This is a genomic window from Mesorhizobium mediterraneum (genome assembly GCF_002284565.1).
Taxonomy (GTDB): domain Bacteria; phylum Pseudomonadota; class Alphaproteobacteria; order Rhizobiales; family Rhizobiaceae; genus Mesorhizobium; species Mesorhizobium mediterraneum.
Genome location: NZ_NPKI01000011.1, coordinates 112,069 through 169,739 on the forward strand (window position 1 = coordinate 112,069; position 57,671 = coordinate 169,739).

Below are 57,671 nucleotides of genomic sequence, written 5' to 3' on the forward strand. Positions count from 1 at the left end.
TCGAACGCCGCAAAGACGAGGCCGGCGACAATGCCCGCAACGGCCCCCTGCTGGAGTCCCCATCGGATGTCGCGCGGCGTCACTGGTGTGTGGATGTAATCACGGTAAGCCATGATACTGCTCCCTTCTGGAACGCAGACTCCTCCGGAAAACCAATGCGGGATGCGCGTCGGCGGTTCCGGCCGTTCGGCGCAATTCACGGGGATTTGATTGAAGTTGGGGTTTTCTCAGGCCGAACGGGTGCAGCGATGGGCCAGCAGACTTTCCGCCAGATAATACAGTGCGTCTCGCCTCAGGCCGCCAGCACCGCCGCATCCAGCCCGCGAACAATCTTCGCCAGCTCCACACACTCGTCGTGGCGTACCTTGTTGCGCCGCCAGGCGAGGCAGATCGTGCGCTGCGGCATTGGCTCCTGGAAAGGCACGATCTTCAAATCGGGGATAGTGCTGGCCGGTCCTGCCGCCATTTCCGGGATGAGCGTGACGCCGAGCCCGTGCGCCACCATCTGCAGCAATGTCGTCAGGCTGGTCGCGCCATAGCTTGCCATTGCCACCGGCCGCACGCTGCCGCAGACGGCAAGCGCCTGTTCGCGCAGGCAATGGCCTTCCTCCAGCAGCATCAGCCTTTCCAGCGCCGGGCTTTCCGGCGGAACCGGCGGCGAGGCGAAGGCGGGATCGCCGGCCGGCACGGCAAGGAAGAACCGGTCGGAGAAAAGCGCCTCGGTGATCAGCCCGGGCTGATCGAGGGGAAGGGCCGCGATGAAGGCGTCGAGCTTTCCCAAAGCGGTGTCCTCGACCAGCGATGCGGTCACCGCTTCGCGCAATTCGAGCTGCAAGGCCGGAAAATGCCGTCTCAGCTCCGGCAGCACATGCGGCAGGAGATAGGGCGCCACCGTCGGGATTATGCCGAGCCGGAAGCGTCCTTCCATGGCGGGACGCCCGCGCCGGGCCGTGGTCTCGATCTCGCGGATATCGGCAAGAATACGCTCGATGCGCGGCAGCATGGCCTGCGCCTCGTCGGTCATCCGAACCGATTTGCCGCCGCGCTCGAACAGCCGGCAGTTGAGCCGCAGCTCCATCTCGGCGATCTGCGAAGACAGCGCCGGCTGGCTGACGCCGGCGAGCTTCGCGGCGCGGCCGAAATGCAGCGTCTGCGCCAGCGCCTCGAAATATTGCATCTGCCGGACAGTGAGACCAATCATAAGGAAAACCTATCGCGACAAACAGGAAAGGCAATTTGTTTTTATCGGCAATGCGGCCTAGTCTGGAACCATTCCAGAATGGCGTGGCTCAAGGCCCGTCCGGAAAATCAACAAATCCCGGAAATCAACAAATCGGAGAGAACGATGGACGCAAAGACCGATGACAAGAGCGCGGGAAAATGCCCGGTCGCGCATGGATCGGCCGGCAGGACCAACCGTGACTGGTGGCCAAACCAGCTTGACCTTGCCGTTCTCCACCAGCAGTCGAGCCTCTCGGATCCGATGGGCGAGAACTTCGACTACGCCGAGGAATTCAAGAGCCTCGATCTCGATGCGGTGATCAAGGACCTGCACCAGGTGATGACCGATTCGCAAGATTGGTGGCCGGCCGATTTCGGCCATTACGGCCCGCTCTTCATCCGCATGGCCTGGCACAGCGCCGGCACCTATCGCATAGGCGATGGCCGTGGCGGCGCCGGCGCCGGCCAGCAGCGTTTCGCGCCGCTCAACAGCTGGCCGGACAACGCCAATCTCGACAAGGCACGCCGGCTGCTGTGGCCGATCAAGCAGAAATACGGCAGGAAGATCTCCTGGGCCGATCTGTTGATCCTCACCGGCAACGTCGCGCTGGAATCGATGGGCTTCAAGACGTTCGGCTTCGCCGGCGGGCGCGCCGATGTCTGGGAGCCCGAGCAGGACGTGGACTGGGGGTCGGAAACCAAGTGGCTCGGCGACGAGCGTTATTCCGGCGACCGCGAACTTCGGGGCCATCTCGGCGCCGTGCAGATGGGGCTGATCTACGTCAACCCGGAAGGGCCGAATGGCACGCCCGATCCGTTGGCCTCGGCACGCGACATCCGTGAAACCTTCGCACGCATGGCTATGAACGACGAGGAAACCGTGGCGCTCATCGCCGGCGGTCACACCTTCGGCAAGACCCACGGCGCCGGCGATGCATCGCTGGTGGGGCCGGAGCCGGAAGGCGCCGGCATCGAGGCGCAGGGCCTCGGCTGGTCGAGCAAGCACGCCACCGGCATTGCCGGCGACGCCATCACCTCGGGCCTCGAAGTGACCTGGACCACGACGCCGACCAAATGGAGCAACAACTTCTTCGATAATCTGTTCAACTACGAATGGGAACTGACCAAGAGCCCGGCTGGCGCCCATCAATGGACGCCGAAGGGCGGCGCCGGTACAGGCTCGGTGCCGGACGCGCACGATCCGTCGAAGCGCCGCGCGCCGGCGATGCTGACCACCGACCTCGCGCTGCGGGTCGACCCGGCCTATGAGAAGATCTCGCGGCGTTTCCACGAGAATCCGGATCAGTTCGCCGATGCCTTCGCCCGCGCCTGGTTCAAGCTGACCCATCGCGACATGGGGCCGGTTGTCCGCTATCTCGGCCCGCTCGTGCCGAAGGAAGAGCTGATCTGGCAGGACCCTATCCCGGCCGTCGATCACGAACTGATCAGCGAGCAGGACATCGCCTCGCTGAAGGCGAAGATACTGACCTCTGGCCTGTCCGTTTCCGAACTGGTCTCGACCGCCTGGGCCTCGGCCTCGACGTTCCGCGGTTCCGACAAGCGCGGCGGCGCCAACGGCGCACGCATCCGTCTGGCGCCGCAGAAGGACTGGGAAGTCAATCAGCCGACCGAACTGTCGAAGGTGCTTGCGCAGCTCCAAGGCGTCCAGAGCGAGTTCAACGCCGGGCAGACGGGCGACAAGAAGGTCTCGCTTGCCGACATGATCGTTCTCGGCGGCGTCGCCGCGATCGAGAAGGCCGCCAAGGACGGTGGCCATGACGTGGAGGTGCCTTTCACGCCAGGCCGCATGGACGCCTCGCAAGAGCTGACGGACGTCCAGTCCTTTGCCGCGATCGAGCCAAAAGTCGATGGCTTCCGCAATTATGTCAGGGGCAAGCAGCCGATGTCGGTCGAAGCGATGCTGGTCGATCGGGCGCAGCTGCTGACCTTGACGGCGCCCGAGATGACGGTGCTCGTCGGCGGGTTGCGGGTGCTCGGCGCCAACACCGGCAAGTCGAAGCACGGGGTGTTCACCGACAGGCCGGGCACGTTGACCAACGATTTCTTCGTCAACCTGCTCAGCATGAACACGGTCTGGGATCCGGCCGCCGGCTCCGATGAAGTCTACGAAGCGCGCGACCGCAAGACCAAGGCGGTCAAGTGGACCGGCACCCGCGCAGATCTGATCTTCGGCTCGCACGCGCAGTTGCGTGCGCTTGCCGAGGTCTACGGGTCGGCGGACGCCGGGCAGAAGTTCGTTAGGGATTTCGTCGCGGCCTGGACCAAGGTGATGAACGCCGACCGCTTCGATCTTGCCCGGGGCTGAGGCGGCAAGTGATTCTCTAATTTAACAAAAAGGCGCGGGCCTTGACCCGCGCCTTTTTGTATTGAAGCCTTCGAAAATCAGTCTTTCTCGAAGATGCGGGTCTTGGCGACCACGCCGGCGATGGCGCCGCCGATCAGCGGTGCGACAATGAACAGCCAGAGCTGGCCAATCGCGACACTTCCTGAAAACAGCGCCGGGCCGATCGAGCGGGCCGGATTGAGCGACGTGCCGGTCACCGGGATGATGGCGAAGTGCAGCCCCGCCAGCGTCAGGCCGATGACAAGGCCGGCAAAGGCTGTCGTGTGGCTGCCGCTGGTGACGCCGAGGATCACCGTCACGAAGGTGAAGGTTCCGATCAGCTCCCACAGGAACGCCGAGCTGACGCCCCATTTCGTCGCATCCCAGCCATTGGCGCCGAAGCCGCCGGTGTGTCCGCCGACCTGTCCGGAGACGATGATCCACAGCGCCAGCGACGCGATGATGGCGCCGATGATCTGCGCAATCCAATAGGGGATGACGTCCTTGGCCTGCATTCGGCCGGCAAGGAACACGCCGAGCGTCACCGCCGGGTTGAGATGCGCGCCCGAGATCGGGCCGATCGCATAGGCAGCCGCAATCAAGCCGATGCCGAATGCAAGACCGATGCCTTCCTGGCCGAGCGGCAGCGCGCCGCCGAAGCCGCCCGTCACCACCGAAGCCGTGCCGATGAACACCAGTAGAAATGTTCCTAGAACTTCCGCCAGATAAGTCTTCATTGCCCTCTCCTCGTAATTTTCCCGCCGATCCGCTTGCAGTTCTTGGCGAATCACGCAGCGAAAGAGTATCGCAACTTCAAAAGTTTGGAAGCACAAGCATTGCGCCGACTACAGCGCCGCGCGTCCATTGGGACGCGCAAAGGACGCTGTAGCACTTTGATTTTGCGCATGATCCCTTACCGAAAAATCGATTCCGATTTTCGGGGTCGTGCGCTAGAGCTGTGGGTGCCGACATATCTGCGCTCGATCTGGTGTCCGAGGCTCTCCCCGCTTGTGTGCGCCAGTCGCGCGCTTTAGAGCAGGGCGGAAGTAATTTGCTGAATAACGGAATAAGAAGATGCGACTGGGCGGACGGCTGGCGGCGGCCATCGAAGTGCTGGAGGATATCGGCCGGCGGCACCGACCGGTCGCCGATGCGCTGAAGGACTGGGGCCTGTCGCATCGCTTCGCCGGCGGCGGCGATCGCGCTGCGATCGGCAACATCGTCTATGACGCGCTGCGCCGGAAGCGCTCGGCCGGCTTTTTGCTGGGCGAGGACACGCCGCGCGCCATCGGCTTCGGCGCGCTGCTGCTCGAATGGAACCAGACCGCGCAGTCGCTGAACGAAGCGCTCGACGGCGACAAATTCGCGCCGCCGCTGCTCAGCGCCGACGAGCTGAAGGCGGTCGCCGATAGTAGGCTTGCCGATGCGCCGCCCGCGGTGCGCGCCGACATTCCGGACTGGTGCGAACCGCTTTTCGAACGGGCCTTCGGCGCCAGCTGGGTCGATGAAGGCGCTGCACTTGCGACGCGTCCGCCGCTCGACCTCAGGGTCAACACACTGCGGGCCGATCGCAGCAAGGTGCTCGCCGAACTGACCGGGACCGATGCCAAGCCTGCACGGATCGCGCCGCACGGCATCCGCATCCCGCCGATTGCGGGCGACGGCAGGCATCCGAACGTGCAGGCGGAACCGGCCTTCCAGAAAGGCTGGTTCGAGGTTCAGGACGAAGGCTCGCAGATCGCCGCCACGCTGGCTGGCGCGGAGGCTGGGATGCAGGTCCTCGACTTTTGCGCCGGCGCCGGCGGCAAGACGCTGGCACTGTCGGCGGCGATGGACAATCGTGGCCAGGTGTTTGCCCATGATGCCGAAAAGGCGCGGCTGGCGCCGATCTTCGACCGCATCCGCCGCTCGGAAAACCGCAACGTGCAAATCGTCACCAAGCCGACGGAGCTCAGCACCCTCTCGGGCCACATGGATATCGTCCTGGTCGACGCACCGTGCACCGGCAGCGGCACCTGGCGGCGCCGGCCCGATGCCAAATGGCGGCTGACGCAGAGACAGCTCGATGCACGCAAAGGCGAGCAATCGGCGATCCTCGACGCGGCCAACGCCTTCGTCAAACCGGGCGGGCTGCTGGTCTATATCACCTGCTCGGTGTTCGACGAGGAGAATGGAGAACAGGTCGTAGCCTTCCAGGATCGCAACAGCGACTTTATTCCAGTCGATCACCGCCAGCTCTGGGACAGCCGCTTTCCGGGCCACGAGGCGGCCGCGCGTATCGGGGCCGCAGGCGGCATTTCGCTGTCGCCGGCGCTGAGCGGTACCGATGGGTTTTATTTCTGCGCGCTGCGCAAGGGCGGCTGAACCTTGCCAGCGGACTTGATTGTTGCAGTGCAGCAATAGCGATTGCCTGCCGCTCATGCCTCTGCAATAAGCTTTTCAGACAGGAGCGCGACAAGCCATGGCTGCAAAGATCGTACCCGCCCCCGACTATGAGGATCGCGTCAGGACGTCCTTCGCGCGGCAGAACGCCATGATGACCATCGGCGCCGAGCTGACGCTGGTGACGCCCGGCATCATCGAGATCGAGATGCCCTATTCGACGGCGCTGACCCAGCAGCATGGCTTCCTCCATGCCGGCGTCATTTCGACGGCGCTGGACTCGGCCTGCGGCTATGCGGCATTCTCGCTGATGCCGGAGAACTCCGGCGTGCTGACCATCGAGTTCAAGGTCAACCTGCTGGCGCCGGGCCGGGGCGAGCGCTTCCTGTTCCGCGGCTCGGTGACAAAGCCCGGCCGCACCATCATCGTCGCCGACGGCCAGGCCTATGCCTTCGCTGTCGACGGCGAGGCCAAGCTGATCGCCACTATGACCGGAACGATGATGACGGTGGTCGGTCGCGATGGCATCGAAGGCTGATCCGATGCGCAAGGCTGTCAGGATTGCGGGTAGGGACGTCCTCTTCGTGATGGCGGCGCAGGCCGAATACGGTCCGCATCTGCAGCGGCTTTTCACGCCTGTCATGACAGGAGTGGGGCCGGTCGAGGCCGGCGTCAGGCTGGGTGCCGAACTGTCATGGCTGAAGTCTGAAAAGGCGCTGCCGGACCTCGTCGTGTCGCTCGGTTCGGCGGGCAGCCGGACGCTGGAGCAGGCGGAAATCTATCAGGCCGTTTCGGTCGCCTACCGCGACATCGACGCCTCGCCATTGGGTTTCGAGAAGGGCGCGACGCCGTTTCTCGACCTGCCGGTGACCGTGCCGCTGCCGTTCAGGATTCCTGATATAAGACAGGCGACGCTGTCGACCGGCGCGGCGATCATTTCCGGCAGCGCCTACGATGCGATTGCGCAGGACATGGTCGACATGGAGACCTTCGCCTGCCTGCGTGCCTGCCAACTGTTCGGCGTGCCACTCGTCGGCCTGCGCGGCATTTCCGACGGGGCGGCCGATCTCAGGCATGTCGGCGACTGGAAGGAGTATCTCCACGTCATCGACGAGAAGCTGGCGGATGCGGTCATGCGGCTCGAACAGGCGATCGGGTCCGGCGCGCTGGAATTCGGACCATCGCATGAGGACGCGAAATCGGATTGAGAGCCGCCTCTCAGCCCATTGCGCCGACTCGTTTCTTTCTCTAAACGCTCGCCATGAAGATAGCCAATCATCCCGACACCGTCCTGATTGTCGATTTCGGCAGCCAGTTTACGCAGCTCATCGCCAGGCGCATCCGCGAGGCCGGCGTGTTTTCCGAGATCGTGCCGTTCCAGTCGGCCGAAGCGGCGTTCAAGCGCATCAAGCCGAAGGCGGTGATCCTGTCCGGCGGCCCGGCCTCGACCGGCGACATCGGCAGCCCGCGCGCGCCGCAGATCGTCTTCGATGCCGGTGTGCCGGTGCTCGGCATCTGCTATGGCCAGATGGCCATGTGCGTGCAGATGGGCGGCGTCGCCGAAAGCTCCGACCATCGCGAATTCGGTCGCGCCTTCGTCGAGATCCAGAAGGACAGCCCGCTGTTCGAGGGCCTGTGGGCGCCCGGCCAGCGCCATCAGGTGTGGATGAGCCACGGCGACCGCGTCATCTCCTTGCCCAAGGGCTTCGAGGTGTTCGGAAAATCGGAAGGCTCGCCCTTCGCCATCTTCGGCAATATCGAGCGCAAGATGTACGGCATCATGTTCCACCCCGAAGTGGTGCACACGCCGGACGGCGCCCGGCTGCTCCAAAACTTCGTCCACAAGATCGCCGGCATCGAAGGCGACTGGACCATGCGCGCCTACCGCGAGCACGCGGTCGAGACGATCCGTAAGCAGGTCGGCAAGGGCAAGGTCATCTGCGCGCTTTCGGGCGGCGTCGATTCCTCGGTCGCAGCACTCCTGATCCACGAGGCGGTCGGCGATCAGCTTACCTGTATCCTCGTCGACCACGGGCTGATGCGCAAGGACGAGGCTGCTGGCGTGGTGGAGATGTTTCGCCAGCACTACAATCTGCCGCTCATCCTTGTCGACGCTTCGGACCGTTTTATCGGCGCGCTCGAAGGCGAGTCGGACCCGGAAAAGAAGCGCAAGACCATCGGCCGGCTGTTCATCGAGGTGTTCGAGGAAGAGGCCGAGAAACTCGGCGGCGCCGATTTCCTGGCGCAGGGCACGCTCTATCCCGATGTCATCGAAAGCGTCTCCTTCACCGGCGGCCCCTCGGTGACGATCAAGTCGCACCACAATGTCGGCGGCCTGCCCGAGCGCATGAACATGCAGCTCGTCGAGCCGCTGCGCGAACTGTTCAAGGACGAGGTGAGGGCGCTCGGCAAGGAGCTCGGCCTGCCCGAAAGCTTCATCGGCCGGCATCCGTTTCCAGGTCCCGGTCTCGCCATCCGCTGCCCGGGCGGCATCTCTCGCGAAAAGCTGGAGATACTGCGCGAGGCCGACGCCATCTATCTCGACGAGATCCGCAAGGCCGGCCTCTACGACGCCATCTGGCAGGCTTTCGTTGTGCTGCTGCCGGTGCAGACAGTCGGCGTGATGGGCGATGGCCGCACCTATGAATTCGTCTGCGCGCTGCGCGCCGTCACCTCGGTCGACGGCATGACCGCGGATTTCTACCACTACGACATGGCGTTCCTGGGCGCCGCCGCCACCCGCATCATCAACGAGGTGCGCGGCATCAACCGCGTCGTCTACGACGTGACCAGCAAGCCGCCCGGCACAATCGAGTGGGAGTGAGGGATAAAAACGGCGGCAATAGCGTAGTTTCGGCGGTGCTTTTCGCCTCCGCTTAATTGCCGCTCCCATCCGTCTTTCACTTCCATTGAATTCGCCTACTCCATTTCTTTCCTACAGGATCGATCTGCGCCCGCTTCAGGATGGTGTAAAGCCGCTTCCATTGGCGGGAGTGCTCTGGCGTAGAATAGCGTGCACAAAGGCGGGTCTGCTTCGAGCCCCGTTGTTGTCGTCGGTCAGGAGTGTGCACGGCGATCCCGAAACCGGCCGTTCCGCATGCGGCCTGAGAAGCGGTACACTCACGTTTTCAGCTTGGACTTTGCAGCCATTCCCGCTTGCACCGTTGCACGTCGGTTTGCGACAGAAGCCGACGTTCCCGCATTTACCCCCATTCTTCCCCTAAACGAGCAAGACCCGGCAAGCGTCGCCGCGATCTACTGCGCGTCAGTCGCGCGATATGGACAGCCCCGCTAAAAGTGGGGCGTAGGCGGCGAGTCTGCGGGATACGAACTCGGTGAAGAGCCGCACGCGCTTCGTCTTGCGTGTCTCCCCCTGAGTGAGAACCCAGATCGGTCCATACAGGTGTAGGTTGGTACCTGGCACCCTCTCCAATAAGGGATCGGCATCTCCGACGAAACACGGGAGCGTCGTGATGCCTATACCTTGCCGGACCGCCGCGATCTGCGCTTCGAAATCCATAGTCCGGAACGGAGTCCCAGTCGTGCGAAGTTCTCCCTGGCGGGTCCAGTCCGGTACTCCATGACCACTTATGGCGATCCACCTGGGATCCGGCCCGCCCGCCTGCCACTCGGCCAGTCGATCGCCGGACATGTAGAAGCCGCCGTACAGCTCCGGTCCCTTCAGACCGTGAAGATTGAGCGGCAAGGCTTCGCGGTCATAGACGACACGGATCGCCACGTCGGCCTCTCGGTTGGTCAGATTTGCCAGCTCGCCGGACGACAGGATTTCCATCTCGATGTCCGGATGCAGGCGTACGAAATCCGCGAAGTTCGGCATTAGCAGGTGTGCTGCGAGGGGCGCCGGCAGCGTCACCCGCAGAAGCCCGCGCACGCTTTGATCGCGCCCCAAGACGCGCGTTTCCAGCTGGTGCGACGACGCTTGCATCTGGTCCGCGAACTCGAGGACCTCCTCGCCCGCAGCTGTTAAGCGGTAGCCCGAAGGCAGCTTTTCGAACATCTGCGCCCCGAGGCGGTCCTCGAGCTGGGCGATGCGTCGCAGCACGGTCGCGTGGTTCACTCCGAGACGTTTGGCGGCGGCCCGCACTGAGCCTCCTTGCGCGGCGGCGAGAAAGTAGCGAACGTCATCCCAGTCGATCATGGTGCATTCCCGCGCCGCGCAGTGAGGCTTCCGAAGCTCACTCTAACATACAGAGTCGGATTTTGCGCGAACATCGCGGCGTCTGGTTATCGGTATGGATCGTTTTCGCACCACCGATGTGTGCGATTGCTCACTGCCTGGCTGACTTCGGCAGGGCCATGTTGAGCCTCTCGGAAAGACCTCCCGTACAGCCAAAGTCCCGAGATGGCGAAACGAAGGATACACGATATGACCAGATTGAATGGAAAGACCGCCGTCATCACCGGAGGCGCCACCGGCATCGGCCTCGCCGCTGCAAAGCGCTTCATCGAGGAGGGCGCTTTCGTCTTCATCTTCGGCCGTCGGCAGGATGCGCTCGACGCCGCCCTCGTCGAGCTCGGGTCCAATGCCCGCGCGGTGCAGGGCTCGGTCTCCGATGAGGCCGATCTCGACAAGCTTTACGCGGCGGTGAAGACCGAGCGTGGAACCCTCGACATCGTCTTTGCGAACGCCGGGGTAGGAAGCCAGCTTAAGCTCGGCGAGATCACCGCCGAGCACATCGACGAAACCTTCGACGTCAATGTGAAGGGTACGATCTTCACCATCCAGAAGGCGCTGCCGCTGATGGGCGAAGGCGGCTCGATCATCCTGACCGGATCGAGCGCAGGCACCACGGGCGCCCCGGCATTCACTGCCTACAGCGCGAGCAAGGCGGCAGTGCGCAACCTCGCGCGGACCTGGGCGGAGGATCTGAAGGGCACCGGCATCCGCGTAAACGTGCTGTCGCCCGGGGCGATAGCGACCGAACTCGCGACCGAAGCGTTGGGCGAGGAGGGCCTGAAGGCCTACGGCTCGATGACTGCATTCCAGCGCATGGGCAATCCGACGGAGCTCGGGGCGGCTGCTGCCTTCCTCGCCTCATCGGACAGCAGCTTCATGACCGCCAGCGAGGTAGCCGTTGACGGCGGCCTAGCGCAACTCTGACGCGCTACACCTGGACGGGTTCCGTTCGATACTCGGAGCCCGACCGGCGTGGGAAAATAAAGGAGAATAAATATGAGCTACGCAATTGTCGGCTTCGGCAATATCGGCAAGGCCCTAGCCAAGGCATTTGCCCGCAAGGGCATCGAAGTATCCGTCGCAACCACGCGCGACCCGGAAAGCTTTGCATCCGATGCGGCCGCGATCGGGCCTACGATCGTTCCCAAAAAGCTGGCGGAAGCGGTCAAGGCAGACATCATCTTTTTGGCCGTGCGTTTCGACTCGCACCCGGACGTCGCGAAGGCACTTCCCACCTGGCAGGGGAAGACCATCGTCGATGTGACCAATGCCTATGGCGTGCCCCCTGAGCAACTGGGCGGACAGCCTTCTTCCAAGTTCATTGCGCAGGCGTTCTCTGGTGGAAGACTGGTCAAGGGCTTCAACCATTTGGTCGCCGCGGTCCTTGACCAGGATCCGGCCGTAAAGGGTGGCAGGAGAGTCATATTCCTCGCGAGCGATGATGAAGGCGCTGCAGTGCAGATTGGTACGCTCGCGGAAAATCTCGGCTTCGCGCCGATCAAGCTAGGCGGGCTTTCGGAAGGCGGACTGCTCGTGCAGGCGCGCGGAAACAGCTGGGGCCGGCTGATCTTCAAGGACCTGGTCAAGTTCGACTGATGAACATGACGTCCCCACCGGCAGGGACACGATGCACGCATCGGATCGTGCTCGATCCGATGCGTGCGGCCGAGGTGACGCCTGGAAGCAAAGGATGAAGTGCTCCGCCTCTCGTCAGCAGTATGATGGATACTCAGTTTTGACGGTCGAGCGCAGCAGAAGCCGATCCGGTCGACGGGTTCGCCAGAATGGCGCCCGTAATGATGCGAAAGAGATGATCGGCCCGCGGCGCGAATGAGGGTTGGTCGACCGCCCAGCCGAGAGCCGTCATCAGGGCGAACAGGTCATCCCCATTCATGTCGGGCCGCGCCGCGCCTTCGGCTTGTGCACGGAGCAGCAGTCGCGCGCTCGCCGAGTGCACCGCAGCGCATGAAGCATAAAGAGCGGAGTCCGGGTTCGTGTGGGCGGCGGCCATCATGGCGACGACGCCCCTATAGCTTTGGGCGAACACCAACCATTCCTGGAACCAGGAGATGAGCGCTTCGTCAGGTGAGTTCGACGTTTCGAGTTCATCTGCCCTCTGAGTCAGTGCGTCCAGATTCGTACACAGCAACGCTTCGAACAAGGCTTCTCGCGTCGGGAAATGACGCAGCAGCGTGGCCAACCCGACGTCGGCCCGGCGGGCGATATCGCGCATGGACGCATTGATACCGTGCTCGGTGACGACGTCACGCGCGACCGCGAGGATATGGTTGTAATTTTTTTTTGCGTCGGCTCGCATGAGATGCCTTGATAACCGGATCGGTGATCCGTATATGTGGATCGGTGATCCGATTGTTAAGCGGATCGGTGAACCACTAAATAGAGTGCGTCTGCACAAATGGCAACAAAGGCGCTGCCCGCCCCGCGAGGAAAATGAACATGAGCACTATCAGCATCATCGGCTAAGGCGGTATGGCCGCAGCGATCGGCGGCCTTGCCGCCAAAGCCGGACACAGCGTCGAGGTGATGAGTCGCGACGCCGCCAAGGCGCGGGCGCTGGCCGAGCAGGTTGGAGCCGGCGCGACGACCGGAACGTTTGGCGCCGCTCCGGTCGGGGACATCGTCATCCTGGCGGTGCCTTTTTCGGCCGTTCTCGACGTGGTGAAGCAGTACGGCGAGAAGCTGGCAGGCAAGCTCCTCGTCGACATCACCAACCCCATCAAATCCGACTTCAGGGTTTTCTTGACTCCTGAAGACAGTTTCGGCGCGCAGGAGATCGCCAAGGTTGATCCTGCCAATGCCACTATCGTCAAGGCGTTCAACACCCAGAACGCCCAGGTCCTGGCTGCCGGTCCAATCGGGGGCCATCCATTGGACGTGTTCATCGCCGGGGACGACTCTCAGGCGAAGGCGCGCGTCTCGGCGTTCATCGACAGCCTCGGACTACGTCCGATGGATACCGGGCGGCTGATTATGGCGCGGACGTTAGAGCACGCCTGCATGCTGTGGCTGGGCCTCATGACCCACTCCATCAAACACACCAACTTCTCAATCCGCGTCAGCCTCCTCGGCTGAGCCCATGGCACCACGTCTCGCATCACATTACCCAAGGAGCAGCAGTATGCGCGTTTTAGTTACTGGCGGGACCGGCCATATCGGTTCGTATATCATCCCCGAGCTCATCGCGGCCGGACATGAGGTCATTGGCCTGGCCCGGTCGGACACATCCGCGACTGCGGTGTCGGCGCTCGGCGCCAAGGCACGTCGCGGGGATATCACCGACCTCGACGGGCTCAAGGCCGCGGCGGCGGAGTCCGACGGCGTCATCCACGTCGCGCACCGGCAAGACCTGCTGCCCTCTGGCGGGATCGACGCCGTGGCCGCCGCGGAACTCCAAATCATGCTCGCCTACGGCGAGGCGCTGGCGGGGACCGGAAAGCCGCTCGTCGTCTCGGGGAGCATCGGCTCGCCGGGGTGGGAAAACCTGGGCCGGCCAGCCACCGAGGAAGATCCGGCTCTTCCCGGCGGCGATGCATACAAGGGCACCCTGCGGGTTCGTAACGCCGTGGAACTCGCCGTGATCGGCTTAGCGGGACGGGGCGTGCGGTCTTCGGTCGTCCGAATTCCTCCCATCGCGCACAGCACGACCGATGCCGGCTTCCTCCAGCTGCTGATCGGTCTCGCGAAGGAGAAGGGCGTTATCGGTTACCCTGGAGACGGCGCGAACCTCTGGCCGGCTGTGCATGCCCGCGACTTGGCCTCCCTGTTCCGCCTGGCGCTGGAGAAGGGGCCGGCTGGCAAATATTGGCACGGGATTGAGCGCGACGGCATCCGGTTCCGCGAGATCGCTGAGGCCATTGGCAGCCGTATGGGCGTACCCGCCGTGCCCATCCCTGCGGACGTACTGATGTTGCCTGGCTTCTTCGGCTTTCTCGCGAATTTGGTCACGCTGAACCTTCCGGCGTCCAACGCCATCACCCGCCAGACTCTCGGCTGGGATCCAGTTCAGCCGGGCCTGATCGAGGACCTCGACAACGGCCATTACTTCCCGGCGGGCCGTATCGCGATCCCGTAATTCGTCAAACCAATAAACGGGATCCCCCGTCTAGAGACCACCAGCAATAACCCCATCTCAATAGGAGACTGCACATGAGCATTATCAGCATCATTGGCTCTGGAACTATGGCCACGGCGATTGCCGGCCGTGTCGCCAAGGCTGGACACACTGTCGAGGTGGTCGGCCGCGACCCCGCCAAGGCGCGGGCGCTCGCCGACCAACTTGGAGCCGGAGCGACCACTGGGACATACGGAGCCGCCCCCGCGGGCGACATCGTCATCCTCGCCGTGCCGTACAGCGGTGCAGCGGCGGCGGTGGCCGACTTTGGGAAAGCGCTCGATGGCAAGGTGATCGTCGACATCGCCAACCCGGTTGCCCCCGACCTCTCGGGCCTCGTCACGCCCCACGGCAGCTCTGGCGCGCAGGAGACCGCAAAGGGCCTCCCCGCCGGCGCGCATGTTGTGAAGGCGTTCAACACGATCTTTGGTCACGTGCTTGCGAAGGGTGGACGCCTCGACGCGTTCATCGCAGCCGACGATGCGGAGGCGAAAGCGCGCGTCTCGACGTTCCTCGAAAGTCTCGGGCTGCGTCCGCTCGACGTGGGCGGCTTGCACATGGCCCAGACGCTGGAGGCGCTCGGTTTGATGATGATTGGCCTCGCCAAAAACGGCGCTGGCACCTGGGACTTCGCCATGAACGTCGATATCGGCTGAATCACCGACATCAGCCCTCACCGGCAGATCCGCAACACCACTGGAAGCAAGTCATCCGATGGCTGTCGTCACCCGATGAGTCGGGCGTGCTGTCGGGTGCCATGTGGTTCGCATGGTCAATGCGGCTCGGAAACACATAGTCGGCAATAGCACCGCCCCGACGTTCGAGCCATGCTAATAGGCTGAAGCGCACATCGGAGGTCAATTCGAATTAGACGGGTCGGCCGGTCTTCTGCTGCACTACAGCCAAGGAATCGATCATGATCACTCCCTTCCAGATTCCCTATGATGCGGACCAGACCGCTGACCTTCGTAGCCGCCTCGCACGGACGCGTTGGGCCGACGCGGTAACTGACGACTGGACCATGGGAACCGAGCGCGGCGTCCTCAACCAGTTCATCGATTTCTGGCGTGACGGCTATGACTGGGCGCAGCGGCGAGACCGGCTTAACCAGCTTCCCCATTTCTGGACGACGGTCGACGGCCATGGCATACACTTTCTGCATTTTCGCAGCGGACAAAGTGGATCTATCCCGCTACTGCTGATGAACGGGTGGCCGTCCAGCTTCGTGGAGTTTCAGCGTATAGCGCCGCTGCTTACCCAGGGAACGCCGGCATTCGATGTCGTGATCCCCACCATGCCCGGCTTCGGCTACTCGGACAGGCCAACCCGGCCCTACGAGGCGGAGCCCAGTGACCTTTATCCGAAGCTAATGACGATGCTAGGCTATGGGCGGTTCGTCGTGGCCGGGACTGACATCGGCTCCGGCCTTGCCACCCGGATAGCCCTTCGGCATGCGGCGCGTTTGCTGGCTCTGCATGTCTCGGCGGTCGCGCTGAAGCCGATTCCAGAAGATGCGTCGCCCCTGTCGAAAGCCGAGATCGACTATGACGAGCGCCTCCAACTGTGGAGCCGGGAGGAAGGGGGCTATCAGGCGATCCAGAGCTCGAGGCCACAAACTCTCGCCTTTGGGCTTGCCGACAGTCCTGTTGGCCTCGCCTCGTGGATTGTCGAGAAATTCCGGGCCTGGACGGACTGCGATGGCGACATCCTCTCTGTCTGGCCACTCGAAGCCTTGACTGACACTCTGACGATCTACTGGATGACCAACACGATCGGGTCGTCTGTCCGCTACTATTACGACGCCGCCCGGCTGCGGCCGCCGCTGCGGGCAGATGACTTCGTGCATGTCCCCACCGCCGTCGCTATGTGGCCACATGATCTGACGCTCGCGCCGCGCGAGCGGGCGGAGCGGCTCTACAATGTGCGGAGCTACACCGTCTTTCCGCGTGGCGGGCATTTTCCGGCCTGGGAAACGCCGGAACTCTACGCCGACGATTTGCGAAAGATCGCGCTCGCCGCGATCTGAACGAACAAGCGTGTTCCGCTTCACTCACGAGCGGGCACGGCTCGTGGAGATTGCCCGCCAGCGGTGTGCCGAGCAGGCGCGGCTGGCCAAGCTCGAAGAACAGCGGGTAGAATATCTCGATCGCAAGCTCGCGCAGGCAGAGCCGCGTGATCGACTACGGACGTTTCTGACGACGCTTCCCGCTGACCCCGTCTCCGAGGAAGCGTCTGCCTTTCATGCTTTCATCGAATGGGCCCGACCGCGGCTGAAGAAGATGGACGCCCAACTGCAACTCGCGACGATAGCCGCTGAGGCGGCGGAAATGGAAGCCTTCGCACCAACTGACGATGCCAACGGTCTGCAACGATAAGCCATCGCATCCATGGGATGCGATGGCTTCAGTGTTAGTCCGATGACCTATCAGTCTGTTTGACCGGCCGGGCTTTGCGCTGATGGACATCCGGCCCGGGCGCGATCTTCGCTCGGCCCTCAAGACAGGTCTGGCGGCGCTGCTCCAGCCACGCTTCGACCTCCTCCAGGTCCCACACGATGCATCGCGGCGTGAGATTGAAGCGGCGAGGGAATTCCTCGCGTTTTTCCATTTCATAGATCGTGCTGTCGGCGAGCGGTACGATGAGCCGGAGCTCATTCCGTCGGATGTTTCGTGGTAGCCCGGTCAGCACGGTGGCGGGACCAGAATATCCCACCGGGTCTTTGTCGTCGTAATCCTGATACGGTATCATCAGGATGCGAACGCGATCTGGCTTCTTGGTCATGTTTATCCTCCGTGGTTGAAGGATGTTTGATGCCGCTGCGGCTTTGCCTGGTCGCGTAGCTATCGTTGGTCGGGAACCTGACGGTACTTTTGGGTGTGCTCACGTTTCGAATGTCAGGCCTGGAAAGGCGGGCCGAGAGCCGATAGTAGTCGATAGATCGCTCGTGGGGGTTGGCCAAAATTTCGCCAACTAAATCAGAACGGTAGGATCCTGACGGGTCCTAGGCCGGTAGTATTTGGACGGAAAAATATTTTCTTCAGAAAATTCAATTAGTTAGCACAGGGCCGAACGATCGAGTGGGAGTGGAGTAGATTGGAGTACTGTCGGATACATTCGGAAATTGTTGGTCCCCGATAGTGGGCGATAGTTCGCGGGCGATTCTGCAAGAACGAGCAGCAGTTTTGCAGATCGGCGATAGACCTTGCGATTGTGTGTCGAGATGTTCAAGGGGATCGATACACCGCGCCGTTCACGGCACATGCTTCGGATTGGGATTGGAGCGCCGATAAAAATCCTCGGACAATAGACCTCATGTTCCGGGGATTTGTATCAGGGTCTAAGCCCGGTCGAGACCAACGAGACGAGCACAAGGCCGCCGAGCACAGCGAAAAGGGCGCCATAGCTGAATACGCTCTCGTGGCCCCGTAGTTCCAGAGTGCTCCCGCAATGAGGCTGGCGACGAGCTGCATGACGCCGACCGTCGTGCTGTACCAGCCAATGCCGCTTGCCCGCAGATGCTGGCACAAAATCCGCGGCGAACGTTGAAGTCGGCAACCGCGGCATCAGGCCTTAAAGAAGGCCAGCAGGTCCGCCTTGATGATGTCTGCGTGGGGCGTGGGCTGCCGTGCGGCAGATCCTTGTAGACCTTCGGCGTGCCGTTCTTCAGCAGCTTGGCCGACGGCGGACCTAAGTCGGCGAGCGGAACAATTTTGGCGTCCTGCTACGCGACGAAACGGACCACGCCGCCATCCACCCGTAAAGCCGCGCCGGTTGTCGCCGAAGCCTGCTCCGAGCATGCGTAGATGATCATGTTGGCTACCTCGTCGGTGGTCGCGAAGCGTTGGATGAGGGTGGTCGGACGCATCGCCTTCAGGAAGCCCTGCTCGGCTTCCTGAAGCGTGATCCCGTTTGCGTCAGCCCGCTTCGCCATGAAGTCGCCCAGGATCTCAGAGCGGGTGGGTCCCGGCAGGACGGCGTTGACGGTGACGCCCGTGCCCGCGACCGCCTCGGCAAGCCCGCGCGAGACCGCGAGTTGAGCTGTCTTAGTCATGCCGTAGTCAAGCATTTCCTTGGGGATGTTGACTGCGGACTCGCTACTTACAAACACGACGCGGCCCCAGCCTTTCGCCACCATCCGCGGCAGATAATGACGGGTCACGCGCACGCCACTCATTACATTCAACTGGAAGAGACCAAGCCAGTCCTCGTCCGGGATCTTCGCGATGTCCTCGACGCCACTGTAGCCCCGGATGTGAGCCGTGCCCACGTTGTTCACAAGGATATCGGCGTCCGGCGCCTGCGCGATCAAGGCTTCGGCACCCTCCGTTGTCGCAAGATCGGCGGCGATACCCGAGATGTCGCTTCCGGGAAAGGCCTGTCGCATCTGCCGTACCGCCTCGTCAATCCGGACGTATCCACGGCCGTTGATGACGACCGATGCGCCGGCACGGGCTAGTCCCTCCGCGGTAGCACGGCCGATGCCTGCCGTTGACCCCGTAACGATCGCCTTGCGGCCCTTCAGTTCGATATTCATGTTATTTCATCTCCAAATTATAGGTGAACAAGGCGATCGATCCACTGATCCAGGCTGGAAGCGCAGATTGTCGCCCGTCGAGTACGGGCAACATCCGGACGAAGGCAGCGTTGGGAAGCGTGGATAGCGCCAGGACAGGGGCGTCAGCTCGCTTTCTTTGCTGCTTCAGCCTCCGCTGCGCGGGCGAGGCTTTCGACCCACTCCTGGTGATAGCGGTAGAGCGCGCCGGGATGCTTGTGCCCGAGAAGGTCCAGAAACCAGGCTCCCTGTTGCGTCTCCTCGGTCAGGACATGGCAGCCATCGTTAGTCGGCGTGATAACCCAGCCGTGATATGCGCTCGAGCCGGTCTCATCGCCGTCGACTGTCGTCGCCCAAGCGAGCCGGCGCAAGGGCTCGAACTCGGTCACGACAAGGCTCATCGGGAATCCGACGGTGACTCGACTGTACGTGGTTCCGAGCGCCAGTTCCGCCTCACCTGTCAGGATCTTGACCTGGTCTTCGGCAGGAAAGTAGCTCAGCCAATTCTCGGCATCGACGAGCAGCTTCCAGACCACTTCAGGCGGCGCCTTAACGTCGATGTCGTTCAGCGCATAGATGGCCGACGTTCTGGGGTCATACCGCTCCGGCCAGATTACATGGTCGTACATGGTTCATTTGTCCTTTTTGAACAGGTCCTGGAAGATCAATGGCGCCCAGCTCTTGTCCCGCGCCTGCACTAGCTGACCGCCTTCCGCGATCTTGCCGAGGCTAACCGGCCCATACGCCGTCAGGCCCAGCCCAACCTTCGCGACTTTGTGGCGTTCAAATATTCGGTCGCGCGCTGCTCGAAGAAATTGGCGCGCGCGACCAGTTCTCGGCGCCGATCGCACGGTCGTAGATCGATTACTGCTCCTTCTTGAACAAATCCTGGAAGATGAGCTGGCCCCAAGTGCGGCCGCGTGCGTGTACCAGCGCGCCACCCTCGTTGAGCTTTCCCAGCTTGACGGGTGCGAACCCGAGTTGTTTGGCCAAGGTCGCCACGGGAGCGATCGCGTCCTCGTCGTCGCTCGTCAGAAAGACGACCCGGTGACCGCCCTCGACGAGCGGATCGGTAGCCAGGGTGGCCGCAATCAGGTGATTGAAACCTTTCACGAGCTTGGCGCCGGTGAACGCTTTCGCGATGACGGCGGAGGACGGGAGGCCGTCCAGCTCTTCAGGGACTGGAAACATGTTCGTCGCGTCGATGACTGTCTTGCCTTCCCAGCTCGGCAGGGCCTTCGCAACCTCGCGATGCTCCCCGAACGGGACCGCCAAGATGATTGTGTCGGCCTCAAGCGCATCCCGCAGCGACTTGGCGACGACCGTGGGTCCGATCGCCCGAGCTTGCGGCGCCAACGCCTCGGGCGGACGGCGGCTCGCGACGGTCACCTTGATGTTTTTACGGGCAAAGGCGTGGGCGAGGGCCTGGCCTACCTTACCGAATCCTACAATTGCGTAGCTCATAATACTTCTCCGATCCGTGTTGGTATTGATTCCCCGGCCTTCAACGGCGCTGGGTTATCCGTTCTGCTGTGTGGCGACCTTTGCGTAGACGTCTCGCCATGAACCATGGACACGCTAGTTCCCGCCGATCAGCCGCTTCCCGCGATCCGGCGCGATTTCAGATAGCCGAGAAGCCGCCGTCGACAGACAACTCCACCCCATTCACGAAGCTCGAATCGTCTGAAGCAAGAAACAGCGCGACCGCCGCAATTTCCTCAGGACGACCCATCTTTCCCCGCGGGATCAGGGATTCGAACATCTGCTTCGCCTCCTCGGTGAGAACTTGGTCCTGCATCGGTGTGGCGATCGGCCCCGGGTGCAGCACGTTCACCCGAATATTCCTGCCCTTCAGCTCGTTGAGCCACCCGCGCGCGAATGCGTGCAGCGCCGCCTTGCTCGCCGCATACACGCTGTAACCAGGAAAACCTTTGATCGAAGCAACTGACCCGGTCATGAAGATCGATCCGCCATCGTTGAACAGCGGCAACGCCTTCTGAACCGTAAACAGCGTGCCACGCGTATTCAGGCCGAAGGTCGCATCGAAATGCTGCTCGGTAATCTCGCCCAGTGGGACGGCTTCGCCCGTGCCGGCGCTCGCGTACAGGACGTCGATCTTGCCCTTTTCCCGCTTGACTGTATCGAACAGGCGGTCGAGGTCGTCGAGATTGGACGCGTCGCCGCGCACGCCGGTCACGTTCCGGCCGATCAGCTTGACGGCCTCGTCCAGCGCCTCCTGCCTCCGGCCCGTGATGAAAACATAGGCGCCTTCTTCAACGAACCGCTTGGCGCTCGCCAGCGCCAAGCCGCTCGATCCACCCGTGATGACTGCAACCTTTCCGCCAAGCTTTCCCATGACTTCTCCTGTCGTGGTGTCGGGACAGCATCTGCCTCCGAGACCCTCGAAATGGGTCCGCCGGCGTCAGTTGTTGAGTGCGGAAGCGCGCACATCGGTGGTGCAAAATCGATCCGGCTGGACGACCGACGCCAGCCGCGACGATCGGTGTCCGCTTTTCGCAATTGGGCCGCGCTCGTCGACATAGGCTATGATGACCGCCTGTATTGCTGTTCGATGTGTTAGATACAGACTTTGGAAGGCGCACCGCGCGGTGCCGGATTGCACCATGATCGACTGGGATGACATTCGCTACTTTCTTGCCGTCGCGCGCGGAGGCTCAGTGCGGGCTGCCGCCGAGCGCCTCGGGGTGTATCACTCGACCGTGCTGCGACGCATCGCTCAGCTCGAGGAACGCCTCGGGGCGCAGATGTTCGAAAAGCTGCCTTCGGGCTACCGCCTGACGGCTGCGGGCGAGGAGGTCCTCGAGCTCGCGAACCAGATGGAAGCGTCGTCGCACCAGTTGGAGACGCGCGTCTTCGGTCGCGACCAGAGCGTGCGCGGGCTTCTGCGGGTGACGTTGGCTCCGACCCTTGCGACACACCTGCTCATGCTGGACTTCGCCGATTTCGCGCGTCTGCATCCGGACATCGAGATGGAAATCGTGTCGTCCGGCGAGCTGGCAAATCTGACCAACCGAGAGGCCGACGTGGCGATACGCGTCGTCTACGACCGCAAAACCCTGCCGCTCAATCTTCACGGACTGAAGGGACCGGAGGTGTTCGGCGGCGTCTACATGTCCCGGGATAGACTAGCCGCATGGCGTGCGGGCGCGCTTGATCCCATCCGGTGGATCGTCATAAGCATGCATGGAATTCCGGATTGGGCCAGCGAGGGTGAGGTTCGCACCACGGAGGTTCCGTTCAGGACTACGGGCGCCGACGCGCAGATCGTTGCTGTACGGCAGGGCCTCGGTCACGACACTGCCGTGCTTCGTCGGAGATGCCGACCCCCTGCTGGTGAGGGTGCCGGGCACAGACCTGCACATGTACGGAACGCTCTGGCTTCTCACACAGGGGGAAACACGCAAGACGAAGCGCGTGCGGCTCTTCACGGAGTTCGTATCCCGCAGGCTCGCCGCGTACGCTCCGCTTCTCACGGGGCTGTCCATATCGCGCGACTGACGCCCGGCAGGTCGCCGGCGACGCTTGCCGTAGTCCGGTCGGAAGCCGAGCTGCGATCGCTTGAAGCGGCGTCGTTCAATCCGCGAATGGTGCGCCGTATCGCAACCGGCGCGAGGGCCACACTACCGACGGACGACGGACTTCATCATCGCTGACGGTTTTTTTGCCAGGCTGGAGACGCCGCTTTTGCGGAGGACTCCGAGGAGAATAGACCAACCGATATCGATAGTCTGTGAAACCGAGCAAATCGCGGATCGCCGAAATTCTCCTTTGAATTCAAGAGCGAGAATTTCTGACGGATCCGGGATACGGTTCTTCATCGTCAGCGGAAAGATTTTCCTCGATGGGTCAATGCGTTCTGCTTCAGAACAATCGAGTGGGAGTAGGGGGAATCGGCGGCGATAGCGTAGGTTCGGCGGACTTTAAGCTCCGTTCCGTCCGCATTTCGGCGGTTCTGATGCCGATGGATCGAGCAAGCTGCGCTCCAGGGTCGGCATTGCCAAGCGGCAAATCAGGCCGGGAGCCGCCACATTCGTACACGACCTGTACCACGCAATTCCGTTTCCGCGAGTGGGTCGCAAGCAAAATCCGGTCCAAGCAGTTTGTGAGTTGCATCCGAAATACGGATTTCATCGGGCTCCGCGGACGTTTGAATACGTGCTGCGAGATTAACGGTCTCGCCCCACAGGTCGTAGGCAAACCGCCTTTTGCCTATGACGCCCGCGACGATTGGTCCTGAGTGAATTCCAATTCTGAGTCTTAGCGGTTCTCCTGCGAAGCGCTCGAGCTTAACCGCCTTCCGCAGTTCAAGTGCATAGTGCGCAAGGGCTTCCGCATGATCGGATCGCGCGACGGGGAGGCCAGCGACCACCATCACACAATCGCCAATTGTCTTGATCTTTTCGCAGCCGTATCGTTCCGAGAGCAGATCCGCCGCCTTGAAGAAGTAATTTAAAATAGCGAGCGTTGTCTCGGCTCCGACGCTCCGTGCTCTTTCCGTAAAGCCGACGATGTCGGCAAAAAGCACACTCACCTCAGCGTGGTTGTCTGCAATTTGTTCGTCCGCTTTTAACCGCTCCGCGATCGACGCTGGAAGAATGTTGAGGAGTAGGCTTTCGGCGCGCTGGTATTCACGCGACAATCCCTCTTGGCTCTGCCTCAACGCCTCGTTCGTCAATTGTAATTTTTCGTTGAGTTGACGCTCCCTCTCTTGCAGGAGTGTCATTTCATAAGCCTTCTGTTGAAGCCGCTGCCTATTGTCGCGTTCGGCGGTGGCGTCAAGAAAGAGCAGCCACACGCAGGCATTGTCAGCAAAAAGATGAAGGTCCGCGACACGCCCGCTGGGCAGTTCGACCATGGCCATATGATATGGCAGCTCCGGGCAAGGCAGCAAGCCTTCCATGAATTCAAGTTGCTCGGCAACAGGCCTACCAATGCGAAGTGATGAGAGTCCGTAATGTTCAACACTACCGCCCTTCGCAGCGATGCAAAGCTGGGCGTCAATTTTCAGGTATGCGACAGAATGCTCATTGTAGAAGAAATCGTAAATCCAGCTTCTGACTTCTCTCGGCAATCCATGCATGGTCTATTTGGTGACCATCGAAGCAAGCTGACGAAATGCATCATCAACATGTTCACCCGAAAGCGCGCTTGTTAGATAGATTTGCCATCCAAGTTGCCTCAGTTCGTTAATCTCACTATCCGAGATTGCCCACCGATCGGCCAGATCGGATTTGTTGAACAGCAATACAAACGGCATAGCGCCGAATTCGGCCTCGGCCCGCTCGCGCAGCGTGAGCGCCACGGCAAGTGTAGCGGCGCGGGTCCCATCGACGACAAGCACGAGCCCGCTCGCACCTCGCACATAGCTGACGCGAAATGAGCCGATATCGTCTTCGCCGGCCAAATCCCACAGAATCAGATCCACGGTTTTGTCCGGGAATGCGACGCTCTTCTTGTCGATTTTCACTCCCACCGTGGTCAAGTAGGTTTCTGAAAAGATGCTTTGCACAAACCTGCGAACCAGACTCGTCTTTCCGACAGCGAACCCGCCCAACATGCAGATCTTCTTTTGCAATATCCTGGGCTCCGCCTAGTGGAAGTTTACCGTAACCGAAACTCTGCGATTGGCGGAGCTCCCGGTTCGGCTATTCTCAGTCTCCGCCGGCTCAAAGGTGCCCGCGCCGCGAACCAAAAGCGATTCCGGAGCGACGCCGCGCTTCTTGAGAAGCGCACGAACTGTCTCGGCGCGGGCGGCGCTGATTGACGCGTTGGTCGTCTCACGGCCCACGGCGTCCGAATGGCCAGTCAACATGAACTGTGCTGTTACGCCCGCCTTGCGGGCGTCCTTGGCCAATTCCTTCAACTGATTCGCCAATTTGTCGAGAACTGGCAGTTGCTCTGGTCCCGGTACAGCCTTGCCAGAATCGAAGAAAATGTCGACCGCTTGGATAGCCTCCCTCAAACGAGTGAGTTCCTGAGGGGTCAACTCGCGCAGCTCGGAAATTTCTAGAGAGAGTCCGTCCGCGGCCAGTTGTTGGGCGGCGACCCGCGCCCGATCTATCCAGGCGGCAGGAGCCTCACCCACGAGAACGATGCGATCCTTGATGATCGAAAATCGTACTGAATCCGGCGGGGCCAGCGATGCCATCAGCCGCTTCACCACGAACTTCGGATCAAGGCTCTGATAGAATTGCCACTGCGAATGAACGCGAGCCGGATCAACCCCTGTTCCGGACAGCAGAGCCTGCGGGTCGGCGGCCTGCGGGTCTCTCAGGCCGGAAATGTAGAAATGTCCGCCCCTCGCCGTTTGTTGGGCGACGATGATCCCCGCTTGGGCCTCAAGTCGCGACACATAATGCTGCCAGTGCTCCGCCGCGCGTGCTTCGGGGCTCACATCACGAACCTTGGAGATGTCGAATTCCGGTCCGCCTGCCGAAAGCTGCCGGGCCGCTGCGCGTGCCCGATCTATCCAGGTGTCGGGAGCCTCACCCTCGGCAATGATGCGATCATTGACGATCGAAAGTCGAACTGATTTCGGTGGGGTCAGCGACTCCGTTAGCCGCTTCAGCACGAACTCCGGCTCAAGGCTCTGATAGAATTGCCACTGCGAATGAACGCGAGCGGGATCGACCTGCGTTCCGGACAACAGCGACTGCGGGTCGGCGGCAAGCGGGTCTCTCAGGCCGGCAATATAGAATTGGCCATCGCGCACCTTTTGTTCGGCAACGATGATGCCCGGCTGGGTACTCAGCCGCGACACATAGGCCTGCCAGCGCTCCGCCGCGCGTGCTTCGGGGCTCACATCACGAACCTTGGAGATGTCGAATACCGGTCCGCCTGCCGAAAGCTGTCGGGCCGCTGCGCGTGCCCGATCTATCCAGGTGTCGGGAGCCTCACCCTCGGCAATGATGCGATCATTGACGATCGAAAGTCGTACTGAATCCAGCGGACCCAGCGACGCCGTCAGCCGCTTCAGCACGAACTCCGGCTCAAGGCTCTGATAGAATTGCCAGTGTGAATGAACGCGGGCGGGATCGACCTGCGTTCCGGACAACAGTGACTGCGGGTCGGCGGCAAGCGGGTCTCTCAGGCCGGCAATATAGAATTGGCCATCGCGCATTTTTTGTTCGGCAACGATGATGCCCGGCTGGGTACTCAGCCGCGACACATAGGCCTGCCAGCGCTGCCCGGATTGCCAGGAAAGAAAGAACCAACCGCCTGCCGGAATCAAAACCAGCAGGACTGCAGCCACCACCAGCCACGGAAATCCCTGGTTTGAGTCCTCCTGCTTCAGTTCAACGCAGGTCTGCAACTGCGTCTCTACGCCGGCCAGCTGCGAACTGTCGCCGTCAAACTGCTCTAAAGCCTGTGAGCATTCATCATGGATGCGAAGCAACACATCGCGAATTATTTCATGTAATTCCTCTGGCGGATTTCCCCGGATCACCGCAACCAACGTCGCAAACGGTCCAACTTCTGACCAGAGACGAAGCTCCCCAAAACGGATAGTGTCCAGGCCGCTCTGTTCTTTCTCGTTAAATGAATCTTTCACAAAATCTTGAATTGCACTAAGCATCGAAGAAATGAGTTGAGGATCTTCGCTAGTTGCATTATCGGCAGTTACATGCGCTATCAAAAGCCCGGAATTGCGGTTAATGAGAAAGACATGTTCTACACGGTAGACAAGTGAATGCTTAAGAACAACTTCTGAGAAGCTTGCACCAGTTCTCCAAGCTTCAAATCTCCACTTGAGCCCATGCCAGGTAAATATATGTCTTAAAGTTTCATTCAGCGACTGAAAGGTCTGATCGATCTTTTCCCCGATCGACTTGCGAATTGCCGGCAGAAACACCGGGTATAATATATCCGTAAGCGTGCGCGGGCTCTTCTGGATGGACCGTTGCACGGCCCTCTCGACAGCTGGCGCAAGGGCCTCGCCGAGTTGCGCATAAGGCGCGCGTGCGGCTGCACTGGGGAGAACACCCCCAACTGCAGACGCAAGCTGCTCAGGTTCGTCGAGCAGGTGCGTAACTCGTGAAAGCTCCGAAATTTCGCGGCCGACCAGCAACTGGCGCAGCGTTTCCATGCGAGGATCGGCGGTTGGAACTCCGTCGAAACGCGCACGATAGTCCGGATCAACGTTCCGGGCAATTTCGACCAAAAGACTAGCCAGAGCCTCGCGATCAATCTCTGTATCGTTCGAAGCCGCTTGAGGAAGGCTGATTGGGTCGACGGTCGACGTCAAGTTCCGATCAACTCACTTTCCAGCTACGTTCCGAGTTGCTCTTGCTGCCGACGGGATCCTGATTTAGACATTTTGCAACCTCGACAAACAGGCCAGCCAAAAGATTTCGGTCGGTCTTGACGTTGCTGAGATCGGAAAACATTTTCTCCATTACCATCTGAATGGTTTCATTCTTTTGCTTGATTTCCTCACGCAACAATTGATCGCTTCGATTTATCCGGTCCGCAACTTCGCGCTCAAGCTCGCTCAATTGATCCGACAACGCGCGCACCTGCTTTTCAAGCGCCTGATTTTGCTCGCGAAGATTCCGGTCAATCTCCTTGTCGGCCTCGGCTCGTGCATCTTTTTCGTTCCGCAATTGCCCCGCAAGCGATTCGACCTGCTTCTTTGCATTTGACTCGTACATTTCAAGATTGCGCTTGGCCTCGGATTCGACATCCTTGAAGCGCTGCAAGAACCGTTCTTCAAGCTTGGAAAAACGGCGGTCATAGTCCTGCATCTGGTTGCCGAACAGCAGATCACGTATCTTGTCGACACCTACAGCGTCGCCTGGGCCTCCGCTCTCGCGAGCCTGGGCCGCCATGAAGGCCAGCCCGTTTCCGTCTGCATTACCTATTAGATTTACGTCCGCTTTATTTGCTGGAGAAGCGCTATTCGAAGATTCCTTGGCCATCCTTATGCCCCTTCTTTTGAACAACTGCCACAGTGCGAAACTCAGAAACGGATAAGAATGTCAGCAAAATACCCGGCTCGCAAGCCGGAATCTTCTTGGCTTAAACCAATTCGTGCGTCCCTTTTACATCTCTTGGACTAGCAGCAAATAAACGAGTTCCGACTGGTGTAGCTTTTGCATCTCTTGTTATAGAGGCCATAATCGGCTAGTCTAATCAACCATTTGATGAAATCTACTATCGAAATGAGCAATACAATATCGGGCTATAGCTACTGGAGCGCAATTAAGTAGCGCGGACTCATTAGAAGTATCTAAATTAGATGACATGGCGGTACACATACTGCCTCGCGTCCGGCTGTATACTGCGACGATCAGCTTCCGGTGCGGGCCCAACGGTAGAAGGAAGGTGTTCTTCGCACGGAGAATGGCTGTTCGAGAGTGCACCTCGGTATCGAGGCATTTCGGTCGATAAGAGGGGAGCAGTAGTCCCGATAACTGCAGTCATTCACACCAAGGCTTCAGTGGCTTGCTTTAATGCGCCCCCCGATTGCAAAGGACGTCAGTTTGCCATAGCTATTGCAGTCGTACGGCGCCAGGGACCGCAGCTTTTGGTGATGGCGCCGATTCCGGGGATCGACATGAGTATGCGGCGTGCTTGCTTTGACGTGCATCTGCGACAGCTGGCGCCCAAGCTCGGCGGCACGGATGCGAATGCTGCGCCAGGCTTCCAACATCAGTAGCACGACAGGAGCAAGCTCGCGCTGCAGCCAAATGGCGGCGTCGCGGCGGCTCGGAAGAGTTCGCAGGAGACTGTTTGGACGCAGCGTGCCTGAGGACCGTTCCCTTTGGCAGGAAATCGCCGGCTATGTTTCGGGACTCTCGTTGTATCTTCGGCGCGGGTAAGACGGCGTGGCGCATAATCCCTTGGTTTCAATCGTGGTTCCTGCGCACAACGCGGAGGCAACGCTGGCGCGCGCACTCGATTGCCTTCTCGATCAGGAAATAGTGGATTGGGAGGCGATCATCATCGACGACGCCTCCACTGACCGCACCTCCGCGATCATCGCCGGTTATGTGGAGCGCGATGCCCGATTTCGGACATTGAACTCTTGCGCGTATAGCGCCGCCGGCGCGCGCAATAGCGGGATTTCGACAGCGCGCGGCCATTGGCTGATGTTTCTGGATGCGGACGATTGGGTGGATGCCAGCTTCCTTGCGAAAATGCTGGCCGCGCTGAAAACAGCTCCCGATGCAGTGGCGGCCTATTGCGGTTCTCGGCGCGTGATGCCCGATGGCGAACTCACCCCGCCGAGCATCTCGACGGAGGTTGCGACCCAGCCCTTCGAAACACTCGCCCGTCGGTGTGCCATCCGCACTCACGCGCTGCTAGTCGACCGGGAGACAATTGTCGAGTTGGGCGGTTTCGATGTGTCGCTGCGCACCTGCGAGGACTGGGATCTGTGGCAGCGCCTCGCGCGTCTGGGCAAAGATTGGGTGATGGTCGACGAGTCGCTCGCTTTCTATCGTATCAGCCCCAACTCGCTCAGCCGCAATTCGGCGCAGATGCTGGTAGATGCGGAAATCGTGATCACCCGCGGCTTTTCTCGTGATCCCAGGGTCAAACACCCAGCATCAGCACACGCCAATGGAGCGATCGAGGCGAGCGGCCACACCGCTTCCGAGGCACTCGCGTGGTTCGCGTTGTGGAACGCCGCGTCGGATTGCGGCTGCGGCTCACGCTCGATCAACCCGCAGTCGCTGCGCGCGCTCCCGGCAGGACGTAAGTGGGCGCGTGAGATCGCCAAGGTGGCCTTCGATGGCCTTATGGTAGGAAGCTTATCGGTGCCAGCGCAATTGGCTGCCAAGTGGGACAGGTTCGGCGGCTCCTTCACCGAGTTGATCATCGAACTCGGCAAGCTCTGGGACAACCCCGTTGCGGGTCGCCGCGTCCAGTATCACCTTGAGCAAATGCTTCTCGACGTCGACGATCTTGCCGCGCCGCGCAGGCTGGCGCGGACACTTGGAATTCGCGTCGACGGTCGAAATCCGGCCTCGACCGAAATTCCGCAAGGAATCGATCAAATCTATGCCTATCTGATGATGGATGGCCAGATCGAGGCTGTCGTGCAATTCGGCGTGCTCGGGACAGTGACAAGGCGTCATTGGATTGAATTGCTCCTGAATGTCGTGCCCCCTGAGCGGCTTGAACGCCGGTCCGATCCGGACAGTCACTTCGGCAGACTCGCCCAATTGGCCGAGGAAGCGCGGGAGCTGGTTAGGTCGAGCGCCGAACCTGCGGAGCCTCCCGCGGCGCCGCGCCGCGCACGGGTCAGGCACGACAAGGATCGCACGTCGTTCTGGAATGGCTATTTCGCGACCGAGGATCCCTGGAACTACGGTTCGCCCTATGAGCAGGAAAAATATCAGCGGCAACTCGAAATTCTGCCTGCCGGTCCCATCGAACGGGCGCTTGAGCTGGCCTGCGCGGAGGGCCATTTCACGCGGCAGCTGGCGCCGCGAGTGGGCCATTTGACCGCAACCGACATCTCCGCCATAGCCATCGAACGGGCCCGCGCGCGATGCGGCGATCAGCCGAATATTGAATTCGGCGTACTGGATTTCTCTGCCGACACGCTGCCGGGTGAGATGGATCTGATCTTCTGTTCGGAAGTGCTTTACTATCTGGATGATCTGGCCGAGTTGCGGCGCATCGCCAAAAAATTCGCAGAGGCGTTGGCGCCTGGCGGCAGTTTCATCAGCGCACACGCATTCGTGCTGCGTGACAATGTTGAAAGGACGGGCTTCGACTGGAACACATTCGGTGCACAAGCGATCTCGGAGACGCTGGCAGCGACTGAAGGCCTCGTCTTGGAGCAATCGATCCAGACCGAGCTCTATCGCATAGACCGCTTCCGCCGCCTGTCGCCCGACGACGTGGCTACGGAACCGATGATAGATCATGTGCCAATCCGCGCGCGCATCGAAATCGGGGTCGCGCGAAATATCGTCTGGGGCGGCGCGCGGGCCTTGCGCCGCGACGTTGCACGTAGCGAGCGGCGGCAGCGTATTCCTGTCCTCATGTATCACAGCGTCTCCGATGATGGTCCGGCCGCTCTCGCCCGTTTTCGGCTCACGCCCGCCGCATTCGCCAGCCAGATGGCATGGCTGCGCTCCAATGGCTTTCACGCGATTGGGTCTGAGCAGTTGGAAGAGTTCATCGCCAACCGTCGCCCTTTCGTTGGTCGCCCAGTGCTCATCACCTTCGATGACGGCTTCCAGAACTTTGCCGACCACGCCTGGCCGACCTTGCGCACGAACGACCTGACCGCGGAAGTGTTCCTGGTGACGGACTTGGTGGGTGAAAGTGCAGAGTGGGACGCCTATACCGGTCCGCCGACGCAGCTTATGGACGCCGGGACGGTGCGACGCCTCTCCGCCGAAGGTGCGTTCTTCGGAAGCCATCTGGCGACGCATCGCGCAATCGATGGTCTGTCGAGCTCGGTCTTGGCCGCCGAGCTCCTGCGCTCTCGTATGTTTATCGAACGGTGGACCGGTCGGCCAACCACGGCGTTCGCGGCACCCTTCTCTGTCACCGACCGACGGCTTGGCCGGCTGGCCAAGGAGTGCGGCTATCAAATCGGCTTCGCCGGCAGACACGGGCCGGCAGGCCTCGACTGCGATCCCATCGACCTTCCGCGCATCGAGATTCGCGGAGACCGCTCACTCGATGACTTTGTTGCCATTGTCGAGGCTGTGCTCGAAGAGCGGTGAACTTGTCAGTGTCATTTCAGTGTCCCGCTCGTTTACCTCGTTCGCAAGTCTATTGGGCGACTTGGGACACCGCTGACATCAGCTCCTGGGGGTTTGGCGCCCCAAACATGTATCGCCCACCCTCTGGAACCTCCGTGAAGCTCCAGCGGACGATCCCCTGCCGGTCCAGCAGGAACTGACCGACCAGTTGTCCGTGTCCCGTTGCCATCATCTGCTCGTCGGCTTCGGTCATTTCGTAATTGTCCTTCTTGTCGAGGATTTCGCCGGCCGCAAGAGGATCCATAGGACCGGGCAACTCGCTTGGTATGTCGACCCGCATATCCATTACCGCTGCCATCGAGACCTTGTACGGCCATTTCGTCTCGTTTTGGGTGAATTCGAGATTGGGCAGTCCAAAAGCACGATGTGAAGCGCGTTCAGGGTCGGAGGCCGCGAGCAGATTCGGTATCGGGTGGTAGCGGAAATAGAGACGCGCCCGTTCGATCGGCGTGTTGACCACCGTCAGGCTCTCCACGCCCTTTTCGCGCAGTTCCGGATCAAGCCGCGCCTGGGCGGCGATATGGCGCCGGCAAAACGCACAATGCAGACCTCGAAACAGGCCGACCAGCACCGGTTTTTGTCCGCGAAAGTCGTCAAGCGCAATCTTGCCTTCCTGGGTAATGGCGTCGAGAACCAAGTTCGGCGCACGGTCGCCCGGTTGAAGCGGTACCAAGTCAGCACGCGCGGACATTTCCAACCTCCAACCCGGCTAGTCGAGAAAAGGCAGCACCACAAGCGCTTCCGGGTCGAGCCCGTGCTGGGCGCATATTCCCTGCGCCAGGGAAAAGTAGCGTTCGGCCTCGGCCAGATTGTCGAGGTCGAGATTAAGCGTTGCGAGCCCATCATAGCACGGAAACAGCAGTTGGGGCTCGCCCGTTTCGCGGGCTACGTCGAGTGCTTCGTGGAACAAGCCAATCGCCAGTTCCGGACGGCCGTTGCACTGGTGGATCTGCCCAAGCACGATCAACGGCACCGGCAGGTGCTCGCGCTGGTCGAGCGCCCGGTCGATCTCGATGGCCTTCTCGGCAGCAGGCACGCCCTCCCTTGGACAGCGATCCGTGAAAGTACAACAAGCGACCGCCAGATTGGCGAGGAGGCGCGCCTGGAAACCCAAATCACCAATATGGCGCGCCACTTCAAGACCGCGCCTACAGACCTCCATCGCCTGTGCCGGATCGATGGTCGTGTAAAGCACGCCGAGATTGGTGTAGCCGCGGCACGCCGCGCCCAGTAGACCGGCGGCTTCGGCCAATTCAATGCTACGCTCAACCTGACGCACGGCTTCACGGTTTTGCCCAAGGCGAGCCAGCGCAACAGCCTTGGTATTAAGTGCCTCGGCGGTCACGAGAGTGGCATCACACCCTACCTCGGAGACATGCTCCGTTGTCAGAGAGCGTACGCAATCCAGCGCCGCGTCTGCCCATTTTGCCGCGCGAGCGTGATCTCCGCTACGGAACGCCTGTCGGCCACGTTCTTGCCAGAGATGCGCCTGCTCGATCGGGGCATCCGCTCCATCGAGGAGCGCTGCCGCTTCAGCATAGCGGGATTCTGCGTTGTCCCGCTTGCCGACGTCCCAGAGCAGCCGACCGATCTTGCGTAAAACGCGCGCCGAAGCGACACGATCGGCTGACTCGCGGTATGCCTGCAACACCGTCTCGTAGTGGTGGTGCGCGATCTCGCGGCGGCCTACCGGGCCGCTCAAATCGGCAATGCGCTCTGCAATTGCCAGTTTGAGCGGTGTTTGCCCGATCGCGCCCAACGCAGCCAGTGCTCGCTCGTAGAAACGAAGGGCGTCGTCGTTGGCGTATATCATGCGAGCGCGATCGCCCGCCGCCTGCAGGTAATGCGCGCCCCTCTCCCGCTCGGCGCTCTGTGCGAAATGATGACCGAGCACAGTCAAATCCTCGAGCCGTTCCGGCTTGTCGCCGCACAGTTGCTCCAAGGCAGCACCGACCCGCCCATGGATGTCGGTCCGGCGTTGCAGGAGCAGATTCTGGTAGATCACGTCCTGCAGCAATGTTTGCGTAAAGCGGTAGCTTTGCGACGAGACCGAGCCTGATCCGGCAACTTCCTCGATGATTTCCGCATCGCAAAGCAGTTCGCAGCCGGCTTCTAGCCGACCGGGGTCGGCTGTCACGGCTTTCAGAAGTGTGGCATCGAAGCGCGGGCCGATTACCGCGGCTTCCTGGGCCAACCGGCGCACTTCTTGGGGCAGCCGGTCGACGCGAGCAAGCAACATTGCCTGGATAGTGGCGGGAATGCCGGTTGCGACTTCGCCTGCCACAGTCCGCCATCGCTGGCCCTCGCGCATCAGTACACCGCGATCGATAAGGCCGCGAACGATCTCCTCTACAAAAAGGGGGTTGCCGCCCGCGCGCTCGAGGATCTGGTCGAGAAGCCCTCCTGCGGAGTTTACCCAGCTCTCGCCGAAAAGCGCCGCCAGCAGGCTGCGTCCGTCATCATTGTTGAGCGGCGAAAGCCTGAGCGCTGTGTGACTGACCCGACTAGAGTCGAGCTGGCCGTTGTCCGGCGCCGGACGATGCGTGACCAGCAACATCAACCGCGTGCGTTCCAACCTGTCCATCACGAAACGTAGTGCCTCGAGCGACACGGCGTCGGCCCAGTGCAGGTCTTCGACGACAATTAACAGCGGCGACAACGCAAGCCGCCGTTCGATGATTGTGCGGACTGCGTAGAGAATTTGCCGCCGCAACTGCTCTGGCTCGACATGCTGCAAGGTGGCGTCCGGGTCGCCAAGGCCGAGCACATGGTAGAGCAAAGGCATCAGCCGCTTCGCCTCCTCGCCCTGTAGGCCGAGATCGGTAAGCAAGCCTGCGAGCTTCCCCCGCACTTCGTCCCCACTGTCATTTTGCATCATCCCGGCAGCGCTGCGCACCACTGCGCCCAAGGCGCCAAATGATTGTTCGCCCAGCGGTGAACAGGTGGCCAGCCGCACGGCGACGTTGCGAAAACGATCGTCGTCGCCGACACGGGCGACGAACTCCTTCACCAGCCGCGATTTCCCGATACCGGCTTCTCCGACGAGGCGGACAAGTTGGGCCGAGCCGCTGCACGCCTGGTCAAGGCTCGCCAGCATTCTATTGAGCTCCGCACCTCGACCTATTATTGGCGCACTGAGGCCGAGCGCCTCGAGCCCACGTGCTGCACGCGGCGCCGCAAGCGGTGCATCCAGTCGATGGACGAGCACACTGCCAGCCTTGCCGCGAAACACGACATCACCCAGCGGCTCGTAAGAGAAGGCATGCCGGGTTAGCCTATAAGTGAGCTCGCCTACCAGCACCTCACCCGGTGCGGCCAGCGATTGCAGGCGTTGCGCCGTATTCACTGTGTCGCCGGTCACCGAATAGGATTTGGCGGTGCCGATGCCCAATCCACCAGTAACGACGGGACCAGTGTTTATGCCGATGTGGAGTAACAGAGGCGAGCCGGAGTGGGGGGTGCTTTCGCCGAGCCGCGCCGTCCGGGCGATCATGTCGAGAGCGGCGCGAAGCGCACGTTCCGGATCGTCCTCATGCGCAACCGGCGCACCGAACAAGGCGAGCAGTGCATCGCCGATGAATTTGTCGACGAAACCACCAAAGTTTCGCACGGCCGCCGTCCATTCCTTGAACAGTTCGTTCTGCAGCGCTTGCATGACCTCGGGGTCGAGCTGCTCGCTGAGTGTCGTGAAGCCGCAAAGGTCGGCGAACAGGACTGTTACCGTCCGGCGATCGGCGTCAGAGACGGGATGCAGCCCATCTTCGCTTTCGATGTTCGGAAGCAGCGACGGAGTTCGAGAAGGCGGCACAACGGTCCGGCTTGGTGTGGGAGCAGGCCGTTCGACGGTTTTTGCGGGCGCACCGACGCTTGCCCCGCATTTCGGACAGAACTCGAAATCAGGTGCGCAGGGGTAGCCGCAACTGGCGCATGGCACGGGCTGGCGCCTGCCACACCTCGGACAGAAAGCGTAACCGCCCTCAACCTCGAAACCGCAGCCCGAGCAGTCCATAGGACGAGACCTCACTAGGGGCCGTGCCGGCGTGATCTCACTACGCACTTCACGGCCAGGGTATTTCACAAGGATGAACCGATAACCGTCGACCGGCAAGCGGCAGCGCAAATGGGCATCGAACGGTCAGTGTGGGTCCGGTGGCAGAGCGCTGCCGATCAAGGCGGAAGCCGTCGTCGAAATCCCGAAAGGCATCAGCGTCAAGGAAGCGGCCGGATCAGACACCAGAGGCTCACCCATAGATCGCCGTCGCTTGGGGTTGCGGACCAGAAAATCAACCTGAAGCGAGGCTCAGCTCGCCTTGATCTCTGCCTGGCCGATCTTGCGCCATCGGGCGTTTTCGCGAACCAGTTTCAGGTCGTCGGTCGTCTCGGCAAGTGTCCGCAAACGGTATTGCCGGAGCAGGTCCGGGAAGAGCGCCCCTTCCGGTAGGCCGGCAAGCTGCTCGCGGACCGAGATCTTTTCATCGATGACCCGCAGGCCCCAGGCATTTTCCCGAACCTGCAACTCCGCAGCCAGATCGCGCTCTTCCGGCGAGTTTTCATCTAGCGCAGCCAGCAGGATAGAGTGGAAAAGCGCTACATAACCAATCTGTCTCAGGCCGCCCACAACCCGCACGCGCGGCAATATGGCAAGGACGAGGAACATCAGGAACAAGTTCGGCAGCAGCACGCCGTCCAGCAGCGCCTGCCTGAGATGCGGCCGCTCGAACGGGATGGAAAGACCATTCGGCCTGTCAGGCTCGATCAGGTGCCCGTTCTCGAGGACGAGCTTGCGCACGCGCTCCTCGCGGATGCCCCAGAAATAGGCCGTGGCATTGGGCAGGAATCTGCCAAATGGGCTCGATGCGGCCGCTTGCAAGGCACATTCCAGACGCTGGCGCCTTGCGGGCTCAATGAGCAGCCCGGAAAGAAGGCTGCCATCATGTTCTAGATGCCGCGCCACGGCAGCCGCGGCGAGCCGATCATCGATGAAAACCGGTAGGGCCATGCCGGAACGATCCCAATCGGCGACCAGATCCTCGTTGAGGGCTGTCAGCGCATCGGCGGCGGTTCCAAACACCTTGTCCTGGCTGGCAAGCAGTGTGCCCAGCCAGCGGCTGGCATCCGTTTCGTCGCCCACCGCTTCGAGCGCGCGCTTGTTGAGGGTGACGGGACCGGCCACGCAGGCGCTTTTGCGGCACAGTTTGTGGCGCCCCATGCCAAACAGGTTGACCTTGTCGTCACCGACATCGAGCCATCCCGGCCCCTCCCGGCCAATTGTCTCCATGGTCATCGTCGTTCCCATGAAGCTGAAGAAGGCCGAGAGCCCGTTTTCGACCGCGCCGAGCCAGGCAAGCAGGAGGGCATCGAAGGTGATCCGGTCCATCAGAAGCAGGCAGTGCAGGCCGGACTGAATCACCGGTCTGTGCTCGAACTCTTCGAGGGCCTTGCCGATCTCTTCAGGCTGCATGATCACCCCAAGGCGCTGACGCAGGACTTCGCGCAGGATCGAGCGGGCAGCGATCGCCGGGCCCGAAGCAGGCCTTGCCACCGGCCGCCACAGATGGCGGGCATAATCGGAAACCGGTGCATTCCAGTTCTGCTCTATGTCACGCACAACTTCCGGGCAGAGCAGCGACAGCACTGCCAGAATTTCCACCGGAGGCGTAGGGGTTGGGTCAAAGACAGCGGTCATTGGTCCCGTCTAGCCACTTGCGGCGCAAACGCCAAGGGAGACCAGACGTGCTGGATGCAGCCGGCCCACACGTAGACTGTCAACTCGATCAAAATGGTGTGAGACGAAATTGACCGTATCCTACGGAGCTCTCCATGAGCAATCACCTGTTCGCCGGCACGAATTGTTAGATTGGCCAAACAGTTAAGGCCAAGCAGCGGATCTCAGAACCGCAGCCGGGCCATGCTCAGCAGGTCGTGGTACTGCCCGTCGGTAAAACCGGCCTTCACATGCCGGCCTTCGACCTCGAAGCCGTGGCTTGTGTAGAGACGGACGGCCGGTTCGTTGTCGGCATAGACCGTCAATTCGACCCGCTTCAGGGCGCGCCAGTTGTCGGCCACGTCAAGCAGCGCGCCAAGTATGGCAGAGCCGATGCCCTTGCCGACAAAGGCATCGTCAAGGCCGATATTGATTTCGCCGATATGCGAACGGCGCGGCGAACCCTGCACGACTAGGCTGCCATGGCCGACGACCTTGCCGTCCAACTCCGCAACGATCCAGGTGGTTTCCTGGCCGGACTTGGCGATGCGCCGCTCCACCTGCTCCACCATCTCGAAGGGCATCCTGAGCGTGCCCCAGCGGAAGCCCGGCATGTTGAAGATAGCGCAAAGCGCCTCCGCATCGCTTAGCCGGACGGACCGGAGCTGCGGCTGGATTTTCTCGGAAGATGGCGAGGTCGTGCTGGTCATGGCGCTCCCGGCAAAGCAATCGGCCCGGCACGATGCACCGGACGTCACCTAAAAATCCAGCCGTCTCCGCAACCTATGCCGATTGCGAGCTAAAAACCGGGAGGCGGCGTAGAGTTTGAAGACGCCGCTGATGCCGATCCAGCCGAAAAGGGCGAGCCAGCGCAATGTCCCGGTCGCCGTCCAGTCGATCCGGTGCACCGCAGCGTCGGTGATGACGAGGCCAAGGATGGCAAGCAGGCCAACCAGAAACTGCGCCAAGCCGAGCACCAGCAGTTCCTCGCGCGGCGCGCTTCTCCAGACGAGATACACACCGCCCGCACCGGCGAGGAAGATAGCGCTGTAGACCTGAGCGTGGAAGGCATCGATCGGCCATGGCCAGAAGCCGCTGAATGTCAGGGGAAACAGCAACAGGCCGACTCCATAGAGCCCAAGGATCGCCGATTCCACCGGCATGTAGCCGCGCCATGCGGGGTTTAAGATCACGCCTTTTGCAGAAGGACGGGCCCTGGTCCGCCACAGGAACAGCCCGGATACCGCGACCGAAGCAAGATAGACCAAAAACCAGAGCCAGGGCGCTTTGCGCTCGAAGTTGAAATAGCCGAGATTGATGAACGAAGCCACCGACACGATGACGGTGAAGATGAAGGCCATGACGAGCACGAGCCTGCCGGGCGACCAACGGTTCCAGACCAGCAACGCCACCATCATGACCATTTCGGCGGTGTAGAAGCCGCCGAGGAAGCGGGCATTGAACGGCGTGACGGCCCAAGGCCAGCGCGGCTTGACCAGCACAGGCGCAAAAAACAGGCCGGCGCCTACGATCAGGACGATGATGACCACCACCGAGAAAAGGCGCAGAGCCGCGGGAAATGGCGGGTTGTCGGATGTCGGCATGGGAGAAAGTCCCAAAGATGAATGCCTCATGGACCCATCATAGTGCCGCTTGCGGCCGGTGAAAATCCGCCCGAATGGAAATTGAGCTGTCACCGGCTTATCCATTCGAATGGCCGTACGGTCCGTTTCGAAGTAAGATGGAGCGCTCGGACCGAAAACCGGTCCGGCCAACACGCCTCTAGGGTGCATTTCCCGGAGCCTGCACGATGAACGAAGCTCAGGATCTGTTCTCGCTTCTGCGGCAATCGACCGATGTCGATCTACTGGCAATCGACGCGATCAAGCGAACCATCGAGGAGGGCAACGACCGCGAGCTTTGTCGCATCAATGTGCCAGCCTTCGCCAGCAAGCATGGCCTCGACGAGGAGCGCGCCATAAGCGCCTTTCTCCATGCGGCACGGGTGGGCATCTTCGACATTTCCTGGAATGTTCTATGCCCCGGCTGTGGCGGCGTGCTCGACACCAACGCCACGCTGAAAACCTTGCAGAAGGACGAATACACCTGCGCGCTATGCTCCGAGGGCTATTCGCCGACCCTCGACGAGATGGTCGAGGTGACATTCACCGTCAGCCCCCGCGTGCGCAGGATTGCCGCTCACAATCCACACGAATTGCCGTTGATGGAATATTTTCGCCAGATCTACTGGGCGTCCGGCGTCGATCTGCCGGAAGAGGATTTCGCGAAGAAGATGGAAGCATTCTCGCTGGAGGATATCGAGCTTGCCCCTGGTGAAAAGGCGGTTCTGCCCATACAGCTTCCGTCTGAATTCGTCATCGTCTTCGAGCCGGTCACCCATTCAGTGCAGTTCATCGACGGGAAGGGCGAACCAACAAAAGAGCGCCGAAGCCTCTCTTTGGTGTTCGACCGCGACCATGTCCAGAACCAGACGCTGGAGATGCAACCCGGCCCGTTGCGAATTTCGCTGGAGAACAGGACCGATGCCCGCGTGCTGCCGACGGTCTTCATCGCCGGCCAGGAATTGCATGATTTCCTGGGCAAACGCCGGCCCTTCCTGACCGCCAAGCGCCTGCTCACCAACCAGACTTTTCGCGATCTCTATCGCACGGATACGCTCGACATCAACCAGCGCCTGAAAATCACCAGCCTGACCTTCCTGTTCACCGACCTGCGCGGATCGACCGAGCTTTACGAGCGGGTGGGCGATCTTTCAGCCTTCGATCTCGTGCGCGAGCATTTCCAGGTTCTGCATGAGATCGTCGCGGCGGAGGCAGGCGCGGTGGTGAAGACGATCGGTGATGCGGTGATGGCGACCTTCGCGACGCCTGATCGTGCGATTGCCGCGGCCCTCAGGATGCGCGATGCCATGCGTGAGCTCAACGACAAGAGCGGGCGCGAGGATCTGCTGCTCAAGATCGGAGTCCATGCCGGCCCCTGCATCGCCGTGTCCATGAACGAGCGACAGGACTATTTCGGCCAGACGGTCAACATTGCTTCACGGGTTCAGAACCTTGCCAACGCACAGGCGATCTTCGCCACTCGTGCGGTGGTCGACGACAATCTCACCGCCGATCTGTTGCACAGGAACGCGCTGACGCCCGTGCCCCACGAGGTCTCGCTGCGCGGCATTGAGCGGGAGATAGCAGTCTATACGATCCCCTGAAGACTTGGCCCCTGAAGACTTGGCCCCTGAAGATTTGGCCCCTGAAGATTTGGGTCGTCTCGGCCCCTCAAACGCGCCTGCAGAGGAAATAACGATCGGCGGGCTCCGAAGTCGGCGGCGGGAGGCGTTGCAGCAGCGGGTGATCGAGCGGCGTGCCACTGACCGCGAAGCCGCCGACGCGAAGCAGGCGCGCAATCAGATCGGGAAGCCAGGTAGCGGTCACTGCATCGCGATCGTCATAGCCGGTGCCGATGTCGGCATGAACAAGAGCGGCGTCGATGCCAATGAACTTGCGGGCCGTCTCGCGTATTTCGCCGAGCACGAGGTTTTCAGCTTCGGGAATTGAGCTGGCGTGTGCGCCAACTTCGCGGTCGAACACCACGATCCGGCGCCCGGGCAGGCGCTCGCGCAGATGGTGGAACGTCCGGCCATTGCCGAGGCCGAGCTCGAGCACAAGCCCCTCCATCTTCGCCACCTCGGGGCAGATTTGATTGAGAATGTCGCGCTGTGCGGTCATCCTGCTGATGAAATTATCAAGGCGACTCATATGCGATTTATGTCCTGAACCAGCAGCCCCGATCGAGGCTTGCCGCATATAGAGGCGAACGACAAACCCTGCAATAAGCCAACCGGCCGCCGACAAGCGTCATACCGGGTGGAGTCGGCGGCAGGGCCGCGCGGCGGAACAGCGATCTCACTTGTAGGGGTCTGCGGCGTCCCGCAAGCCGTCGCCGAGGAAGTTGAACGCCATGATGACGAGAATGACGGGGAGCATCGGCAAAAGCAGCCATGGATAGAAAGCGATGACGCTGACGCTGCGCGCCTCGGTGAGCAGGATGCCCCAGCTGGTTATCGGGGCCCTCAGGCCGAGCCCGAGGAAGCTCAGCGCCGTCTCGCCCAGGATCATGCCGGGGATGGAGATCGTCGCCGTCGCGATCAGATGCGACATGAAGCCGGGAATGAGATGCCGCCCGATGATGCGGCTGCTTCTGGCGCCCATCAATTGCGCGGCCAGAACATAATCCTCCTCGCGCAAGGCTAGAAGCTTTGAACGCACGGCCCGCGCCAGTCCGGTCCAGTCGAGCAGCCCGAGGATGACGGTGATGCCGAAATAGATCAGGATCGGACTCCAGGTTATCGGCATGATCGCCGCCAGAGCCAGCCACAGCGGAATGCTGGGGATCGATTGCAGAACTTCGATTATCCGTTGAACGATCAGGTCGAAGATACCGCCGTGATAGCCGGCCAGTCCGCCGATGACAATGCCGAGCAGGAAGCTGAAACTGATGCCGACGAGGCCGATTGTCAGTGAAATGCGTGCGCCATAGATCATGCGCGAGAGCACATCGCGCCCCAGCCTGTCAGTGCCGGCTAGAAAGAGCTGGCCGTTTTCGGCAGGGCAGACAAAATGCCTGTCACCTTCGATCAAGCCCCAGAACTGATAACTGTCGCCCTTGCAGAAGAAACGGATCCGCTGAACATCATCCTTTTTCTCGATGTAGTTCCGCTTGAGCGTGTCCATATCCAGCGTCATCTGGCGGCCATAGACGAACGGACCGACGAACTGGCCGTCGTGGAACAGGTGCACCCGCTGCGGCGGCGAATAGATGTAGTCCATGTTGCGCGTGTGCAGATTGTAGGGCGCCAGGAACTCGCAGATCAGTATCCCGAAATAAAGCGCCGCCAGGAATATGCCTGATATGACGGCAAGCCGGTGCTTCCGGAATTTCCACCACATCAGCCGCAACTGCGACGCCTGAAAGACTTTCGACTGCTCCGGAGTCATCGCCTCGACCGACTGCAGGTCAAAGGGCGCGGTGGAAACATAGTGCTGCAGTGGAGCACCCGGAGCGGGCAGGGGCGAATGCGTGTTCATTTGGTGCTGCCGCCCTGCAAACGAATTCGTGGATCAAGCAGCGCCAGCGCTAGGTCGGAAATCAGGACACCGATGACCGTCAGGAAGGCGAGGAACATGAGGAACGACCCTGCCAGATACATGTCCTGGCTTTGCAGCGCCTTGATCAGCATCGGCCCGGTCGTTTCCAAAGACAGCACTATCGCGGTGATTTCGGCGCCGGAGATGATGGCCGGCAGGATAGAGCCGATGTCGGAAATGAAGAAATTGAGCGCCATGCGCAGCGGATATTTGACCAGCGCCTTGAACGGATGAAGTCCTTTGGCGCGCGCGGTCACGACATATTGCTTGTGTAGCTCGTCGAGAAGATTGGCGCGCAGCCGCCGGATCATGCTTGCCGTGCCTCCGGTGCCGATGATCAACACCGGAATCCAGAGATGGGCGAGGATCGACTTCGCCTTGGCCCAGCTCATCGGCTCGCCGAGATATTGCTGGTCCATGAGATGGCCGATGGATGTGCCGAACCAGATGTTGGCGAAATACATCAGGATCAGCGCCAGCATGAAGTTCGGAATCGCAAGGCCGAGAAGGCCGAAGAAAGTCAGGCCGTAGTCGCCCCAGCTGTATTGATGCGTGGCGGAGTACATGCCGATCGGAAAGGCGATGAGCCAGGTGAAGATGATCGTGACGAAGGAAACCAGCACCGTGAGCCACATTCGGTCCCCGACGACATCGCGAACCGGCAGCTCATATTCGAAGGAATAGCCGAAATCGCCGTGTAGCATCCCGCCGACCCAGTAGAAGTAGCGAATGAGCGGTGGCTGGTCGAAACCATATTCCTCGCGCATCATCTCGATGCGGTCGGAATCCACCGCTTCGCCCTGAGCCCGAAGCTCGGCAACATAGCTGTCGAAATAGTCGCCTGGTGGAAGTTCGATGATCGTGAACACCAGTGCCGATATGACCAGCAGCGTTGGAACCATCACGGCAATGCGCCAGACAAGATATCGAAGCACGCTCAGGAGTCTCCAAGCCAGAATGTATCCGGCATGTAGACACCGAAATAGGCGGTCGGGTCGTAGCCGTAGAGAGCCTTCTCAGGCAGATTGCGCAGCCGCGAGGACGCCAGAACCGGCTGATGCGTTCCGTTCACGGTGCCGATGGAAAACACCTGATCGGTGTAGATCGACAGCATCGAGTTCCAGATTTCGGCGCGCTCCGTGGCTTCGGTAGATGCGTTCCAGCGCTTGAGTAAAGCCATCAACTCGACCACAGGCGGAAGATCGGGCGCCTCACCGACCTTGCCATGAGACAAGTAGTGGGCACCCCAGAGCGGCCATTGCAGCTGGTCGTCGATGGTGGGGGCCAGCTGGTACGGGTTCATGTCGGCGGTCGGCACGCCATTGTCGATGCCCGACCACATCGACATCATGACCTGGCCGCCAAGCGCGCGGCTGCGGAAGATATCGCGCTGCGAAGTCCGGATGAACAGGGCGATGCCGATCTTGCGCCAGTGATCGGTGATGAGTTCGAGCGCGTCGGTTTCCAGCGTGCTTTCGCCGGCCGTTTCCACTATGATCTGCGCAGGGCGTCCATCGGGAAGTATCCGCAGGCCGTCATCGTCACGCGTCTGAAGCCCGACCTCGTCGAGCAGGGCGTTGGCCTGGTCTGGATCATGGGCGACCCAGGCTTTCGCGAATTCCGGCCGGTAGAGCGGGCTCTCCGGCAGGACCGTATCGGCACTTTCCTGTGCCAATCCGTAGAACACAGCCATATTGATCTCGCGCCTGTCCACAGCGAGCGAAAGGGCACGGCGCACGCGCACGTCACGAAAAAGGCCACGCCACACCTGGTCGGAACAATTCAGATTGGGCAGCAGCGCCAGCCGCGAACCCTGTGTGCGTTTCCAGAGATGCATCTTCACCGGGTAGCGCTTCTCCGCGTCCTTCAGGAAGGAGTAATCGCTGAAGTCAATTCCCATGCATTGCAGGTCGCTCTCGCCCGCACCGGTCTTGGCCGAGATGATCGCCGACGAGCTGACATTCATGACGATCCGGTCAACATAGGGCAGTTGCCGGCCATTCTCGTCCATTCGATGAAAGAACGGGTTGCGCTCGAAGACGAATTGCTCGGCCGGCGGTTTGGTCCGGTTCTGCCAGGGATCGAGCGTCGGCAGTTCCGGGTTCTCCGGGCGATACTGCCGCGACATGCGGATATGCAGGAGCGTCCATTTCTTGGCCCGGTTCTCCTTCATCAGGCCGGCGAGCCGGAATGGATCCTGGTATTTCTTGTGGAACTGCTTGAGATAGGCGGCCGGCAGAACAAGCGATAGCGGCGAAGCAGCAGCGAGCTTGGGCAGGAAGTCGGGATTGGGCGCATTCCAACTATAGCGGACCGTCAACGGATCGACGATCTCGAAGCGTGGCGGCCTGCCGTCCGCCAGCAGGGTCGGGGCAAGCCCGCCCTGCGAAAGCTCATCATTCAGCCAGACATCTTCCCAGCAATAGCGAAAATCCTCCGGCGTCAGCAGGCTACCGTCAGACCATTTATGCCCTTCCCGAATCTTGAAAGTGAAGACGCGATCATCCGCTACGTCGAAACTTTCGAGAATGTCGGGTTGCAAGTTAAGCTTTTCGTCATAGCCGACCAGGCGAGCATATCCGTAGATCGTCATCATCCGGATATCTTTCTGGCTGCCGATGATCGTGCGCAGCGTGCCGCCATACTGGCCGGGCTGCCGGCCCATCGCGGCGAGGTTCAACGCGCGCGGGCTCTTGGGCAAGCGTTCGGCGAGTGCCGGCAGCGCCCTGGCCTTCAGCCGCGGCTGAAGAAATTCCGGCTCCAGATCGCCGGCGCGCGACGTGCCCGGCAGAAATGCCGAAGCCATGAGTCCAAGGACGGTGCGCCGGCTGATCAATGGCGTAACTCGCTGACATCGGCCGTACGCCGGGCCAGCACGAGGTGGCCGCCGCCAAGGTCGAGCGGCGACAGCATACCCTCGTCGCCTTCGTCGCGGAATTGCGGTCCCCATGCGCTGGTGTCGGAAGCGCCGCCGAGCTGCAGCGTCTTGAAATCCATCGGCCTGTCGAGATCGGGGAAAGGTACTGCAGCTACTAGTGAGCGCGTGTAGGGGTGGACCGGTTTCCTAAGCAGAATTTCGCGCGGCGCGAGCTCGACGATACGCCCGCCGCACATCACCGCGATGCGGTCTGCCATGTAGTCCACCACCGCCAGGTTATGGGATATGAACAGGTAGGTCAGGCCCAGTTCCGTCTGCAGGTCCTTCAGAAGGTTCAGGATTTGCGCCTGGACAGAGACATCGAGTGCCGAAACCGGCTCGTCGCAGATCAGGAGTTCAGGCCCCAGCGCCAACGCGCGCGCGATGCCGATACGCTGACGCTGCCCGCCGGAGAAACTGTGCGGATAACGCTTGATGAAGCGCGGATCGAGCCCGATTGCCTGCATCAGGCTCTTGACCGTGGCGAGTCGGGACGCGGCATTGCCACGTTGATGGATTTCCAGCGGCTCGCTCAAGATGTTCTCCACCGTCATGCGAGGTGAAAGCGACGAAACCGGATCCTGGAAGACCATCTGGATTTTCGCGCGCAGCATGCGCAGGGCGTCTCCCTCGGCTTCCAAGACGTCGATCGGACCATCGCGGCCGTTGAAGATCACAGAGCCGCCGCTAGGGGTGACAGCCCGCATGAGGATCTTGCTGACGGTGGTTTTGCCGCAGCCGCTTTCGCCGACAAGACCCAGGCACTCACCCCGCCTGATATCGAAGCTCACGCCGTCCACGGCGCGAACAGAGGCTTGATGATCTTCGCCGAACCATCCGGACTTGCGGATGGTGAAGGTCTTTGTCAGATCCCTGACCGACAGCAGGATGTCGTCCGGCCCCTTCGATGCCGGCGCCGTCTGCTTGCCGAGCAGGTTCCCGACATTCACCGGCACCTCGCGGAGCGCCTTTAGCCTTTCGCCAGGCTTCAGGTCGAAATGCGGAACGGCTGCCATCAGGCCCTTCAGGTAAGGGTGGCCTGGCCGGCGGAATATCGCCTCCACAGGTCCCGCTTCCATGATCTCGCCCTGGTACATGACCACCACCTCGTCGGCGACATTGGCGACCACGCCAAGGTCGTGCGTGATCAGCAGCATCGCCATGTTCAGCTTCGTCTGAAGCTCGCGCAGCAATTGCAGGATTTGCGCCTGGATGGTGACGTCCAACGCCGTCGTCGGCTCGTCGGCGATCAACAGGGCGGGCCGGCAGATAAGCGCCATGGCGATCATGGCGCGTTGACGCAATCCTCCCGAAAGTTCAAAGGGATACATGTCATAGGCGCGCTTGGGGTTGGGAAAGCCGACAAGGCCGAGCATTTTCTCGGTCCGCGCCTTGCGCTCCACCCGAGCCATGGGCGTATGAATCTGCAGGGATTCGCTGACCTGATTGCCGATCGTGTGCAGCGGCGACAGTGATGTCATCGGCTCCTGAAAGATCTTGCCGATGCGGCTGCCTCTCAACGCCCGGATTTCGGGTCCGTCACGCGGCATCTGCAGGATATCCTGCGTCGTGCCGGGCTTTTCAGGATCGGAAAACAGGATACGGCCGCGAACATGGGCTGTGTTCGGCAAAATGCCCATCACTGCCTGGCTGAGAACCGATTTTCCGGAACCGGACTCGCCCACAAGCGCGGTAACCTTGCCGGGCAGGACGCGAAGATTTGCACGCCTGACGGCATGCAAGGGTCCCCCGATAATGGCAAAAGAGATGCCAACATCCTCGATCCGCAGCAGATCAACACCCGAATTCATTGTCACACCAGCCCCACTCTGGCGGCCTGCCAGGCGGCAGGCCCAAAAAGCGAGACTAGCGTATTGCCAGCCTAGAGCAACTTGGATTCGAAACGGTCGCCAGTTCCCTGGCGGAACCGGCGACCGGACTGCATACCAAGGCGTTCGGATCAGATCGTGGCGGTTACTGGAGCTTCCTCGGGTCGGCCGCCGACAGCCGCGCGGCATCGCGATGAAGCAGCATGACCTGCTCGGCGTCCGATATTCGGTCGTAAATCGGCTCCAGCGCACCGTCTTCATCGAGCGCGAGAGCACCCGACAAATCGGGTGAAAGCACCGTCAGCTTCTGCTTGATGCCCGCCAGTTCCTCCTTGCCGAGCGTCAGCCAGCTGTTGGCGCCGCAATAGCTGGCGAAGTCTTTGCTGGCGAGAACGCTGTGCGGATGTTTCTTGGTCAGGGTCTGGAGGCGCTGGACCTCGTTTACAGCCGAGCCGAAGACAGAGAATGTGAGCCGGTCTGTAAGCCCGACGTTGCCGAACATCACATTGCCGACATGCAGGCCGATACCAAACTTTATGTCGCCTAACCCCTGCTCCTTTCTGCGCAGATTGAGATCCATTATGCGCGCGCTGGCCTTGTGCGCTGCCGCAAGAGCAGCCTGGCAAGCGATCTCGGACTGCGAGCGATGCCTTTCGCAAGGGTAGACGGCAATGAAGCCATCACCTATGAAACTCATGATCTGCCCGCCGCTGCGATTGAAAGGTGCGGCAACGGCGTCGAAAAACTGGTTCAGCGTATCGATATAGATTTCGCGGCCGGAGGTTTCGGCAAGCCTTGACGACCCGCGCATATCGGCCATGACCAGTGCGGCCCGGATGGTATCGCCCTCGCCGCGCTTGATCTGGCCGTCCAGCACGCGCCTGCCGGCGTCGCCGCCGAGATAAGTGGTCATCATGTTGTCGGCGAGCTTGGTGAGCACCGCCATCTTGGTTGCGATGGCGAGATGGTTCTGGATGCGCAGCAGCGCCGAAATCATGCTGTCGCTGAAGCCTGCAGCACTGTCGGTGGACCAAGACCCCAGCATGCCCTGACTGGTATTGCCGCTGAAGGGATGCACGAAAGCCATGTAATCGGTGACGCCCATAAGCCTGAGGTCATCGAAAACAGGAAATTCCGACGACACTGACGGGTCGAGCCGGCGCCGCAGATGGTCGAGCTTGTTGCTGAGCAGATGATAGTATGGGCTGGTCAGGAATCTGTCAGAATGAACGCCGTCCTCCTTGCGGAAGCCTTCCACTTCCAGGCCCTGGCCGCGGAGCCAGGTGAAGCCAAGCGCGTCATAAAGCGGATGAAGCATCGAAAAGCTCAAATGCACCCGCTTCAAAGGCAGGCCGGCAGCAGCCAGCCGTTCACAAAAGCCCTTTACCAATGTTTCCAGGTCGTCGCCCGCCAGCGCCGATTGGGTCAGCCAATCGGCAACCTTATCCATGAGAATGGCAGAAATTTCTGCTTGCGCTGTGCTCATGCTATCTCCGAACTCTTGGGCCTCATGTGGCGAGGCTGCCGGCGGGATGCAATCACGATCCTGACAGCGGGCAAAAAATTCGCCGGCTCGGACGCCATCAGGCCTTCACCACCGTCTCTCGGGCTAGCCCGAGGCGGCCAAAAACATTGCGTGTGTCGACGATCAGGAGAGCGTGATCAGCGATCGCCTGATAGTCGATCGCGTCGTGGTCGGTTGCAACGACGACAGCGTCGAAATCCTTCAAGGCCACCTCGGTCAAGTCGACCGAGCGACGCCCCTTGATCGCCATATGCTCCCGTGTGGTCGGGATTTCGGTAACATGCGGATCGTGGAATTCCGCCTTGCCGCCCCATTCCTCGATGAGTTCAATGAGCCGCAATGAGGGGCTTTCGCGGATGTCGGGCACATTCTTCTTATAGGCGAGCCCGATGATGAGAATGCGCGAGCGGCTGAGCGCCTTGCCGTGGCGCCGGTCCAGCGCCTTCGCCAGTTCATCGACCACATGACGCGGCATAGCCGTGTTGATCTCTGCCGCCAGCTCGATGAAGCGGGTCGGCAGTTCGTATTCGCGCGCCTTCCACGTCAGGTAGAAGGGATCGATCGGAACGCAGTGCCCGCCAAGTCCAGGGCCAGGATAAAAAGGCATGTAGCCGAAGGGCTTGGTCTTTGCCGCCTCGATCACCTCCCAGATGTCGATGCCCATCGCACCGAGCACGACCTTCAACTCGTTGACGAGGGCTATGTTGACCGAGCGGAAGATGTTTTCCGTCAGCTTGACCGCCTCGGCGGTCGCCGTGGTGGAAACCGGAACGACGGTCTTGACCACGCCCTGGTAGAAAGCCTGCACGAGCGTCGCCGCTTCAATGCCGTCACCTGCCACGACCTTGGGGATCGTCGCGACTTCAAAGCTGCGGTTGCCGGGATCCTCGCGCTCGGGCGAGAAGCCGAGGAAGAAGTCTATCTTCGACTGCAAGCCGGTCTTTTCCAGTATGGGCTTGATCACGTCGTCGGTGGTGCCAGGATAGGTGGTCGATTCCAGCACGATCAGCTGGCCGAGACGTAAATGCTTCGCGATGGTGTCTGCCGTGTTTCTGACAAAGGAGAGGTCCGGCTCTCGGTGTTTCGTCAGCGGTGTCGGAACGCAGATGATGATGACATCGCAGACGGCCAGTTCGGCAAAATCCGCAGTGGCGCGGAACCGTCCGATCGCCACCTCGCTGGCAAGGGCTGTGGACGTCACCGCCTCAATATAGGACTGGCCGTTGTTCAGGCTCTCGACCTTCTGGGCTTCGACGTCGAAGCCGGAAACCGGGAAGCCGGCGCGTGCGATCGCAACCGCCAGCGGCAACCCGACGTAGCCCAGTCCGATCACGCCGACTTGCGCGGCACGCGTCGAAATCCGGTTCAGAAGACTGTCATATGTCGATCGTGAGGCGTCCAAAAATCTGCTTCCCGTCAATTCGGACAGGCTGTCCGCGCCCATGGCGAGGCGCACCATGGTCCCAAGAACCATTGCCGAGGCATATTGCGGAAAATCGGTTTCCGCAAGCCGTCATCAGACCGGCACCTTCGCCTTCAGGCTTGCGGCAGCAATCGCATAGCCGCCGGCGGCGCCATCGATGAAATGAACGTGATCGCGCTGCAGCGGCGATGCGACGAGGCATGTCATCAAGGCCGATTTCTGGCGGTGCAGGCCATAGTTGCAGATGCCCGCCTCTTCCGCCTGTTTCAGCCGGTTCTCGATCCGTTGCAACACATCCGCGTCAACGTCGATGGTCATCTTCAAGCCGTCGTCGAACTTCCGGAAATCCGAATTGCTGGCCACGTCGCGTTTGTAGATCTTCGGATCGAAACTGCCGATCCTCCAGCCATATCTATCCGTAACAGCCGTAAGCGTCATCAGGAACACTACCCACAGCTTCGATAGCCACCGCCATCCTGCGGGTGCCATGGCCCGCGCCTCGATATCGAGGCCGGCGGGCAGAAAACTGTAGCTCGGCCCGTTCACCGGCACCGGGTGGCCATCGCGTTCCTGCCTGCCGGAAAGGGCGATGATGTCGGAAGCCAGAAACTGAAAACCGCGCAGGTCGCGCAACGCCCCCGGTACGGCTATGATCGAGACGATTTCGCCATGCCGGGCTTCGATCGGGTTCCAGCGGCAGGAGAGGCCGGTCAGATCCGGCCGCGCGCCGGCCGGCGCAGGATCGATGCGGTAGCGCCCGGCTTTCATCTCGGCTTCCGCCCAACTGCCGCCACCTCCGGCGAACATGGCATAGAAGACCGCTTCGGAGGCCTGGAACCTCGCCACGCGAACGTCGAGGCCTTGCGCTCTTATATCCTTTATCGGCACGATTGCGGCACGCAAGGTCAGATCCAGTTCGTCCGCCACCCATCTCTGGACAGCCGCCAGCGCGTTGCGGATGATCTCCAGCGCCGAGCCAGGAAACGCCACGAGCGCGCCGTCGCCGCCGAAGACAAAGGGAAGATCTTGCCTACCCAGCGCATTGAGCAGCGCCGAAATGACGCTGGCACCGGCCATATTGACGGTTTTATAGCGCCCCGCCTCGATCGCCTTGGTCGAGCCGACGATGTCTGCGGTGGCCAGCGCCCAGCCATCGGGGAGAGGCCGATAGTTATCGATATCGGCAACGCTTTCGAACCTTGCGAAGACCGGCAAAGAAGCGACAAACGGGTCGGACGCGGCAGCTGTTTCCATGAGCATCAGATAGCACATTCCAGTGCTTGAAGGTGAAGTCGATCATGGTTCGAAATTGACTTGCGCAGGCTTTCCGATGATAGGGTCCGGCGATGCGAATTGCTTTCTACGCGCCGCTGAAGTCACCCAATCATCCCGTTGCCTCCGGCGACCGCCAGATGGCACGGATGCTGGTTAAGGCGCTGGAGCATGTAGGGCATAGCGTCGAACTGGCATCCGAATTGCGCTTGTATCTACGCGAACCGGAGTCGAAGAGTTTCGATGCGCTCAAGACCGAGGCCCGAGAGGAGGCTGCGCGGCTGACCAAGCTTTGGGATCGTGACGGCAAGCCCGATCTCTGGTTCTCCTATCATCCCTATTACAAGGCGCCCGACCTGATCGGGCCCGAGCTGGCGTCGGCCTTTGCTGTCCCCTACGTGACAGCGGAAGCCTCCTATTCGAGGCGGCGCAACGCCGGCTTGTGGGCCGATACGCAAGCGTTGGTGGCGCGAGCCGTCGAACAGGCAGCGCTGAACATCTGCTTCACGCAAAGGGATCGTCAGGGACTAACAGATGCGATTCCCGACGCCGCTCTCGGTATGCTTTCGCCCTTCATCGACACATCGGTATTCCGGGAACTGCCGGCACGGGGTTGTCCGACGCGCCTCGTTACCGTCGCCATGATGCGCCCGGGCGACAAAGTCGAAAGCTATCGCATGCTGGCGCAGGCGCTCGGTCCGATCGGCCACCTGCCCTGGACCATGTCGGTCGTCGGGGATGGGCCTGCCCGCGACGAGGTCAAAGCGCAATTCGCCGGCTTGCCCGCCGACCGTATCGAATGGCTTGGCGCGATTGAGCCAGCCGCCGTGCCGGATGTCCTCTACCGTGGGGGAATTTACGTCTGGCCGGGTTATGGCGAGGCCTATGGAATTGCCTATCTTGAAGCGCAGGCCGCCGGCCTTCCGGTGGTGGCTCAGGACATCGCCGGCGTGCCGGAGGTCGTGCGGGATGGCCAGACCGGGTTTCTCACCCCGCCGGGCGATGTGGCGGCGTTCGCTTCTGCCATTGAAAGGCTTCTGGCCGGCAACGACGAAAGAACCATCATGGCCGCGGAAGCCAGGCGTTTCATCCTCGAAGAACGTTCCCTCGGTGTTGCAGCGGCGCGCCTGGCCAAACTTCTTGCGAAGATCCCGGTTTCATGACATCCGATCAGGTCTGGCAGCCCTTGGTGGAAGAACTGGCGTGCCTGCAACGGGCGGACCGTAAGGCAGAGTTCTGGCTGCGCGACGACGACGCCGTGGATCCGACGCCTGCGCTTGATCGGCTGCTCGACCTTACCGGTAAATTCGCGGTTCCGGTCACTCTGGCCGTCATTCCCGCCCTGACTGATGAGAAGCTTGTCGTCCGGCTTGGCGAGGCGCCGCATGCCGCGGTCGCCATCCATGGCTGGGCGCACCGAAATCATGCGCCCGAGCACCAGAAAAAGCAGGAACTCGGCGCGCATCGGCCACGCGAGGCGGTGCTCGATGATCTGGCTCGCGGGCTGACGCACGTAACCGAACTGCACCGCGCACGTGCCGTTCCGATGCTGGTGCCACCTTGGAACAGGATCGACGCCGGCTTGGTATCCGACCTTGGATCGATAGGATTTTCGGCATTGTCGGTCTATGGGCCGCCGAGGCCGGCTTCACTTGCAGTCATCAACAGCAATGTCGACATCATGGATTGGCATGGCACGCGCGGCTGCCGCGATCATGGCCTATTGGTTCAGGCTATCATCGCGCAATTGCAGCATGCAATCGACGGCGGCGAACCGGTCGGCCTGCTCACCCACCATCTCGTGCATGATGAATCGGCCTGGCTCTTCCTCGAACGGCTGTTCACAGTCACCGCACAGACTGAAGCCTGCGCATGGCTTCCGATCAGGACATTGATCGGGCGCAGCGCCGCTAGAGCAATTCCAGGAAAAGTGTGAGCGGTTTTCCCGGGAAAAGCGCGTAGCGCTTTCCCTTGGGAATTGCGTCAAAACAAAGAGATAGAGCGGTTCGCCGTTTCTGTGAAACGGTGAACCGCTCTAGAGGAAAATAGCTCAGCGCTTTTTGCGCAATGAGACTGGAAATTTGAGCGTCTGGCCATCCCGCGCGGCAAAAGCGCCGGTAAACCTGTCTTTGGCCAGTTTCTCGATCTCGTCCAGGTCCTCGTCGGTCCGCGTCGGATCGTGGTGAAACAGCGCAAGCCCCCGCGCACCGGCCGCCTCACAGAGCTTGACGCCCTGTTGCCATGTCGAGTGCCCGTAACCGCGGCGGCGTTCCATTTCCTCCTCGGTGTAGGTGCAATCGTAAATGACGAGGTCGGCATCTTCGATCAGGGCGAGCACCGCCTGATCGAGTTTGTCCGGCTCGTGCTCAGTGTCTGTGATCACCGCCACGACGCGGCCGCCCCATTCGACTCGGTAGCCTATGCAGCCGCCCGGATGGATAAGACTGCCGGTTCGGACCACCACCCCTTCGCGCGGCCGAAGCACGTCTCCGGATACGAAATCGCGATAGTCGAGGCTTGCCTTGCAGATCTCCAGTTTCACCGGAAACCACGGCGGCCGCATGAACTCATCGACCATCTGCCGGGTCGTCATGTGTCCTGCAAGATGCCCGGACCAAAGCGTAACCTTGGCGCTCCGGTCATAGATCGGCGCAAAAGACGGCAACCCGATGATGTGATCGTAATGGCAATGGGTGAAAAGCAGGTCGAAATCGGTCACGGCCGACGCCTGAAGCGCCCCGCCGGCAGGCCGTAGGCCAGAGCCCGCGTCGAACAGAAGCGTATGCTTACCGCATCGCATCTCAATGCAGATTGTGTTGCCGCCATAGCGAGAGAATTCTGGCCCTGATACCGAAATGCTGCCGCGCACACCCCAAAACCTGACCAGGAAAACGTCGTCGTCCATGCTACCCCTTCGCCCATCTTAGCCAAACAACTGCTGCTATGCGAGACAGGCTTTCTCCGGGCGACCTTCTCAGCAAGAGGACAATGCCATCACGACGGCGAGGATCGAGCGCACGTCTTGGTTATTTGGCGCTTCGTGCGTCGATCAGATCCGCGGTCGTATGGCTTAGGCGATCGGCAAGAACCCGCAATATCTCGATGGTCATTTCCGGGAACTCCCTCATAAGCCTCAGGAAATGATCCTTACGGATTCTCAAGACTTCCAGCGGACTTGCCGCTCTGACGGTGGCAGTGCGGGAGCTGTTGCACAATATGGCGATCTCGCCAACAATCGAATTTGACTCCAGTTCGGCAACTTTTATCGGTCCGCTGTCGGAATCGACCAGAATATCTGCCCTGCCTGAAAGGATGACATAGGCGGCGTCTCCCTCGTCGCCCTGCCGGAAAAGGATCTGGCCGGCGCTGTAGCTCACACGATCGGATGTGAACGCAAGCAGCTTGAGCTTTGTCGGCTCGATGGCAGCGAACAAGGGAACGCGTTGCAGCATTCCAACTTCATCCTTGAGCAGCATTGTCGCAAACCTTCCCAATTCGCGTTTGCCAGACTAGACCAACGGACGCCCAGATGGAATCAATTCTGTTTCCGGGATGGCGAGACGAACCACGCGAATGGTGGCGAACCCGGATCAGGTGCAAACCTCAATCCCTTGACCTTGCAACAAGTTCCCACCGGCAGAATGATCCCATCGGAATGTCCAAAGCTCTATGACAGCAGTTCCTTGAAGATACCGTTCCCTGCCAAAAGTGTCTCGTGTGTTCCGTCTTCCACCAAACGACCCGAGTCGAAGACGACAACGCGATCGAACATCATCGCCATTGCCGGATTCGTCACGACCCACACAATTGCCGGCGAATGGCCGTCGCGTCTGGCTTCCTCGAGCACGTTTCGCAGCACCTTATCCTGCATGCGCTGGTCGAGCGCCGACAGCGGCCGGTTGAGAATGAGAAAATCGGGACGCTTGATCAGGGCCCGGGCAACATCGAGCTTCTGTCGCTGTCCACCGGTCAGCCGCCTGCCACCGGAGCCGACGTTGAAGTCCAGGCCGACATCCAGAAGTTCGTCATAAAGCCCCAGTTCGTCAAGGATGTCATAGACGATAGACCGTATACGGTCCGGCGCGTCGGGATGGTTGGTGCCCACACGCCCGAACAGGACATTGTCCATGACGGTAGCCGCGGCAATGTATTTGGCAGGATCATATCGTTCGACTGCATTTTGCAGCTCGGGCGGCAGGTTTTCATAGAACTGGTTGCGTGCAGCGACGATCTTGCTCATGAGCTCGTCGCTCAGCAGGCCGAAGCGGTGCCGGGGCTCGATATAGTTAAAGCTCAAGGTGATGATCATGGCGCGGTCGTTCTCCGAAACCGCCTCGTAGGGACGGTTTTTGAGCCGTTGCAGCAAGCTTTCGTAGGCGGGTATCTCCTCGGCGCTCATGAAGGCGAGCTGCTGGAAGAACTGGTGATCGGGCGGCAGGTCGGCGAACAGCTCGATCGCCTGTTCGGCGATCTCCATGCCCATTTCGTAGAACGTGCGGTCGAGGCCGGCTTGCTTCAGCACAGAAGCAAAATAGGGATTGGCCGCCAGAGCCCTGTCGGCCAGTTCGGGGCCGGCGGCAGCGCCGAAGAGCAGGTTTTGGCCGATCGTTGCTTCCTTGTTGTACGCGCCCGGTTCGAAAGGAGCCACCAGTCCGCTCAGCCCTTCGTGTTCCAGCCGGGTTCGCAGCGCCGCACGCAGTTCGACGATCCGCCTGGCAAGCTCCGTGTGACGCGTGAGGTCGGCCGAAGAGCGCAAGCCAAGATCCAGAATGTCGCGCGACAGAACAACCGCGTCGAGCACCCGGCGCACGGCTTCAAAGAGGTCGTGCGGGCCGGTAGCGCCAGCGGAAGCATAGTTGATCCAGTCGCTGTGGATATCAAGCTCCGGATTGCCCGACCGACGCGCCTCGTCGATGTTCCAGCGGCGCTGGTCTGCCGCAGCACCCTCATAAGTCACCGATGTCAGCGGCGCGTGCTTCAACCCGTAGAGCAGGTTATCGCGGAGGCTTGCCTGGAACAGGAAAACATCCGACGAGGCATAGGACATGCGCCGGCCGGTCACTGCTTCGGGGAGTTCAAGCAGGTCGTCGGCGCCCGAAGCGACCCTTCCGCTGTCCGGCCGATTCAGCCGCGCGAAGGCTTCTGCAAGCGCCTCCGCTCCACCTGTTGTGGTGCTGACCAGCGCCACCGTCTCACCCGGCCTGACCTGGAGGGAGATACGATCGAGGAGCATTGCACCGCCATCGTCTGCCATGGACAGATTGATGGCCGACAGGGGGTTGGTCATCGGAGCGGGATCGTCGATCGCCAATGCCCCGATTGTCGGCGCAATGAGACCCTCGGCGGTAAACTGTTCAACGACCTGCTGATATTTGACCTGGACATCCTGCCGCGCCTGATCCCAATCGATCAGTTCCTTCATCGGTCCGGGCAGGTCCTTGTAGGCGCCGATCACGGCCACGAGCTGGCCGACGTCCAACCGCCCCTGGATGACCAGGTACCCGCCGATCATGTAGAACAAAAAGGGCGTGACCTGCGCGAGAAAATTGTTGAGGAACTTCACCATGAATTTCCATTGGTAAAGATCGAAGCGGATCTTAAAGATGAGCCCGAGCCGGGCAGCTATGTCGGCGCGCTCGTAGTTTGATGTATCGTGGACGTGAACCGCGCCGATGCCGTCGACGATTTCGCCAACCCGGCCCGAAAGCGCGCGCGCCGTCAACTGCCGCTCGCGCCCGAGCACGATCAGCCGCCGCCGCATTCGCGGGATAAGCACGATCTGGATCCCCACGATCACAGCCGCTATCATTCCGAGCCAGACGTTCTGAACCATGATGAACAGCATGGCCGTCAGCGCCTGGCCGCCGAGCAGCACCGGCTGCACGAAGGCATCGCCGATGAAGCCGCCCAGCGGCTCCACCTCGTCCTTCACCATGGTCGCCACTTCGGCGGATTTCACCCGCTTGAAGTAAACCGGCGGAAACCGCAGCACACGATCGACCAGATCGAAACGGATACGCCGCAGCATGCGTTCGCCGAGGCGGCCCTTGTAGGTGTTGATGTAGAGTTTGAACAGGCCGTTGATGATGACTAGCAAGAGAAACACAACGCTCAGGGCAAACAGCGTCTCCTTGCGGTCGAGCTGAAAACCGGAGAAGAACTGGACCTCTCCAATGAACGGCAAGTTATAGTGTAGCCTCATGAATGGCTGGGTCGCGCCCGGTTGCTCGAAGCCGCCACCTTGGATCGGGCCGTTGACGA

Annotated in this window: 46 protein-coding genes and 1 pseudogene (2 of these 47 only partly in view); 17 read left to right on the forward strand and 30 right to left on the reverse strand. The window is 61.0% G+C overall.

Going from position 1 to position 57,671, the window contains the following annotated elements; all coding sequences use genetic code 11:
- A protein-coding gene (locus CIT25_RS05680) for a hypothetical protein (RefSeq protein WP_095483586.1) crosses the window boundary here: on the reverse strand, positions 1–113 show its 5' portion. Its footprint begins 412 nt before the window's first position; 113 of the gene's 525 nt are visible here — the first part of the coding sequence; its start codon is at positions 111–113; the stop codon falls past the left edge of the window.
- Positions 114–292: 179 nt separating this feature from the next.
- Positions 293–1,201, reverse strand: a complete 909-nt coding sequence (locus CIT25_RS05685) for a hydrogen peroxide-inducible genes activator (RefSeq protein WP_095483587.1) — start codon at positions 1,199–1,201, stop codon at positions 293–295.
- A 144-nt stretch (positions 1,202–1,345) separates the two neighbouring features.
- Here CIT25_RS05685 and katG point away from each other — a divergent pair, with 144 nt between their 5' ends.
- Positions 1,346–3,547, forward strand: coding sequence for a catalase/peroxidase HPI (katG, locus tag CIT25_RS05690; protein ID WP_095483985.1), 2,202 nt, complete (start codon positions 1,346–1,348; stop codon positions 3,545–3,547).
- A gap of 77 nt (positions 3,548–3,624) precedes the next feature.
- On the opposite strand, the gene CIT25_RS05695 is transcribed toward katG, so the two are convergent.
- The gene (locus CIT25_RS05695) at positions 3,625–4,302 is read right to left on the reverse strand and encodes an MIP/aquaporin family protein (RefSeq protein ID WP_095483588.1); all 678 of its coding nucleotides are present in this window, start codon (positions 4,300–4,302) and stop codon (positions 3,625–3,627) included.
- A gap of 337 nt (positions 4,303–4,639) precedes the next feature.
- Here CIT25_RS05695 and CIT25_RS05700 point away from each other — a divergent pair, with 337 nt between their 5' ends.
- From CIT25_RS05700 to guaA, 4 genes are all read left to right on the forward strand, one after another.
- Positions 4,640–5,929, forward strand: coding sequence for an RsmB/NOP family class I SAM-dependent RNA methyltransferase (locus tag CIT25_RS05700; protein WP_095483589.1), 1,290 nt, complete (start codon positions 4,640–4,642; stop codon positions 5,927–5,929).
- A gap of 97 nt (positions 5,930–6,026) precedes the next feature.
- Complete coding sequence (locus tag CIT25_RS05705) at positions 6,027–6,485, forward strand: PaaI family thioesterase (protein ID WP_095483590.1); 459 nt, start codon at positions 6,027–6,029, stop codon at positions 6,483–6,485.
- 4 nt (positions 6,486–6,489) lie between these two features.
- Positions 6,490–7,155, forward strand: coding sequence for a 5'-methylthioadenosine/S-adenosylhomocysteine nucleosidase (locus tag CIT25_RS05710; protein WP_095483986.1), 666 nt, complete (start codon positions 6,490–6,492; stop codon positions 7,153–7,155).
- Positions 7,156–7,208: 53 nt separating this feature from the next.
- Complete coding sequence (gene guaA, locus CIT25_RS05715) at positions 7,209–8,771, forward strand: glutamine-hydrolyzing GMP synthase (protein ID WP_095483591.1); 1,563 nt, start codon at positions 7,209–7,211, stop codon at positions 8,769–8,771.
- Between the two features lie 441 nt (positions 8,772–9,212).
- On the opposite strand, the gene CIT25_RS05720 is transcribed toward guaA, so the two are convergent.
- Positions 9,213–10,106: a LysR family transcriptional regulator gene (locus tag CIT25_RS05720; protein ID WP_095483592.1), complete on the reverse strand. Its 894-nt coding sequence runs from the start codon at positions 10,104–10,106 to the stop codon at positions 9,213–9,215.
- 228 nt (positions 10,107–10,334) lie between these two features.
- Between CIT25_RS05720 and CIT25_RS05725 the strand changes: the two genes are divergently transcribed.
- Together CIT25_RS05725 and CIT25_RS05730 are read left to right on the forward strand one after the other, a co-directional pair.
- Positions 10,335–11,069 carry an SDR family NAD(P)-dependent oxidoreductase gene (locus CIT25_RS05725; protein ID WP_095483593.1) on the forward strand — a complete coding sequence of 245 codons (735 nt, stop codon included), beginning with the start codon at positions 10,335–10,337 and terminating at the stop codon, positions 11,067–11,069.
- A gap of 72 nt (positions 11,070–11,141) precedes the next feature.
- Positions 11,142–11,741, forward strand: a complete 600-nt coding sequence (locus tag CIT25_RS05730; protein WP_095483594.1) for an NADPH-dependent F420 reductase — start codon at positions 11,142–11,144, stop codon at positions 11,739–11,741.
- A 133-nt stretch (positions 11,742–11,874) separates the two neighbouring features.
- Here the strand turns inward: CIT25_RS05730 and CIT25_RS05735 are convergent, their stop codons facing one another.
- Positions 11,875–12,462 carry a TetR/AcrR family transcriptional regulator gene (locus CIT25_RS05735; RefSeq protein ID WP_095483595.1) on the reverse strand — a complete coding sequence of 196 codons (588 nt, stop codon included), beginning with the start codon at positions 12,460–12,462 and terminating at the stop codon, positions 11,875–11,877.
- A 173-nt stretch (positions 12,463–12,635) separates the two neighbouring features.
- Between CIT25_RS05735 and CIT25_RS05740 the strand changes: the two genes are divergently transcribed.
- The 5 genes from CIT25_RS05740 (at position 12,636) to CIT25_RS05765 (ending at position 16,652) form a co-directional block, all read left to right on the forward strand.
- Entirely contained in the window at positions 12,636–13,238 is a 603-nt protein-coding gene (locus CIT25_RS05740; RefSeq protein ID WP_206072918.1) for an NADPH-dependent F420 reductase, read from the forward strand.
- Positions 13,239–13,284: 46 nt separating this feature from the next.
- On the forward strand, positions 13,285–14,238 hold the full coding sequence (locus tag CIT25_RS05745) for an SDR family oxidoreductase (protein WP_095483596.1): 954 nt from the start codon (positions 13,285–13,287) through the stop codon (positions 14,236–14,238).
- Between the two features lie 74 nt (positions 14,239–14,312).
- Positions 14,313–14,933: an NADPH-dependent F420 reductase gene (locus CIT25_RS05750; protein ID WP_027152442.1), complete on the forward strand. Its 621-nt coding sequence runs from the start codon at positions 14,313–14,315 to the stop codon at positions 14,931–14,933.
- A 260-nt stretch (positions 14,934–15,193) separates the two neighbouring features.
- Positions 15,194–16,303 (forward strand): epoxide hydrolase family protein, encoded by a 1,110-nt coding sequence (locus tag CIT25_RS05760; RefSeq protein ID WP_095483597.1) that lies wholly within the window; start codon positions 15,194–15,196, stop codon positions 16,301–16,303.
- 10 nt (positions 16,304–16,313) lie between these two features.
- Positions 16,314–16,652 carry a hypothetical protein gene (locus CIT25_RS05765; RefSeq protein ID WP_095483598.1) on the forward strand — a complete coding sequence of 113 codons (339 nt, stop codon included), beginning with the start codon at positions 16,314–16,316 and terminating at the stop codon, positions 16,650–16,652.
- 34 nt (positions 16,653–16,686) lie between these two features.
- Here the strand turns inward: CIT25_RS05765 and CIT25_RS05770 are convergent, their stop codons facing one another.
- From CIT25_RS05770 to CIT25_RS05800, 5 genes are all read right to left on the reverse strand, one after another.
- The gene (locus CIT25_RS05770; protein ID WP_095483599.1) at positions 16,687–17,058 is read right to left on the reverse strand and encodes a helix-turn-helix transcriptional regulator; all 372 of its coding nucleotides are present in this window, start codon (positions 17,056–17,058) and stop codon (positions 16,687–16,689) included.
- A gap of 940 nt (positions 17,059–17,998) precedes the next feature.
- Positions 17,999–18,811, reverse strand: coding sequence for an SDR family NAD(P)-dependent oxidoreductase (locus tag CIT25_RS05780; protein ID WP_095483600.1), 813 nt, complete (start codon positions 18,809–18,811; stop codon positions 17,999–18,001).
- A gap of 143 nt (positions 18,812–18,954) precedes the next feature.
- Positions 18,955–19,458: an SRPBCC domain-containing protein gene (locus CIT25_RS05785; RefSeq protein ID WP_095483601.1), complete on the reverse strand. Its 504-nt coding sequence runs from the start codon at positions 19,456–19,458 to the stop codon at positions 18,955–18,957.
- 235 nt (positions 19,459–19,693) lie between these two features.
- Complete coding sequence (locus CIT25_RS05795; protein ID WP_245329769.1) at positions 19,694–20,293, reverse strand: NADPH-dependent F420 reductase; 600 nt, start codon at positions 20,291–20,293, stop codon at positions 19,694–19,696.
- 157 nt (positions 20,294–20,450) lie between these two features.
- Positions 20,451–21,185, reverse strand: coding sequence for an SDR family NAD(P)-dependent oxidoreductase (locus tag CIT25_RS05800; protein ID WP_095483603.1), 735 nt, complete (start codon positions 21,183–21,185; stop codon positions 20,451–20,453).
- Between the two features lie 268 nt (positions 21,186–21,453).
- On the opposite strand from CIT25_RS05800, the pseudogene CIT25_RS05805 reads away from it, so the two are divergent.
- Positions 21,454–22,348: pseudogene (locus CIT25_RS05805) on the forward strand (LysR family transcriptional regulator).
- Between the two features lie 511 nt (positions 22,349–22,859).
- On the opposite strand, the gene CIT25_RS05810 reads toward CIT25_RS05805, so the two are convergent.
- Genes CIT25_RS05810 through CIT25_RS05825 form a run of 4 tightly spaced genes read right to left on the reverse strand, consistent with a single transcriptional unit; the run spans position 22,860 to position 27,768 of the window.
- The gene (locus CIT25_RS05810) at positions 22,860–23,930 is read right to left on the reverse strand and encodes an adenylate/guanylate cyclase domain-containing protein (protein WP_095483604.1); all 1,071 of its coding nucleotides are present in this window, start codon (positions 23,928–23,930) and stop codon (positions 22,860–22,862) included.
- Positions 23,931–23,933: 3 nt separating this feature from the next.
- The gene (locus CIT25_RS05815; protein ID WP_245329770.1) at positions 23,934–24,425 is read right to left on the reverse strand and encodes a Rab family GTPase; all 492 of its coding nucleotides are present in this window, start codon (positions 24,423–24,425) and stop codon (positions 23,934–23,936) included.
- 15 nt (positions 24,426–24,440) lie between these two features.
- Positions 24,441–27,095: an OmpA family protein gene (locus CIT25_RS05820; RefSeq protein WP_095483606.1), complete on the reverse strand. Its 2,655-nt coding sequence runs from the start codon at positions 27,093–27,095 to the stop codon at positions 24,441–24,443.
- 7 nt (positions 27,096–27,102) lie between these two features.
- Positions 27,103–27,768 (reverse strand): coiled-coil domain-containing protein, encoded by a 666-nt coding sequence (locus CIT25_RS05825; RefSeq protein ID WP_095483607.1) that lies wholly within the window; start codon positions 27,766–27,768, stop codon positions 27,103–27,105.
- 936 nt (positions 27,769–28,704) lie between these two features.
- On the opposite strand from CIT25_RS05825, the gene CIT25_RS05835 reads away from it, so the two are divergent.
- On the forward strand, positions 28,705–31,539 hold the full coding sequence (locus tag CIT25_RS05835) for a trifunctional glycosyltransferase/class I SAM-dependent methyltransferase/polysaccharide deacetylase (RefSeq protein WP_245329771.1): 2,835 nt from the start codon (positions 28,705–28,707) through the stop codon (positions 31,537–31,539).
- A 49-nt stretch (positions 31,540–31,588) separates the two neighbouring features.
- On the opposite strand, the gene CIT25_RS05840 is transcribed toward CIT25_RS05835, so the two are convergent.
- From CIT25_RS05840 to CIT25_RS05860, 5 genes are all read right to left on the reverse strand, one after another.
- Positions 31,589–32,269 (reverse strand): redoxin domain-containing protein, encoded by a 681-nt coding sequence (locus CIT25_RS05840; RefSeq protein ID WP_095483609.1) that lies wholly within the window; start codon positions 32,267–32,269, stop codon positions 31,589–31,591.
- 18 nt (positions 32,270–32,287) lie between these two features.
- Entirely contained in the window at positions 32,288–35,587 is a 3,300-nt protein-coding gene (locus CIT25_RS05845; RefSeq protein ID WP_127204586.1) for an ATP-binding protein, read from the reverse strand.
- Between the two features lie 291 nt (positions 35,588–35,878).
- Complete coding sequence (locus tag CIT25_RS05850) at positions 35,879–37,264, reverse strand: hypothetical protein (RefSeq protein WP_095483611.1); 1,386 nt, start codon at positions 37,262–37,264, stop codon at positions 35,879–35,881.
- A gap of 203 nt (positions 37,265–37,467) precedes the next feature.
- Positions 37,468–37,992, reverse strand: coding sequence for a GNAT family N-acetyltransferase (locus CIT25_RS05855; RefSeq protein ID WP_095483612.1), 525 nt, complete (start codon positions 37,990–37,992; stop codon positions 37,468–37,470).
- A gap of 48 nt (positions 37,993–38,040) precedes the next feature.
- A complete protein-coding gene (locus CIT25_RS05860; RefSeq protein ID WP_095483613.1) occupies positions 38,041–38,886 on the reverse strand; it encodes a hypothetical protein in 846 nt (281 codons plus the stop codon).
- Positions 38,887–39,092: 206 nt separating this feature from the next.
- Here CIT25_RS05860 and CIT25_RS05865 point away from each other — a divergent pair, with 206 nt between their 5' ends.
- Positions 39,093–40,508, forward strand: a complete 1,416-nt coding sequence (locus CIT25_RS05865) for an adenylate/guanylate cyclase domain-containing protein (RefSeq protein WP_095483614.1) — start codon at positions 39,093–39,095, stop codon at positions 40,506–40,508.
- Positions 40,509–40,575: 67 nt separating this feature from the next.
- On the opposite strand, the gene CIT25_RS05870 is transcribed toward CIT25_RS05865, so the two are convergent.
- The 8 genes from CIT25_RS05870 to CIT25_RS05905 all read right to left on the reverse strand — a co-directional run bounded on the left by CIT25_RS05870 (position 40,576) and on the right by CIT25_RS05905 (position 51,392).
- The gene (locus tag CIT25_RS05870; RefSeq protein WP_095483615.1) at positions 40,576–41,055 is read right to left on the reverse strand and encodes a class I SAM-dependent methyltransferase; all 480 of its coding nucleotides are present in this window, start codon (positions 41,053–41,055) and stop codon (positions 40,576–40,578) included.
- A 147-nt stretch (positions 41,056–41,202) separates the two neighbouring features.
- Complete coding sequence (locus CIT25_RS05875) at positions 41,203–42,384, reverse strand: ABC transporter permease (RefSeq protein WP_095483616.1); 1,182 nt, start codon at positions 42,382–42,384, stop codon at positions 41,203–41,205.
- Positions 42,381–43,379 carry an ABC transporter permease gene (locus tag CIT25_RS05880; RefSeq protein ID WP_095483617.1) on the reverse strand — a complete coding sequence of 333 codons (999 nt, stop codon included), beginning with the start codon at positions 43,377–43,379 and terminating at the stop codon, positions 42,381–42,383. Before CIT25_RS05880 ends, CIT25_RS05875 begins: the two co-directional genes overlap by 4 nt.
- Before the next feature lie 2 nt (positions 43,380–43,381).
- Entirely contained in the window at positions 43,382–45,280 is a 1,899-nt protein-coding gene (locus CIT25_RS05885) for an ABC transporter substrate-binding protein (protein WP_095483618.1), read from the reverse strand.
- A complete protein-coding gene (locus CIT25_RS05890; protein ID WP_095483619.1) occupies positions 45,277–47,172 on the reverse strand; it encodes an ABC transporter ATP-binding protein in 1,896 nt (631 codons plus the stop codon). The genes CIT25_RS05885 and CIT25_RS05890 overlap by 4 nt, the downstream gene beginning before the upstream one ends.
- A 163-nt stretch (positions 47,173–47,335) precedes the next feature.
- Entirely contained in the window at positions 47,336–48,676 is a 1,341-nt protein-coding gene (locus tag CIT25_RS05895) for an adenylate/guanylate cyclase domain-containing protein (RefSeq protein WP_095483620.1), read from the reverse strand.
- A gap of 97 nt (positions 48,677–48,773) precedes the next feature.
- Complete coding sequence (locus tag CIT25_RS05900; RefSeq protein ID WP_095483987.1) at positions 48,774–50,117, reverse strand: nucleotide sugar dehydrogenase; 1,344 nt, start codon at positions 50,115–50,117, stop codon at positions 48,774–48,776.
- A gap of 114 nt (positions 50,118–50,231) precedes the next feature.
- The gene (locus CIT25_RS05905; protein ID WP_095483988.1) at positions 50,232–51,392 is read right to left on the reverse strand and encodes a DUF3095 domain-containing protein; all 1,161 of its coding nucleotides are present in this window, start codon (positions 51,390–51,392) and stop codon (positions 50,232–50,234) included.
- Between the two features lie 92 nt (positions 51,393–51,484).
- Between CIT25_RS05905 and CIT25_RS05910 the strand changes: the two genes are divergently transcribed.
- Positions 51,485–52,573, forward strand: a complete 1,089-nt coding sequence (locus CIT25_RS05910; RefSeq protein WP_095483621.1) for a glycosyltransferase family 4 protein — start codon at positions 51,485–51,487, stop codon at positions 52,571–52,573.
- A complete protein-coding gene (locus CIT25_RS05915; RefSeq protein ID WP_095483622.1) occupies positions 52,570–53,346 on the forward strand; it encodes a polysaccharide deacetylase family protein in 777 nt (258 codons plus the stop codon). Before CIT25_RS05910 ends, CIT25_RS05915 begins: the two co-directional genes overlap by 4 nt.
- Positions 53,347–53,460: 114 nt before the next feature.
- Here the strand turns inward: CIT25_RS05915 and CIT25_RS05920 are convergent, their stop codons facing one another.
- The 3 genes from CIT25_RS05920 to CIT25_RS05930 form a co-directional block, all read right to left on the reverse strand.
- A complete protein-coding gene (locus CIT25_RS05920; protein ID WP_095483623.1) occupies positions 53,461–54,315 on the reverse strand; it encodes an MBL fold metallo-hydrolase in 855 nt (284 codons plus the stop codon).
- 121 nt (positions 54,316–54,436) lie between these two features.
- The gene (locus tag CIT25_RS05925) at positions 54,437–54,886 is read right to left on the reverse strand and encodes a cyclic nucleotide-binding domain-containing protein (RefSeq protein ID WP_095483624.1); all 450 of its coding nucleotides are present in this window, start codon (positions 54,884–54,886) and stop codon (positions 54,437–54,439) included.
- A 191-nt stretch (positions 54,887–55,077) separates the two neighbouring features.
- Positions 55,078–57,671 carry the 3' portion of an ABC transporter transmembrane domain-containing protein gene (locus CIT25_RS05930; protein WP_095483625.1) on the reverse strand. 121 nt of this gene lie beyond the right edge of the window, so 2,594 of the gene's 2,715 nt are visible here — the last part of the coding sequence; its start codon lies off the right edge, out of view; the stop codon is at positions 55,078–55,080.

Coding starts and splice junctions, on each gene's coding strand:
- CIT25_RS05685 (WP_095483587.1), bottom strand. CDS start 1,201: ATGATTGGTCTCACTGTCCGGCAGATGCAATATTTCGAGGCGCTGGCG.
- katG (WP_095483985.1), top strand. CDS start 1,346: ATGGACGCAAAGACCGATGACAAGAGCGCGGGAAAATGCCCGGTCGCG.
- CIT25_RS05695 (WP_095483588.1), bottom strand. CDS start 4,302: ATGAAGACTTATCTGGCGGAAGTTCTAGGAACATTTCTACTGGTGTTC.
- CIT25_RS05700 (WP_095483589.1), top strand. CDS start 4,640: ATGCGACTGGGCGGACGGCTGGCGGCGGCCATCGAAGTGCTGGAGGAT.
- CIT25_RS05705 (WP_095483590.1), top strand. CDS start 6,027: ATGGCTGCAAAGATCGTACCCGCCCCCGACTATGAGGATCGCGTCAGG.
- CIT25_RS05710 (WP_095483986.1), top strand. CDS start 6,490: ATGCGCAAGGCTGTCAGGATTGCGGGTAGGGACGTCCTCTTCGTGATG.
- guaA (WP_095483591.1), top strand. CDS start 7,209: ATGAAGATAGCCAATCATCCCGACACCGTCCTGATTGTCGATTTCGGC.
- CIT25_RS05720 (WP_095483592.1), bottom strand. CDS start 10,106: ATGATCGACTGGGATGACGTTCGCTACTTTCTCGCCGCCGCGCAAGGA.
- CIT25_RS05725 (WP_095483593.1), top strand. CDS start 10,335: ATGACCAGATTGAATGGAAAGACCGCCGTCATCACCGGAGGCGCCACC.
- CIT25_RS05730 (WP_095483594.1), top strand. CDS start 11,142: ATGAGCTACGCAATTGTCGGCTTCGGCAATATCGGCAAGGCCCTAGCC.
- CIT25_RS05735 (WP_095483595.1), bottom strand. CDS start 12,462: ATGCGAGCCGACGCAAAAAAAAATTACAACCATATCCTCGCGGTCGCG.
- CIT25_RS05740 (WP_206072918.1), top strand. CDS start 12,636: ATGGCCGCAGCGATCGGCGGCCTTGCCGCCAAAGCCGGACACAGCGTC.
- CIT25_RS05745 (WP_095483596.1), top strand. CDS start 13,285: ATGCGCGTTTTAGTTACTGGCGGGACCGGCCATATCGGTTCGTATATC.
- CIT25_RS05750 (WP_027152442.1), top strand. CDS start 14,313: ATGAGCATTATCAGCATCATTGGCTCTGGAACTATGGCCACGGCGATT.
- CIT25_RS05760 (WP_095483597.1), top strand. CDS start 15,194: ATGATCACTCCCTTCCAGATTCCCTATGATGCGGACCAGACCGCTGAC.
- CIT25_RS05770 (WP_095483599.1), bottom strand. CDS start 17,058: ATGACCAAGAAGCCAGATCGCGTTCGCATCCTGATGATACCGTATCAG.
- CIT25_RS05780 (WP_095483600.1), bottom strand. CDS start 18,811: ATGAATATCGAACTGAAGGGCCGCAAGGCGATCGTTACGGGGTCAACG.
- CIT25_RS05785 (WP_095483601.1), bottom strand. CDS start 19,458: ATGTACGACCATGTAATCTGGCCGGAGCGGTATGACCCCAGAACGTCG.
- CIT25_RS05795 (WP_245329769.1), bottom strand. CDS start 20,293: ATGAGCTACGCAATTGTAGGATTCGGTAAGGTAGGCCAGGCCCTCGCC.
- CIT25_RS05800 (WP_095483603.1), bottom strand. CDS start 21,185: ATGGGAAAGCTTGGCGGAAAGGTTGCAGTCATCACGGGTGGATCGAGC.
- CIT25_RS05810 (WP_095483604.1), bottom strand. CDS start 23,930: ATGCATGGATTGCCGAGAGAAGTCAGAAGCTGGATTTACGATTTCTTC.
- CIT25_RS05825 (WP_095483607.1), bottom strand. CDS start 27,768: ATGGCCAAGGAATCTTCGAATAGCGCTTCTCCAGCAAATAAAGCGGAC.
- CIT25_RS05840 (WP_095483609.1), bottom strand. CDS start 32,269: ATGTCCGCGCGTGCTGACTTGGTACCGCTTCAACCGGGCGACCGTGCG.
- CIT25_RS05845 (WP_127204586.1), bottom strand. CDS start 35,587: ATGGACTGCTCGGGCTGCGGTTTCGAGGTTGAGGGCGGTTACGCTTTC.
- CIT25_RS05850 (WP_095483611.1), bottom strand. CDS start 37,264: ATGACCGCTGTCTTTGACCCAACCCCTACGCCTCCGGTGGAAATTCTG.
- CIT25_RS05855 (WP_095483612.1), bottom strand. CDS start 37,992: ATGACCAGCACGACCTCGCCATCTTCCGAGAAAATCCAGCCGCAGCTC.
- CIT25_RS05860 (WP_095483613.1), bottom strand. CDS start 38,886: ATGCCGACATCCGACAACCCGCCATTTCCCGCGGCTCTGCGCCTTTTC.
- CIT25_RS05865 (WP_095483614.1), top strand. CDS start 39,093: ATGAACGAAGCTCAGGATCTGTTCTCGCTTCTGCGGCAATCGACCGAT.
- CIT25_RS05870 (WP_095483615.1), bottom strand. CDS start 41,055: ATGAGTCGCCTTGATAATTTCATCAGCAGGATGACCGCACAGCGCGAC.
- CIT25_RS05875 (WP_095483616.1), bottom strand. CDS start 42,384: ATGAACACGCATTCGCCCCTGCCCGCTCCGGGTGCTCCACTGCAGCAC.
- CIT25_RS05890 (WP_095483619.1), bottom strand. CDS start 47,172: ATGAATTCGGGTGTTGATCTGCTGCGGATCGAGGATGTTGGCATCTCT.
- CIT25_RS05895 (WP_095483620.1), bottom strand. CDS start 48,676: ATGAGCACAGCGCAAGCAGAAATTTCTGCCATTCTCATGGATAAGGTT.
- CIT25_RS05905 (WP_095483988.1), bottom strand. CDS start 51,392: ATGGAAACAGCTGCCGCGTCCGACCCGTTTGTCGCTTCTTTGCCGGTC.
- CIT25_RS05910 (WP_095483621.1), top strand. CDS start 51,485: ATGCGAATTGCTTTCTACGCGCCGCTGAAGTCACCCAATCATCCCGTT.
- CIT25_RS05915 (WP_095483622.1), top strand. CDS start 52,570: ATGACATCCGATCAGGTCTGGCAGCCCTTGGTGGAAGAACTGGCGTGC.
- CIT25_RS05920 (WP_095483623.1), bottom strand. CDS start 54,315: ATGGACGACGACGTTTTCCTGGTCAGGTTTTGGGGTGTGCGCGGCAGC.
- CIT25_RS05925 (WP_095483624.1), bottom strand. CDS start 54,886: ATGCTGCTCAAGGATGAAGTTGGAATGCTGCAACGCGTTCCCTTGTTC.